This is a genomic window from Mycobacterium sp. 1245801.1 (assembly GCF_001673055.1).
GTDB classification, from domain to species: domain Bacteria; phylum Actinomycetota; class Actinomycetes; order Mycobacteriales; family Mycobacteriaceae; genus Mycobacterium; species Mycobacterium europaeum_A.
In genome coordinates this window covers 1-57075 of the sequence record NZ_LZKY01000193.1, presented here as the reverse complement: position 1 = coordinate 57075, position 57075 = coordinate 1, and the positions used below count along the sequence as shown (strand labels likewise).

Annotated in this window: 54 protein-coding genes, 2 tRNA genes and 1 other RNA gene (1 of these 57 only partly in view); 32 read left to right on the top strand and 25 right to left on the bottom strand. The window is 69.5% G+C overall.

Going from position 1 to position 57075, the window contains the following annotated elements; all coding sequences use genetic code 11:
- Together A5622_RS12360 and A5622_RS12355 are read right to left on the bottom strand one after the other, a co-directional pair.
- A protein-coding gene (locus A5622_RS12360) for a hypothetical protein (protein ID WP_066868300.1) crosses the window boundary here: on the bottom strand, positions 1-971 show its 5' portion. The gene continues 763 nt to the left of window position 1, outside the view; the window shows 971 of its 1734 coding nt (coding positions 1-971); its start codon is at positions 969-971; its stop codon lies beyond the left edge, outside the window.
- A 97-nt stretch (positions 972-1068) separates the two neighbouring features.
- Positions 1069-1527 carry a lipoprotein LpqH gene (locus A5622_RS12355; protein WP_197498105.1) on the bottom strand — a complete coding sequence of 153 codons (459 nt, stop codon included), beginning with the start codon at positions 1525-1527 and terminating at the stop codon, positions 1069-1071.
- 175 nt (positions 1528-1702) lie between these two features.
- Between A5622_RS12355 and A5622_RS12350 the strand changes: the two genes are divergently transcribed.
- Positions 1703-2083: a hypothetical protein gene (locus tag A5622_RS12350; protein WP_066868304.1), complete on the top strand. Its 381-nt coding sequence runs from the start codon at positions 1703-1705 to the stop codon at positions 2081-2083.
- Positions 2084-2091: 8 nt separating this feature from the next.
- The gene (locus tag A5622_RS12345) at positions 2092-2838 is read left to right on the top strand and encodes an enoyl-CoA hydratase/isomerase family protein (protein WP_066878778.1); all 747 of its coding nucleotides are present in this window, start codon (positions 2092-2094) and stop codon (positions 2836-2838) included.
- Here the strand turns inward: A5622_RS12345 and A5622_RS12340 are convergent, their stop codons facing one another.
- Both A5622_RS12340 and A5622_RS12335 read right to left on the bottom strand, forming a co-directional pair.
- On the bottom strand, positions 2839-3663 hold the full coding sequence (locus A5622_RS12340) for a hypothetical protein (protein ID WP_066868307.1): 825 nt from the start codon (positions 3661-3663) through the stop codon (positions 2839-2841).
- 88 nt (positions 3664-3751) lie between these two features.
- Positions 3752-3840: transfer RNA gene (locus tag A5622_RS12335), tRNA-Ser, on the bottom strand.
- 76 nt (positions 3841-3916) lie between these two features.
- On the opposite strand from A5622_RS12335, the gene ffs reads away from it, so the two are divergent.
- From ffs to A5622_RS12320, 3 genes are all read left to right on the top strand, one after another.
- Positions 3917-4013: signal recognition particle sRNA small type (ffs, locus tag A5622_RS12330), an RNA gene on the top strand.
- A 160-nt stretch (positions 4014-4173) separates the two neighbouring features.
- Positions 4174-5466, top strand: coding sequence for an aminotransferase class I/II-fold pyridoxal phosphate-dependent enzyme (locus A5622_RS12325; RefSeq protein WP_156752937.1), 1293 nt, complete (start codon positions 4174-4176; stop codon positions 5464-5466).
- Positions 5467-5518: 52 nt separating this feature from the next.
- Positions 5519-7402, top strand: a complete 1884-nt coding sequence (locus A5622_RS12320; RefSeq protein ID WP_066878774.1) for a DNA polymerase III subunits gamma/tau — start codon at positions 5519-5521, stop codon at positions 7400-7402.
- A 14-nt stretch (positions 7403-7416) separates the two neighbouring features.
- Here the strand turns inward: A5622_RS12320 and A5622_RS12315 are convergent, their stop codons facing one another.
- Positions 7417-8727 (bottom strand): class I SAM-dependent methyltransferase, encoded by a 1311-nt coding sequence (locus A5622_RS12315; RefSeq protein ID WP_197499506.1) that lies wholly within the window; start codon positions 8725-8727, stop codon positions 7417-7419.
- On the bottom strand, positions 8724-10115 hold the full coding sequence (locus A5622_RS12310; protein ID WP_066878798.1) for an FAD-binding oxidoreductase: 1392 nt from the start codon (positions 10113-10115) through the stop codon (positions 8724-8726). The genes A5622_RS12315 and A5622_RS12310 overlap by 4 nt, the downstream gene beginning before the upstream one ends.
- 82 nt (positions 10116-10197) lie before the next feature.
- Here A5622_RS12310 and A5622_RS12305 point away from each other — a divergent pair, with 82 nt between their 5' ends.
- Positions 10198-10635 carry an SRPBCC family protein gene (locus A5622_RS12305; protein ID WP_066868313.1) on the top strand — a complete coding sequence of 146 codons (438 nt, stop codon included), beginning with the start codon at positions 10198-10200 and terminating at the stop codon, positions 10633-10635.
- 57 nt (positions 10636-10692) lie between these two features.
- On the opposite strand, the gene A5622_RS12300 is transcribed toward A5622_RS12305, so the two are convergent.
- Positions 10693-11454, bottom strand: a complete 762-nt coding sequence (locus A5622_RS12300) for an Rv3717 family N-acetylmuramoyl-L-alanine amidase (RefSeq protein ID WP_197498099.1) — start codon at positions 11452-11454, stop codon at positions 10693-10695.
- Between the two features lie 98 nt (positions 11455-11552).
- Here A5622_RS12300 and A5622_RS12295 point away from each other — a divergent pair, with 98 nt between their 5' ends.
- Both A5622_RS12295 and recR read left to right on the top strand, forming a co-directional pair.
- Complete coding sequence (locus A5622_RS12295) at positions 11553-11897, top strand: YbaB/EbfC family nucleoid-associated protein (protein WP_066868317.1); 345 nt, start codon at positions 11553-11555, stop codon at positions 11895-11897.
- 16 nt (positions 11898-11913) lie between these two features.
- Positions 11914-12525, top strand: coding sequence for a recombination mediator RecR (recR, locus tag A5622_RS12290; RefSeq protein WP_066878771.1), 612 nt, complete (start codon positions 11914-11916; stop codon positions 12523-12525).
- Positions 12526-12531: 6 nt separating this feature from the next.
- Here recR and A5622_RS12285 read toward each other — a convergent pair whose 3' ends face one another.
- Genes A5622_RS12285 through A5622_RS12275 form a run of 3 tightly spaced genes read right to left on the bottom strand, consistent with a single transcriptional unit; the run spans position 12532 to position 14943 of the window.
- Positions 12532-12954 (bottom strand): hypothetical protein, encoded by a 423-nt coding sequence (locus tag A5622_RS12285; RefSeq protein WP_066878769.1) that lies wholly within the window; start codon positions 12952-12954, stop codon positions 12532-12534.
- Between the two features lie 11 nt (positions 12955-12965).
- The gene (locus tag A5622_RS12280; RefSeq protein ID WP_156749053.1) at positions 12966-13661 is read right to left on the bottom strand and encodes a type 1 glutamine amidotransferase; all 696 of its coding nucleotides are present in this window, start codon (positions 13659-13661) and stop codon (positions 12966-12968) included.
- A 4-nt stretch (positions 13662-13665) separates the two neighbouring features.
- Positions 13666-14943, bottom strand: a complete 1278-nt coding sequence (locus tag A5622_RS12275; protein WP_066868323.1) for a Mur ligase family protein — start codon at positions 14941-14943, stop codon at positions 13666-13668.
- 78 nt (positions 14944-15021) lie between these two features.
- Between A5622_RS12275 and A5622_RS12270 the strand changes: the two genes are divergently transcribed.
- Positions 15022-16014, top strand: coding sequence for a DEDDh family exonuclease (locus tag A5622_RS12270; RefSeq protein WP_066878767.1), 993 nt, complete (start codon positions 15022-15024; stop codon positions 16012-16014).
- 15 nt (positions 16015-16029) lie between these two features.
- Here the strand turns inward: A5622_RS12270 and A5622_RS12265 are convergent, their stop codons facing one another.
- On the bottom strand, positions 16030-16704 hold the full coding sequence (locus tag A5622_RS12265) for a response regulator transcription factor (protein ID WP_066878765.1): 675 nt from the start codon (positions 16702-16704) through the stop codon (positions 16030-16032).
- 119 nt (positions 16705-16823) lie between these two features.
- On the opposite strand from A5622_RS12265, the gene A5622_RS29655 reads away from it, so the two are divergent.
- On the top strand, positions 16824-16979 hold the full coding sequence (locus A5622_RS29655) for a DUF6131 family protein (RefSeq protein WP_165827896.1): 156 nt from the start codon (positions 16824-16826) through the stop codon (positions 16977-16979).
- Positions 16980-17119: 140 nt separating this feature from the next.
- Here A5622_RS29655 and leuA read toward each other — a convergent pair whose 3' ends face one another.
- Entirely contained in the window at positions 17120-19033 is a 1914-nt protein-coding gene (leuA, locus tag A5622_RS12260; protein ID WP_369829236.1) for a 2-isopropylmalate synthase, read from the bottom strand.
- Positions 19034-19324: 291 nt separating this feature from the next.
- Here leuA and A5622_RS12255 point away from each other — a divergent pair, with 291 nt between their 5' ends.
- The 4 genes from A5622_RS12255 to A5622_RS12240 all read left to right on the top strand — a co-directional run bounded on the left by A5622_RS12255 (position 19325) and on the right by A5622_RS12240 (position 23883).
- Complete coding sequence (locus A5622_RS12255) at positions 19325-20590, top strand: aspartate kinase (RefSeq protein WP_066868330.1); 1266 nt, start codon at positions 19325-19327, stop codon at positions 20588-20590.
- Entirely contained in the window at positions 20591-21625 is a 1035-nt protein-coding gene (locus tag A5622_RS12250; RefSeq protein WP_066878761.1) for an aspartate-semialdehyde dehydrogenase, read from the top strand.
- Between the two features lie 8 nt (positions 21626-21633).
- The gene (locus A5622_RS12245) at positions 21634-22764 is read left to right on the top strand and encodes a DUF4185 domain-containing protein (RefSeq protein WP_066878796.1); all 1131 of its coding nucleotides are present in this window, start codon (positions 21634-21636) and stop codon (positions 22762-22764) included.
- A 201-nt stretch (positions 22765-22965) separates the two neighbouring features.
- Positions 22966-23883: a DMT family transporter gene (locus tag A5622_RS12240; RefSeq protein ID WP_066878759.1), complete on the top strand. Its 918-nt coding sequence runs from the start codon at positions 22966-22968 to the stop codon at positions 23881-23883.
- A gap of 9 nt (positions 23884-23892) precedes the next feature.
- Here A5622_RS12240 and A5622_RS12235 read toward each other — a convergent pair whose 3' ends face one another.
- Entirely contained in the window at positions 23893-24180 is a 288-nt protein-coding gene (locus A5622_RS12235) for a GlsB/YeaQ/YmgE family stress response membrane protein (protein WP_066868338.1), read from the bottom strand.
- Between the two features lie 334 nt (positions 24181-24514).
- On the opposite strand from A5622_RS12235, the gene A5622_RS12230 reads away from it, so the two are divergent.
- From A5622_RS12230 to egtE, 9 genes are all read left to right on the top strand, one after another.
- Positions 24515-24949 (top strand): hypothetical protein, encoded by a 435-nt coding sequence (locus tag A5622_RS12230; protein WP_197498043.1) that lies wholly within the window; start codon positions 24515-24517, stop codon positions 24947-24949.
- A 153-nt stretch (positions 24950-25102) separates the two neighbouring features.
- Positions 25103-25642, top strand: coding sequence for a hypothetical protein (locus A5622_RS12225; RefSeq protein WP_066878757.1), 540 nt, complete (start codon positions 25103-25105; stop codon positions 25640-25642).
- Positions 25643-25885: 243 nt separating this feature from the next.
- Positions 25886-27334 carry a catalase gene (locus A5622_RS12220; protein WP_066868376.1) on the top strand — a complete coding sequence of 483 codons (1449 nt, stop codon included), beginning with the start codon at positions 25886-25888 and terminating at the stop codon, positions 27332-27334.
- A gap of 32 nt (positions 27335-27366) precedes the next feature.
- A complete protein-coding gene (locus A5622_RS12215; RefSeq protein ID WP_066878755.1) occupies positions 27367-28038 on the top strand; it encodes a sensor domain-containing protein in 672 nt (223 codons plus the stop codon).
- Positions 28039-28216: 178 nt separating this feature from the next.
- A complete protein-coding gene (egtA, locus tag A5622_RS12210; protein ID WP_066868346.1) occupies positions 28217-29530 on the top strand; it encodes an ergothioneine biosynthesis glutamate--cysteine ligase EgtA in 1314 nt (437 codons plus the stop codon).
- Positions 29531-29574: 44 nt separating this feature from the next.
- Positions 29575-30888, top strand: coding sequence for an ergothioneine biosynthesis protein EgtB (egtB, locus tag A5622_RS12205; RefSeq protein ID WP_066878794.1), 1314 nt, complete (start codon positions 29575-29577; stop codon positions 30886-30888).
- Positions 30888-31610 carry an ergothioneine biosynthesis protein EgtC gene (gene egtC, locus A5622_RS12200; RefSeq protein WP_066878753.1) on the top strand — a complete coding sequence of 241 codons (723 nt, stop codon included), beginning with the start codon at positions 30888-30890 and terminating at the stop codon, positions 31608-31610. The genes egtB and egtC overlap by 1 nt, the downstream gene beginning before the upstream one ends.
- A complete protein-coding gene (gene egtD, locus A5622_RS12195; protein ID WP_066878750.1) occupies positions 31610-32575 on the top strand; it encodes an L-histidine N(alpha)-methyltransferase in 966 nt (321 codons plus the stop codon). Before egtC ends, egtD begins: the two co-directional genes overlap by 1 nt.
- 47 nt (positions 32576-32622) lie before the next feature.
- Positions 32623-33729, top strand: a complete 1107-nt coding sequence (gene egtE, locus A5622_RS12190) for an ergothioneine biosynthesis PLP-dependent enzyme EgtE (protein WP_232002951.1) — start codon at positions 32623-32625, stop codon at positions 33727-33729.
- Here egtE and A5622_RS12185 read toward each other — a convergent pair.
- Positions 33726-34406, bottom strand: coding sequence for a class I SAM-dependent methyltransferase (locus A5622_RS12185; protein ID WP_066868356.1), 681 nt, complete (start codon positions 34404-34406; stop codon positions 33726-33728). The two genes, egtE and A5622_RS12185, sit on opposite strands and share 4 nt — an antisense overlap.
- Before the next feature lie 10 nt (positions 34407-34416).
- Positions 34417-35889, bottom strand: a complete 1473-nt coding sequence (locus A5622_RS12180) for a glutamate--cysteine ligase (protein WP_066868358.1) — start codon at positions 35887-35889, stop codon at positions 34417-34419.
- An 86-nt stretch (positions 35890-35975) separates the two neighbouring features.
- On the opposite strand from A5622_RS12180, the gene glpK reads away from it, so the two are divergent.
- The gene (glpK, locus tag A5622_RS12175) at positions 35976-37544 is read left to right on the top strand and encodes a glycerol kinase GlpK (RefSeq protein ID WP_156752938.1); all 1569 of its coding nucleotides are present in this window, start codon (positions 35976-35978) and stop codon (positions 37542-37544) included.
- A 44-nt stretch (positions 37545-37588) separates the two neighbouring features.
- Here glpK and A5622_RS12170 read toward each other — a convergent pair whose 3' ends face one another.
- Positions 37589-38299 (bottom strand): PadR family transcriptional regulator, encoded by a 711-nt coding sequence (locus A5622_RS12170; RefSeq protein WP_066868360.1) that lies wholly within the window; start codon positions 38297-38299, stop codon positions 37589-37591.
- A 201-nt stretch (positions 38300-38500) separates the two neighbouring features.
- On the opposite strand from A5622_RS12170, the gene A5622_RS12165 reads away from it, so the two are divergent.
- Positions 38501-38890, top strand: coding sequence for a hypothetical protein (locus tag A5622_RS12165; RefSeq protein WP_066868362.1), 390 nt, complete (start codon positions 38501-38503; stop codon positions 38888-38890).
- Here A5622_RS12165 and A5622_RS12160 read toward each other — a convergent pair.
- The gene (locus A5622_RS12160; RefSeq protein ID WP_066868364.1) at positions 38887-39801 is read right to left on the bottom strand and encodes an RDD family protein; all 915 of its coding nucleotides are present in this window, start codon (positions 39799-39801) and stop codon (positions 38887-38889) included. The two genes, A5622_RS12165 and A5622_RS12160, sit on opposite strands and share 4 nt — an antisense overlap.
- A 77-nt stretch (positions 39802-39878) precedes the next feature.
- On the opposite strand from A5622_RS12160, the gene A5622_RS12155 reads away from it, so the two are divergent.
- Positions 39879-40871: a stage II sporulation protein M gene (locus A5622_RS12155; protein WP_066878746.1), complete on the top strand. Its 993-nt coding sequence runs from the start codon at positions 39879-39881 to the stop codon at positions 40869-40871.
- 10 nt (positions 40872-40881) lie between these two features.
- On the opposite strand, the gene A5622_RS12150 is transcribed toward A5622_RS12155, so the two are convergent.
- The 5 genes from A5622_RS12150 to A5622_RS12130 are packed head-to-tail and all read right to left on the bottom strand — an operon-like array spanning position 40882 to position 46256.
- Positions 40882-42204: a DUF58 domain-containing protein gene (locus A5622_RS12150; protein ID WP_066878744.1), complete on the bottom strand. Its 1323-nt coding sequence runs from the start codon at positions 42202-42204 to the stop codon at positions 40882-40884.
- A complete protein-coding gene (locus A5622_RS12145) occupies positions 42204-43313 on the bottom strand; it encodes an AAA family ATPase (protein WP_369829237.1) in 1110 nt (369 codons plus the stop codon). Before A5622_RS12145 ends, A5622_RS12150 begins: the two co-directional genes overlap by 1 nt.
- Positions 43196-44335 carry a DUF4350 domain-containing protein gene (locus A5622_RS12140; protein ID WP_066878790.1) on the bottom strand — a complete coding sequence of 380 codons (1140 nt, stop codon included), beginning with the start codon at positions 44333-44335 and terminating at the stop codon, positions 43196-43198. Before A5622_RS12140 ends, A5622_RS12145 begins: the two co-directional genes overlap by 118 nt.
- The gene (locus A5622_RS12135; protein WP_066878742.1) at positions 44335-44988 is read right to left on the bottom strand and encodes a DUF4129 domain-containing protein; all 654 of its coding nucleotides are present in this window, start codon (positions 44986-44988) and stop codon (positions 44335-44337) included. The genes A5622_RS12140 and A5622_RS12135 overlap by 1 nt, the downstream gene beginning before the upstream one ends.
- 23 nt (positions 44989-45011) lie before the next feature.
- Positions 45012-46256 carry a hypothetical protein gene (locus A5622_RS12130; RefSeq protein WP_066878740.1) on the bottom strand — a complete coding sequence of 415 codons (1245 nt, stop codon included), beginning with the start codon at positions 46254-46256 and terminating at the stop codon, positions 45012-45014.
- A gap of 112 nt (positions 46257-46368) precedes the next feature.
- Between A5622_RS12130 and A5622_RS12125 the strand changes: the two genes are divergently transcribed.
- Positions 46369-46833: a GatB/YqeY domain-containing protein gene (locus A5622_RS12125; protein WP_066866672.1), complete on the top strand. Its 465-nt coding sequence runs from the start codon at positions 46369-46371 to the stop codon at positions 46831-46833.
- 9 nt (positions 46834-46842) lie between these two features.
- On the opposite strand, the gene A5622_RS12120 is transcribed toward A5622_RS12125, so the two are convergent.
- From A5622_RS12120 to A5622_RS12110, 3 genes are all read right to left on the bottom strand, one after another.
- The gene (locus A5622_RS12120; protein WP_066878738.1) at positions 46843-48546 is read right to left on the bottom strand and encodes a selenocysteine-specific translation elongation factor; all 1704 of its coding nucleotides are present in this window, start codon (positions 48544-48546) and stop codon (positions 46843-46845) included.
- Entirely contained in the window at positions 48534-49826 is a 1293-nt protein-coding gene (gene selA, locus A5622_RS12115) for an L-seryl-tRNA(Sec) selenium transferase (RefSeq protein WP_066878736.1), read from the bottom strand. Before selA ends, A5622_RS12120 begins: the two co-directional genes overlap by 13 nt.
- An 18-nt stretch (positions 49827-49844) precedes the next feature.
- Positions 49845-49939, bottom strand: a tRNA-Sec gene (locus A5622_RS12110).
- A gap of 45 nt (positions 49940-49984) precedes the next feature.
- Between A5622_RS12110 and selD the strand changes: the two genes are divergently transcribed.
- From selD to A5622_RS12080, 5 genes are all read left to right on the top strand, one after another.
- A complete protein-coding gene (selD, locus tag A5622_RS12105) occupies positions 49985-50986 on the top strand; it encodes a selenide, water dikinase SelD (RefSeq protein ID WP_369827476.1) in 1002 nt (333 codons plus the stop codon).
- Between the two features lie 27 nt (positions 50987-51013).
- A complete protein-coding gene (gene fdh / locus A5622_RS12095; protein ID WP_156752935.1) occupies positions 51014-54337 on the top strand; it encodes a formate dehydrogenase in 3324 nt (1107 codons plus the stop codon).
- Positions 54312-55295, top strand: a complete 984-nt coding sequence (locus A5622_RS12090) for a 4Fe-4S dicluster domain-containing protein (RefSeq protein ID WP_066878730.1) — start codon at positions 54312-54314, stop codon at positions 55293-55295. Before fdh ends, A5622_RS12090 begins: the two co-directional genes overlap by 26 nt.
- Entirely contained in the window at positions 55292-56377 is a 1086-nt protein-coding gene (gene nrfD, locus A5622_RS12085; protein ID WP_066878728.1) for an NrfD/PsrC family molybdoenzyme membrane anchor subunit, read from the top strand. Before A5622_RS12090 ends, nrfD begins: the two co-directional genes overlap by 4 nt.
- Positions 56378-56449: 72 nt before the next feature.
- Positions 56450-57075: TIGR03557 family F420-dependent LLM class oxidoreductase (locus A5622_RS12080; protein ID WP_231999623.1), on the top strand; the 626-nt coding region annotated here is incomplete at its 3' end.

Genomic DNA, 57075 nt, shown 5'->3' with positions numbered 1-57075 from the left:
TGCAACAGGATCCGATGCAGGGGCAGCGGCTTTCCCAGTTCGCGCCAGTGCCGTTCGGCATGTCCCCAGCATTCGTCGGCGGCTTCCAGGGCACCGGATCCCAGCCGGGTGAGTCCCAGGTACAGCCAGCACCGGGCGACGTCGTTGGCCCGGTCGTGGCGGGCGATGACGGGGTAGGCCTGACCGACAAGTTCCTCGGTGCCGGCATGGTCGTTGGCCGCCCAGCGCGCCGCCGCGCGCTCCAATTGCGCTCCGGCTGTGGCCAGTTCCCAACCCTTGGCCGCCGCCCGCGCTTCGGCGCGGCGCAGCCACGGCTCGGCCTCCTTCAACCGCCCCGTCTCCACGCAGAACCTGCCGTACCCGGTGGCGCCGGTGATCCACAGGTGGTCGGCGCGCTCACCACCATCGCCGGCTTGACCGATGTTGTCAAGAACCTGTTCCCACAACGGAACTGACCGCACATGCAGGTCGTCGTCGCACAACGCGGTGGCGCACCGGATCCGCGCGTGGGTGCACAGGTACCGGTGTTCGCCGGCGAGGTCGGGGTGGTCTTCTCCGGAGTCGTTGGCGCACAACGACTCTAGCCCGGCCGCCGCGGCCTCGTGATCGCCCAGCGCGGCGGCCAACCCGGTGCGCAGGAACTGCGCCCGTCGCGAGTACCGGCGGGTCATCCGCGCGATCTCACCGTCGGACAGTCGCACCCGCTCGGCCGCATCCGGCATCGTGCCCGCGGCGATAGCGGCGTAGATCGCCAGGCAGTCTTCGATGCGCCGGACGGATTCGCGGACCCCGTCGTACGCCCCGCGCGCCAGGTAGATCTCGCCAAGCTGCCCAAGGGCTTCCAGCATGAGGTCATCCCGGTCGTCGCGTTCGATCCGCGGAATCAGCGACAGCAGCAGTTCGCGGGCACCGGACTCATCGGCGGCGAACGCCAAACGACGCGCCTTGTCCAATTCGTCCGGGATCGACACGGCTGCATCATAAGTCCGCGAGTGCTGCCTGGTTGGCCAAACCGCGAGCGGCGGACGCGTGAGTGAGGCACGTCCGCCGCTCGAGGGCCGCAACCGATCAGCCGCAGGACACCTTGATGTTGAAGTCCTTGGTGATCATTCCCGCCATCGGGTTCTTCATGTCGGCGCCCTGCGCCTGACCGGTGATGGTGTAGGTCTTGCCGTCCACCGCGACGTTGGCCGAACCCACCTTCGCGCCCATGTTGTCGCTGACCGCCAGGGCGTTGCCGTCGACAACCAGGGCCAGCGACTGCACCTTCGGGTTGGCCTCGTCGGTGAGCACCACGGCCAGCGCCTGCTGGGCGCCGCCAGTGGAGCCGCTGCCGATGTTGATCTTGCCGCCGGTCCGCACGCAGGTCACCGACGCGGGGTTCACGCCCGCGAGGTCGGTACCGCCCACCTTGACCTGCGCGCTGGTGCCCGTGGAGGCGCTGGGCGCCGTGCTCGACGCCGGTGCGGCCGAGTGGCCGCCGCTCGAGCACCCCACCAGGGCCACTGAAGCCGCGGCGCAGCCCAGGGTCCCAATCGCAGCTGCGAGAAGACGTTTCACTTGTGGTTCCTTCCTTCGTGCGCCGCCCCGATGGCGTCGTCCTGGCGTCAGTACAGACCGCGACAGCCGCTACCGATCCCAAATTTCGGCCGGCCCGGCGGTAGGCTGCGTCGGTGTCGGAGCCGGCGAAGGGAGTACCGCAATGCTCAGCGTGAAATGGCTGGAAAAGCCTGAGGCCCATGACTTTCCGGCCGCAGCGGACTACCTCAGCATGCTTGCGGGCGCACAAACCGTGAAAAAGGCGATCAAAAAGCTCAAGTCCGGGACGGTGACACACCGCAAGGCCAAGGACATTCTGCGGGCGGCGCGGCTGGGCCTGCTGCCGGTGGACAATCCGCACGTCGCCGCGGACCTGACCAAGATCGAGAAGGGCCTGCCGCTGTCACCCATCCTGCTGGTGCGCGGTGACTTCCGCACCGGGGTTCCGGTGCAGATCGCCGACGGGTACCACCGCGTCTGTGCGAGTTATCACACCGACGAGAACACGGACATTCCCGTGGTCCTCGCGGCCATCGGCGGCTGAACGAAGGGATGATCGTGATCGACATCGACACCGTGGGATCCGTGCAGGTGCTGACCCTGTCGTCGGGTCCGGTCAACGCCCAGGATGTCGAGCTGCTCGAAGAGCTGGCTTCGGCGGTGAACGAGCTGGCGCGTTCGGACGCCGGTGCGCTGGTCGTCACCGGTGCCGGCCGCGCCTTCAGCGCCGGCGTCGACCTCAACCGAGTGGTGCAGGGCGGCGCCGGCTACACCGATCGGCTGGTCCCCGCGCTGTCCGCGGCCTTCGAGGCGATGTTCGGCTATCCGGGACCCACCGTCGCCGCGATCAACGGCGCCGCCATCGCGGGCGGCTGCGTCCTCGCGTGCGCCTGCGACCGCCGCCTGATCAGCCCGCAGGCGCAGGTCGGCGCGGCCGAGGTGCGCGTCGGGGTCCCGTTCCCCGTCGCCGCGCTGGAGGTCATGCGTTACGCGTGCGGGGTGCACGCCGACGAGGTGCTGCTGGGCGGCCGCAACTATCGGGGCGCGGAGGCGGTGGCCCGCGGACTGGCCCACCGCGTCGTCGACGACGAGCTCCTCGCGGCGGCGCTGGCGGAGGCGTCGGACCTGGGCAGCATCCCGCCCGACGCCTACCGGCAGACCAAGACCCAGTTGCATGCCCCGACGACGGCGCGGATCCAGGAGGCCCGCGGTGTGGATGACGAGGTTCGCCGGATGTGGGGCACGGACGAGACGCTGGGACGGATCGCCGCCTATGTGGAGCGGCTGCGGCGCCGCTGACTAGTTCTCGTCGACGGTTTCGTCCAGGGCGACACCGGTCGGCGTGCGCCTGCGCCGCATTCGGTGCGACCCCTTGCCGGTCGGGCGCCGGTTACGCAACTTGGCCCGCGACTCGTCGGGCTCGTCGCCCTCGGCCGCTTCGGCGTCCTCGATCGGTGTTGCCTCGGTTGCCGGCTCCGGCTTGGGCTCGGTGGCCACGGCGGGTTCCGCGGCCGGCTCAGCCTGGTCGGCGTCCGCGGTCTCTTCGACTTCCCCGGCGGCGGTCTCCTCCTCGTCCGCCTCGTCGGCTTCGTCCGCCTCGGCCTCGTCGGCGGCCGTCTCGGTGTCGGCCTCCTCGCCCTTCTTGCGCCGCACGCGACGCTTCTTGGGCTTCTTCGCCTTGATCGGTTTGGGCGGCGGCGGGGGCAGCTCGGCGACGAAGGAGAGGTAGAAGGCGAAAAAGCCGAGCAACGCGATCGCGGCGGCGGCGCCGTAGATGCCGAACAGCCACCGCCCGGCGGCGTCCAGGCTCAGCCAGATCTCGCTGATCGCCGTCCCGATGATCAGCACACCGGCCAGCACGTGGGCCACGATCGACCAGATCCTGATGGACAAGGCCAGCTGCGGCGTCCCCAGCTCGGGCTTGCGGGTGCGCAGCTGGGTAAACACCACCGGCAGCGCCGCGAGCGCAATGAGGGCGCCCGTCACGATGCGCAGCGCCATCCCCAGCGTGCGTGAGGTGTCGCCCATCAGCTCCGGCCAGCGGGGCAACACGAAGAAGAAGTAGAGGGCGCCGGCAGCGAGGGCGAACACCAGGTGCCATGGCACGGCGATCTTGCGCCCCATACCCCTCCTCGTGCTGGTGAATTCACGCCAGCCTAAGGCGGCCGACCCGAATCCATATCAATTCGTACCTGTCCGCTAGGCGGACAAATGGCGGAGGATGCGGGATTTGAACCCGCGAGGGCTGTTAACCCAACCCGCGTTCCAGGCGAGCGCCATAGGCCACTAGGCGAATCCTCCGTGGCCATGGTAACCGAGGGCCCAACGGCCGCCGCCAGTTGCTCGTCGTCCACCCCGGGGCAGGTATTAGACTCATCGCTGGACCCCGCGCGGCGTCTATCCTGTGAACTCCCCCAGGGCCGGAAGGCAGCAAGGGTCAATGGGCTCTGTCGGGTGCGCGGGGTCCCCTAGGTCAAATGGGTGCCGACCCGCTGCGCGCGGGGCTGCCGCGCTTGCGATCGCCGCTATGCATCATCGGTGACGACCCGCCGCGCCCGGTCCCCCCGCAAGCGGGAGGTACCCCCGGCGCCGCGCTTGCGGCCGCCACCAATGCCGACAGCGAAAGGGTTCACGGTGTCGCTGGAGTCCCTCACCCCGGCCGAGCTCGCGGCCGCAAACGCCCGCCACCAGCAGGATTACGCGGCCCTGCAGGCCAAGAAGCTTTCTCTGGACCTGACCCGCGGGAAACCGGCCCCCGCCCAGCTGGACCTGTCCAACCAGCTGCTGAGCCTGCCCGGCGACGACTACCGCGACAGCGAGGGGACCGACGCCCGCAACTACGGCGGCCTGCACGGCCTGCCCGAACTGCGGGCCATCTTCGGCGAGCTGCTCGGCATCCCGGTGCAGAACCTGATCGCGGGCAACAACTCCAGCCTGGAACTGATGCACGACCTCGTCGCCTTCTCGATGCTGTACGGCGGCGTGGACTCGCAGCGGCCCTGGAAGGACGAACCGACCGTCAAGTTCCTGTGCCCCGTCCCCGGCTACGACCGGCACTTCGCCATCACCGAGACGATGGGCATCGAGATGATCCCCGTCCCGGTGCTGTCCGACGGGCCCGACGTCGACCTGATCGAAGAGCTGGTCGCCGCCGACCCGGCCATCAAGGGCATGTGGACGGTGCCGGTGTTCGGCAACCCGACCGGGGTCACCTACTCCTGGGACACCGTCCTGCGGCTGGTCCAGATGCGGACGGCGGCGCCGGACTTCCGGCTGTTCTGGGACAACGCCTATGCGGTGCACACTCTGACGCACGACTTCATCCGGCAGGTCGACGTGCTCGGGCTGGCGGCCGCCGCCGGCAACCCCCATCGCCCGTACGTGTTCGCATCCACCTCCAAGATCACCTTCGCCGGCGCCGGCGTGAGCTTCTTGGGCGGATCGCTGGGCAACATCGCGTGGTACCTGCAGTACGCGTCGAAGAAATCGATCGGACCCGACAAGGTCAACCAGCTGCGGCACCTGCGCTTCTTCCGTGACGCCGACGGCGTGCGCCTGCACATGCTGCGGCACCAGCAGATCCTGGCGCCGAAGTTCGCCCTGGCCGCCGAGATCCTGGATCAGCGGCTCAGCGACTCCAAAATCGCGTCCTGGACCGACCCCAAGGGCGGCTACTTCATCAGCCTCGACGTGCTGCCCGGCACGGCCAAGCGGACCGTCGCGCTGGCCAAGGACGCGGGTATCGCGGTGACCGAGGCCGGTGCGTCGTTCCCGTACCGGAAAGATCCGAAGGACACCAACATTCGGATCGCGCCGACCTTCCCGTCGCTGCCGGACCTGCGCGAGGCCGTCGACGGCCTGGCCACCTGCGCCTTGCTCGCGGCGTCGGAGTCGCTGCTGGCGTCGTCCGCCTCGAGTGTGAACTAGCCGACCCCGCCGGGCCGCATCGTCGTCGGCGGACGCCGGTAACCTGCTGACCGTGGCCCTCTACCGCAAATACCGACCGGCAACCTTCGCCGAAGTGGTGGGTCAGGAGCACGTCACCGAACCGCTGTCGATCGCCCTGGAAGCCGGCCGGATCAACCACGCGTATCTGTTCTCCGGGCCACGCGGCTGCGGGAAGACCTCCTCGGCGCGCATTCTGGCCCGCTCGCTGAACTGCGCGCAGGGGCCGACGGCCACCCCCTGCGGGGTCTGCGATTCCTGCCAGGCGCTGGCGCCCAACGCCCCCGGCAGCATCGACGTGGTCGAACTCGACGCCGCCAGCCACGGCGGTGTGGACGACACCCGCGAGCTGCGCGACCGCGCGTTCTACGCGCCGGCCCAGTCGCGCTACCGCGTGTTCATCGTCGACGAGGCGCACATGGTGACCACGGCGGGATTCAACGCGCTGCTCAAGATCGTCGAGGAGCCCCCCGAGCACCTGATCTTCATCTTCGCCACCACCGAACCGGAGAAGGTGCTGCCGACCATCCGGTCGCGCACCCATCACTACCCGTTCCGGCTGCTGCCGCCGAAGACCATGCGCGCGTTGATCGCTCGGATCTGCGAACAGGAGGGCGTCGCCGTCGACGACGCCGTCTACCCGCTGGTGATCCGCGCCGGCGGCGGCTCGCCCCGCGACACCCTTTCGGTGCTGGATCAGCTGGTGGCCGGCGCCGAAGGCGCCCACGTGACCTATCAGCGGGCGCTGGGCCTCCTCGGCGCCACCGACATGGCCCTGATCGACGACGCCGTGGACGCGCTCGCCGCCGCCGACGCCGCGGCGCTGTTCGGTGCGGTGGAGTCGGTGATCGATGCCGGCCACGACCCACGGCGTTTCGCCACCGATCTGCTGGAGCGGTTCCGCGACCTGATCCTGCTGCAGGCCGTCCCGGACGCGGCGAGCCGCGGCGTGGTGGACGCGCCGGAGGACGTGCTGGAGCGCATGCGTGAGCAGGCCACCCGGATCGGGCCGGCAACGCTGACCCGCTACGCCGAGGTGGTGCAGGCCGGGCTGGGGGAGATGCGCGGAGCCACCGCGCCGCGCCTGCTGCTCGAGGTCGTGTGCGCGCGACTGCTGCTGCCCTCGGCCAGTGACACCGAATCCGCCCTGCTGCAACGCGTCGAGCGCATCGAGACCCGGCTGGACATGTCCATTCCCGGCTCCGAGGCCACCGCCGCTGCGCCGCGCAGCGCGCCGGCGGCGGCCGAACCCGAGGCACCCGCCCGGTTCACCCGGCGGTCCGCGGCGGGCGCCGCCAAGCCCGAGCCGAAACCCGAGCCCAAGCTCGAGGCCAAGCCGGTCCCGGTCGCCGAACCGACCCCCGAGCCGCCCCCGGCGCCCGCGCCCGAACCGGCCGCGGCCCCGCCGCCGGCGGCCGAATCAGCCTCTGCGCCAGGCGAACTCAACACCGCCGCGGTGCGCAGCATGTGGCCGACGGTGCGCGAAAAGGTCCGTCAGCGCAGCCGCACCACCGAGGTGATGCTGGCCGGTGCGACCGTCCGGGCCCTCGAGGGCAACACGCTGGTGCTGAGCCATGAGTCGGCGCCGCTGGCCAAGAGGCTCTGCGAACAGCGCAACGCCGACGTCATCGCCGAAGCGCTCAAAGACGCGCTCGGCGTCAACTGGCGGGTGCGGTGTGAGGCGGGCGCGCCGGCCGCCGTGCCGACGGCCCCGCCCGCCGGCGGGGGAAGCGGCCCGGCCGCCAGCGCGCCGGAGCCCGCACCCGACCCGGATTCCGCGCGGCGCGACGAAGAAGAGGAACACATGCTCGCCGAAGCGGTCCGCGACGAGCCGTCGGCGCCGCGCCGCGACCCCGAAGAGGTCGCGCTGGAATTGCTACAGAACGAGTTGGGCGCCCGCCGCATCGACAACGGCTAGCCGAGGCGGGCGGGTCAGGGCGTCCACCACGGCCGCAGCGGCAGGTTGTCGTCGCCGCGCGGGTCGACCTTGGCGGCCAGCACGTGATGCAGCTGAAGGTTGTTCTGTTCGAACGCCACCCGCGATGCCGCCATGTACAGGCCCCACACCTTGGCGGTCGGCAAGCCGACCTCGGCGACGGCCGCGTCCCAGTGCTCGACCAGATTGCGGCACCAGTCGCGCAGCGTCATCGCGTAGTGATGGCGGAAGTTCTCCGCGTGCAACACCTCGAAGCCCGCATCCTGGATGTCGCTGGTGATGCGGCCCGAGCCGGTCAGCTCCCCGTCCGGGAAGACGTAGCGATCGGTGAACCCGCCGGCGAACGAGGTCGAGGTGTTGTCGTGGCGGGTGATGCAGTGGTTGAGCAGCAGCCCGCCGGTGCGCAGCTTCGACTTCAGGAAGCCGAAGTAGGCGGGGTAGTTCTTGACGCCGATGTGCTCGGTCAGCCCGATCGAGGACACCGCGTCGAACCGCGTCTCGCCGACGTCGCGGTAGTCGCTGTGCCGCACCTCGGCCAGCTCGGTGAGGCCTTCGTCGGCGATCGCCCGCTGCGCCCACTTCGCCTGCTCGGCCGACAGGGTGGCGCCGATGGCCCGCACGCCGCGGCGCGCGGCGTAGCGCACCATCCCGCCCCAACCGCAGCCGACGTCGAGCAGCCGGTCGCCCGGCTGCAGCCGCAACTTCTCGAAGATCAGCCGGTACTTGTTCTGCTGGGCGTCCTCCAGCGTCGCCTCGGCGTTGGGATACACCGCGCAGGTATAGGTCATCGATGGGCCCAACACCAGTTCGTAGAAGGTGTTGGAGACGTCGTAGTGGTGGTGGATGGCCTCGGCGTCGCGGGTCTTGCTGTGCATCAACCCTTCGGTGACCCGGCGCCACCGCGGCCGGGTTTCCTGGGGTGGCGGTGACACCGGCAGCAACCGCTCGAAGCCCATCGAACGGACGACATTGGCCAGCACCCGTGCCGGTGGCCGCTTGAATTCGACCCGATCGGTCAGCGTCTTGAGCAGTTGGTAAGGATCACCCGGATGCACGCCGTATGCCTGCAGGTCGCCCGCCACATAGGCGCGGGCCAGGCCGAGCTCGCCGGGCGCGGTGGCCAGGTAGGTGGCGCCGCGGGGGGTCCGAAGGTCCAGGCCCAGTTCGGCGTCCTCGCTTCCGGCGGTGCTGCCGTCGTAGGCGGTGAACTTCAGCGGATGTCGGCCGGTCGCGGCGAAGACCTCCAGGATCTCGGCCATGCTGAGTTTGCCCGTCGACGAGCGGTGCGGTTCTTTTGTCGTCGTCATCGCCGTTGCACCGCCTTTGCGTAGAGGTCGAGTAAGCGAGAATCGGGGTCATAGGTTTTCTTGACGGTGTTGTAGGCCTCGCCGCCGTACAACTCGTCGAAGTCCTCGCGGGAGTAGAACGAGTCGGAGTACAGCGACTTGTGCCCGTCGAGCTCGCTCACCTTGGCTTCGATCATCCGGTTGGTGGCGCCCTCGCATGGGCCGGCCGGCACCGACGACCAGAAGCCCACGTTGACGTAGGTGTGATCCGGCCGCATCGGGTACAGCGGCCAGCCGTCGTGGTCGCGCAGACGCAACGGGCACAACCAGATTGGCGTGATGGGGACGCTGTCGAGGAACCACTCCAAAAACTCGCAGGTCCGTTCGACCGGCACCTCGACGTCTTGCACCACCCGTTCGCGCGGTGGTCGGCCGTTGCGCTTCTCGATCCGGTCGGCGATGCCGAACCGCTGATCCAGCGCGATGAGCTTCCAGTAGAAGCTGCTGCGCCGGTAGCGGCGCGGCCACCAGCGGCGCAGCCGCGGGTCCTGGACGCCGAACGCGCGCGAGCACCAGAACCAATCGGTGTCCCAGCGCCAGAAGTAGTCGTTGATGGTCAGCCGGTCATCCTTGGTGGCTTCGACGCCCGCGGAGTCGTGCCGGATGGACTGGTAGTAGATGTCGCGGCCGGTGTAGTCGCTGACCGGGCCGGGAGTGGTGGTCCGCCGGCCCACACACAGGTAGCTTTCATCGGCGCTGAAGACCACGCCGTCGAGGTAGTCCACCGGCGTCCCGCCCTGCCCGCCGGTGTCGATGATGCGTTCCATCGCCGCGACCAGATCCGGCAGCGAGCGGAATCGGACGTGACGCAGCGCCACGAACGGCGCGACCGGTTCCAGCTCGATCCGAAGCCGTGTCGAATAACCAAGCGTCCCATAGGAATTCGGGAAGGCACGGAAGAGGTCGGCGTGCTGGGTGCGCGACGCGGTGAGCAAATCGCCAGCGCCGGTGAGGATGTCCATCTCCAGCACGGATTCATGCGGGAGGCCGTTGCGAAACGACGACGACTCGATGCCCAGTCCGCTCACCGCGCCGCCGAGGGTGATGGTCTTGAGCTGGGGGACGACCAGTGGCGCAAGGCCGTACGGCAGCGTGGCGGCGACCAGGTCCGCGTACGTGCACATGCCGGCCACGTCGGCGGTGCGGGTTTCGGGATCCACGCTCAGAACCCCGGTCAGTCCCGACGTGTCCAGGCCGGGCGCATCGCGTTTGGTGCGGGCGCGGAACAGATTTGACGTCGGCTTGGCCAGCCGGACGGCAGACGTTGCCGGGATGGATCGATAACTTGCCATCATCCGGTCGACGCCGGACTTGTGGGCCGAGAGTGCAGATCCAAGGACAGGCACCAGATATACCCTAGTCTTCGACAACAGCCCGTGCACCCGTCGCGAGCGGGCGGTACCGGGGAAATCAGCATGAGGAGGGGTCGCCTTGGGACAGGTGAGCGCAGAGAGCACCATCTTGATCAACGCGGAGCCCGCGGCAACCCTTGCCGCCGTCGCGGACTACCAGAACGTCCGCCCGAAGATTCTGTCGCCGCAGTACAGCGACTACCAGGTGGTGCAGGGCGGTCAGGGCGCGGGCACGATCGCCAAGTGGAAGCTGCAGGCCACCAAGTCACGCGTGCGCGACGTGCAGGCCGACGTCGACGTGGCCGGGCACACCGTCATCGAAAAGGACGCGAACTCGTCCATGATCATCAACTGGACGGTGGCCCCCGCCGGGCCCGGCTCCAGCGTCACCGTGAAGACCACCTGGACCGGCGCTGGCGGCGTGAAGGGCTTCTTCGAAAAGACCTTTGCGCCGTTGGGGCTGAAGAGGATTCAGGGCGAGGTGCTGGCCAACCTGAAGAAGGAACTGGAGAGCTGACCTAGCGGGGCGACGATGGCGGCCGGAACGGCCGGTTGAGGAGCCCCGCAATCAAGCTCAGCGCGCCTGGCCCTGCGAGGCCAAGAACCCCGCGACGCCGCGGACCAGTGCGTCGGCATACTTCTGCCGGCCCTCGGCGGATTCCATCAGCGCCGAGTCGGCGGGGTTCTTCATGTTGCCGCACTCGACGAGGATGGACGGGTACTGCGCCAGGTTCAGGCCGGTCAGATCCGAGCGGCCGTAGAGACCGTTCTGGCCGATGTAATTGGCCGGCGGGATCCCCGAGCCCTGCATCTGGTCGCGCATGATCCGCGCGTACTGCACCGACGGGCCCGCCTGCACCTGGTTGAGCGGCGGCGCCGAGTAGTTGACGTGGAATCCCCGCCCGGACGGCGGACCGCCGTCGGCGTGAATGGACAGGACCGCGTTGGGATGCAGCGCGTTGGCCGCGTTCGCGCGTTCGTCGACGCACGGCCCCAGGCCGGTGTCGTTGGCGCGGGACAGCGCGGTCCGCACGCCGAGGGCGCTCAGTTCGGCGCGCACCCGCAGCGCGGTGTCCCAGGTGAAGCTGTGCTCCATGTAGCCGGTGTTGGTCGCGGTTCCGCTGGTCTGACAGTCCTTCGTGCCGCCACGGCCGGTGGGCACCTGACGGTTGATGGAGCCGTCGTTGGAGCCGTTATGGCCCGGGTCGATGAAAACCACCATGCCGGCGATGTTGGACGGGACCGCCCCCGCGGTGGGCATGATCGCCGTCGAAGCGGCGACGAGCACACCGACCGCCAATTTGATCCCGACACGTCTGCTCAGTCGTAGGTCCACGGCGCAAAGCTAACGCCGAGCGGTCTACGCTGGGGGTTTCGAATCGCCGGAGACTCACGAGCGAAACCAACTCGAGACCAAGATGCGAGGGGATTGTCATGCAACCCGGAGGCGACATGTCGGCGCTGCTCGCCCAGGCGCAGCAGATGCAGCAAAAGCTCATGGAAGCCCAGCAACAACTGGCGAACGCCGAGGTGCATGGTCAGGCCGGCGGGGGTTTGGTGCAGGTCGTCGTCAAGGGCAGCGGCGAGGTGATCGCGGTGAAGATCGACCCGTCCGTCGTCGACCCATCGGACATCGAGACCCTGCAGGATTTGATCGTCGGCGCGATGGGGGACGCGTCCAAGCAGGTCACCCGGATGGCCCAGGAGCGGTTGGGGTCGCTGGCCGGCGGCTTCGGTCCCCCGCCGGGGCAGCCGCCCGCGCCGGCGCAGGGGCTCTAGGCGCTCCGCCACCGTCATGTTCGAAGGACCCGTCCAGGATTTGATCGACGAGCTCGGCAAGCTGCCGGGCATCGGGCCCAAGAGCGCTCAGCGCATCGCGTTCCACCTGTTGTCGGTGGAACCGCCGGACATCGACCGGCTGACCGCGGTGCTGGCCAAGGTTCGCGACGGCGTGCGGTTCTGTGCGGTGTGCGGCAACGTCTCCGACAACGAGCGGTGCCGGATCTGCGCGGATCCCCGCCGGGACAGCTCGCAGGTGTGCGTGGTCGAAGAGCCCAAGGACGTCCAGGCCGTCGAGCGCACCCGCGAGTTCCGCGGCCGCTACCACGTTTTGGGCGGTGCGCTCGATCCGCTGTCCGGGGTGGGGCCCGATCAGCTGCGGATCCGCGAGCTGTTGAGCCGGATCGGCGAGCGGGTCGACGACGTCGACATCACCGAGGTGATCATCGCCACCGACCCGAACACCGAGGGCGAGGCGACGGCCACCTACCTGGTGCGGATGCTGCGCGACATCCCCGGCCTGACCGTGACCCGGATCGCGTCGGGGCTGCCGATGGGCGGGGACCTGGAATTCGCCGACGAGTTGACGCTCGGTCGCGCCCTGGCCGGGCGCCGGGCCATGGTCTGACGTTCGTCAGGCCTTACTCAACTGGAACGGCCGGGTGACGGTCTTCCCGGGCTCTCCGCCACACGCGTCCGTCGTCGTCTGCTGGCCTTCGCCGGCGAGCGACACGGCATCGAAGCTGTAGTCGACGGTCACCGGAGCGATTACGCCGTTCGGGCACTGCGCCTGGGCCGTGCCGCTGTGCGTCCATCGCCCGTTGGCGAGGTGGAACTCCCAGCTGGTGACCAACGTCCCGCCATCTTGGGAGGTCGCCCGGGTGCAGTCCGATCCGCACGGGACGAAAAGCCAGGCGGTCGGTTTGTCGTTGTCCGTGTAGAGCACGTTGTACCGGCCGTTCAGCACTTCGGGGTTGGCGTGCGCCGGTGCCGACGACGCGAGAAACGCGGCGGTCAACGCGGCGCCGGCGGCAAGTCTGTGGCTGATCTTCGTCATCTCGTTTCGTCCTAGCGGGCCGCCAGCCGCTCGCGGCGCAGCAAGTCGACCTCCGGCATCGGCAGCGGCGCCAGCTCGCCGACCACCGTGCCGAGCAGCAGGTCGGCCAGCTGCGGGTTGCGGGCCAGGCATGGGCCGTGCATGTAGGTCGCGATCACGCTGCCCTGCACTGCGCCGTCGAAGCCGTCACCGGACCGGTTGCCCGCGCCCTTGACCACCGCGCCCAGCGGCGACGCCGCCGGCCCCAGCACGGTGCCGCCGCGGTGGTTCTCGAATCCGGTGAGGCGCTCGGTCAGGCCCGCCAGCAGCGGCTTGGTCGCCAGCTCGCCGATGGTGCGCACCTGTTGCGGCGACGTCGTCGCGTCCAGCATGCCCACGCCGTCGACGCGTTCCCCGGCCGACGTTTCATACCAGTGCCCGAGCACCTGAACGGCCGCGCAGATCGCCAGCACCGGAGCGCCCCGGTCCGCGGCGCGCTGCAGGCCCGGGTATTTGATCAGGTGCCGGGTGGCCAGGCGCTGCGCGTAGTCCTCCGCGCCGCCCAGCGTGTAGAGATCCAGCGACTCGGGAACCGGGTCGGCCAGCGTGATCTCGACGATCTCGGCGGCGATGCCGCGCAGCCGGAGCCGTTGCCGCAGCACCAGCGCGTTGCCGCCGTCGCCGTAGGTGCCCATCACGTCGGGCAGCACCAGCCCGATCCGTACCACCGAGTCAGCCATGGCGCGCCAATGCCCGTTGCAGCTGCAGGAACGCCGTGTAGTTGGCGACGACCTCCACCCGTCCGGGCGGGCACGACGCGATCGCGGCGACGGTGTCGTGCACCAGGGTGTGCTCGACGCCCGCATAGCCGAGCCGCACCGCCAGGTCGGTGCCGCGCTCCCCGGCGGCCACCACCGCGGTCTCCTCGCGCTGCTGAAGCTCGCCGGATTCACCTCGTGCACGAGGCTCACCGGCGAGAAGCTCGAACCGCACGTCCCAGAGCCACGACAGGTCCTCCCCGTCGGGCACCTGGCCGTTGACCGAGATGACCACCCCGGCCGCGTGCTTGTCCACCATCGACAGCGCCTCCTGCCAGCCGGCCGGGTTCTTCGCCAGGAGGATGCGCACCTCGTGCGCGCCGACCCGGACCGTCCGATAGCGCCCGGCGACCTCGTCGACGGTCGAGACGGCCGCCACCGCCTTGCCGGGATCGGCGCCCAACGCCACGGCGGCCGCGACGGCCTGGGCGGCGTTGCCCCGGTTGACCGCGCCGGGCAACGCCAGCCGCATCGGCAGCGAGAGGCCGTCCGGCCCGTAGAGGCTCTCGTCGTCGAACCACCACTGCGGGCTAGGGCGTTTGAAGTCCGCGCCCGTGGAATACCAGTGGCCCCGGTCGCGGACGATGACCTCGCCGCTGCGCGGGCAGCTGACCGAGTCGTTCGACCACGACCCACCCGCGGCCACCCACACCACGTTCGGGCTGTCGTAGGCGGCCGAGGTCATCAACACGTCGTCGCAGTTGGCCACGACGACCGCCCCCGGGTGCCGGGCCAGGCCCGCGCGCAGGGTCCGTTCGATGACGTTGATCTCGCCGACCCGGTCCAGCTGGTCGCGCGACAGGTTGAGCAGCACGACGACGCCGGGGTCGACGGCGTCGGACACGTGCGGGACGTGCATTTCGTCGACTTCCAGGGCCGCCAGCGGCGCACCCCGGTTGGCGGCCAGCGCGGCGATCAGGCCGGCGTCCATGTTGGCGCCCTCGGCGTTGGTGGCCACCGAACCGAGCGTCGCCAGCGCGGCCGACGTCATGCGGGTGGTGGTGGATTTGCCGTTGGTGCCGGTGACGATGACGGTGCGCCGTCCCGCGGCGAGTTGCCGGAGCACCGAGCGGTCCAGCGTCATCGCGATCAGGCCGCCGATCATCGCCCCGGCGCCGCGGCCGGTCACCCGCGATGCCCAGCGCGCGCTCGCCCCTGCGGCGAGGGCCAGACGGGCACGGGTGGTAACCACCCCGGAAGTTTAAATGTGCCACCCCGACACGGCGTCTTTCGACCGGGTGATGTCGGTCGGCCGTGCCATCCTCAGTGCATGAGCGGGGTGTCCTGGGGTCGGCCGGCCAGCGAGCCGGACGCCGGGTGGGCCGTCGTCGACGTCGAGACGTCGGGTTTCCGGCCGGGTCAGGCGCGGATTATCAGCGTGGCCGCGCTCGGCCTGGACGCCGACGGCAACGTCGAGCAGTCGGTGGTGAGCCTGCTCAACCCCGGGGTGGACCCGGGCCCCACGCACGTGCACGGCCTGACCGCCGCCATGCTGGAAGACCAGCCGCAATTCGCCGACATCGTCGGCGACGTGGCCGAGGTGCTGCGTGGGCGCACCCTGGTCGCCCACAACGTGGCGTTCGATTACGCGTTTCTCGCTGCCGAAGCCGAACTGGCCGAGACCGAACTGCCCGTCGACAGCGTCATGTGCACTGTGGAGCTGGCCCGGCGGCTGGACCTCGGCATCGACAACTTGCGGCTGGAGACGCTCGCGGCGCACTGGGGCGTCACCCAGGAGCGGCCGCACGACGCCTTCGACGACGCGATGGTGCTGACCGGTGTGCTGGCTTCGGCGCTCAAGCTCGCCCGCGAGGGCGACATCTGGTTGCCGATCCACCCGGTGACCCGGCGCCGCTGGCCGAACGGCCGCGTCACGCATGACGAGCTGCGCCCGCTGAAGGTGCTGGCCTCCCGGATGCCCTGCCCGTATCTGAACCCGGGTCCCTACGTCGGCGGCCGACCGCTGGTGCAGGGCATGCGTGTGGCGCTGGCCGCCGAGGTCGGCCGCACCCACGAGGAACTCGTGGAACGGATCCTGCATGCCGGGCTGGCCTACAGCGACGCGGTCGACCGGGAGACCTCGCTGGTGGTCTGTAACGACCCCGCCCCCGAGCAGGGCAAGGGCTACCTCGCGCGGCAGCTGGGGGTGCCGGTGCTCTCCGACGCGGAGTTCATAGCCGGCATCGGCGCGGTGATCGGCGGCACCAGCATGGACGAATTCACCGACGTCCGGGCGCTGGATCAGCAGCTCGCGCTGTTCTGACAGCTGCTTTGCCCGTCAGGGGCCGCCGTGCCAGTGTTCGATGCGGTGATGGTCGGGAGCGAATCCGTGCTCGACGCCCCACAACACTGCCTGGGTGCGACTGCCGAGGCCGAGCTTGCGATAGATCGTCCGAATGTAGGACTTCACGGTGTTAGGACTCAGGTAGGTCAACCGCGCCACGTCCGCGTTGCTCTTACCCTGGGTGATCAGCGCAAGGATCTCCGCTTCGCGATCGCTGAGTCCTTCACCGCGACCCGGCCAGTCCAGCCCGGGCGCGCTGCGCGCTCGGCCTGCCACCGGACTGATGACCACTTCACCGGAATGCACGGCCTCTAAAGCGGCAACCAGCTCGCGCGCCGGAAGAGTCTTGGAGAGATAGCCTCGCGCGCCGCGCTGCCGTGCGCTGGCGATGAGATCGGGGTGAAAGTTCCACGTATATACGACGACTCGGCGCGCTCGCGGGTTGGCAACCAGAATTCCGATCTCTTCGTGATCGGACTCGGGTTGGGCGAATGAGTCGTACAGCACGATGTCGACCGCGTCATCGACGGGCATGGTGGAGTCGAGTTCTGCGATGACGACGCGGTCTCGGTACGGGTCCAGCATGTTGGCTACGCCCTTGACGACAACGTCGTAGTCGTCGACGAGCGCGACGGTGATCGGCGTTCGGGATCGCGACTCGGGCGGCATGCCGACGAGATTACCTACCTAAGGGTGTATTGGTACCCCCCTTAAGGGTGGTCGACTGAGCTCAGCGTCGGGCAACCGGCCGAACCAAGCAGTCAGGCATTTCAAGGGGAAGGCGCACCATGATCATTCTCGGTATCGTCCTGCTGATCGCGGGATTTCTGCTCAAGATGTCCATCTTGTGGACCCTCGGGATCATCCTCGTTGTGATCGGAGCAATCCTGGCGGTCCTGGGAAGCACCGGCCGGGCGGTCGGCGGCCGACGGCATTACTTCTGAGACGGCCGCCGCGCATCGCCTGGGACGCACTGCCGCGAGTTCTCGAGTGGCTGCTCGCCGTTTAGCGTTCAGGGCCCATCAGCGGGGGACTCGCCGCCACGGCGCCGTGGCGGCGAGTCCCCCGCATTAGCGCTGTTTGATCACCCGCGAGCGGCGCGGTTGACCGCCGACACGACCGCGCGCAGCGACGCAGAGGTGATGGACGGCGCGATGCCGACCCCCCACACCGTCTGACCGCCGACCGGACCTGATGGGTGCCGACCCGCTTCGCCCGGCAACGCCGCGCTCGCGATCGACACCGGACCTGATGGGTGCCGACCCGCTTCGCCCGGCAACGCCGCGCTCGCGATCGACACCGACGCCTCCACGTAGGCCGCGGCCTGCGCGTCGTCACCGGCGCTCATGGCGTGTTCGGAGTAGTCCAGGACGGCCACGTCGAAGCCGACACCGCCGAGCGCGTGCACGAACGCGGCCAGCGGGCCGTTGCCCTGCCCGCTGATCTCGGTCTCCACCCCGTTGATCTTGACCGTCGCGGTGATGCGGGTGACCCCGCTGTCGTCCTCCGCCGCGTCGACGCGCTGTTTGATCCGCTCCAGCGGCAGTACCGGGGCCAGATACTCCTCGGAGAAGGCATCCCACATCTCCTTGGGGCTGACCTCGCCGCCTTCTCCCTCGCTGATCTTCTGCACCACCTGGGAGAACTCGATCTGCAGCCGGCGCGGCAGGGCCAGGCCGTGATCGGCCTTCATGATGTAGGCCACCCCGCCCTTGCCCGACTGCGAGTTGACCCGGATCACCGCCTCGTAGGTACGCCCGACATCCTTGGGGTCGATCGGCAGGTACGGCACCTGCCAGAGCATGTCCTCGACGTCCGCGCCGGCCTCATCAGCGTCGACCTTCATCTGGTCCAGGCCCTTGTTGATCGCGTCCTGGTGGCTGCCGGAGAACGCGGTGTAGACCAGGTCGCCGCCGTACGGGTGCCGTTCGTGCACCGGCAGCTGGTTGCAGTACTCCACGGTGCGGCGGATCTCGTCGATGTTCGAGAAGTCGATCTGCGGGTCCACGCCGCGGGAGAACAGGTTCAGCCCCAGCGTCACCAGGCACACATTGCCGGTGCGCTCGCCGTTGCCGAACAGGCAGCCCTCGATGCGGTCGGCCCCGGCCTGATAGCCCAATTCGGCTGCGGCGACGGCGGTTCCGCGGTCGTTGTGCGGATGCAGGCTCAGGATGACCGATTCGCGGTTGGCCAGGTTGCGGCTCATCCACTCGATCGAATCGGCGTAGACGTTGGGCGTGGCCATCTCGACGGTGGCGGGCAGGTTGAAGATGATCGGGTTGTCCGGGGTCGGTGCGATGATCTCGCCGACGGCGTCGCATACCTGTTTGGCGTATTCCAGCTCGGTGCCGGTGTAGGACTCCGGCGAGTACTCGAACCGCCACCGGGTGCCGGGGTATTTGGCGGCTTCCTCGACGCACTTGCGGGCGCCTTCAGTCGCGATGGCCTGCACCGCGGCGCGGTCGGCGCGGAACACGACGCGGCGTTGCAGGATCGACGTCGAGTTGTAGAAGTGCACGATGGCCTGCGGCGCGCCGTCGCACGCCTCGAAGGTGCGCTCGATCAGCTCCGGCCGGCACTGGGTCAGCACCTGGATGGTGACGTCGTCGGGGATGGCGCCGTCGGTGATGATTTCGCGGACGAAGTCGTAGTCGGTCTGGCTGGCCGACGGGAATCCGACTTCGATTTCCTTGTAGCCCATGCGAACCAACAGATCGAACATGCGGCGCTTGCGTGCCGGGCTCATCGGGTCGATCAGCGCCTGATTGCCGTCACGCAGGTCCACCGCGCACCACAGCGGCGCATGAGCGATGACCCGGTCCGGCCAGGTCCGGTCGGGCAGCCGGATGGGCTCGACCTCTTCGGCGAAGGGCCGGTACCGGTTAACCGGCATGGACGAGCCGCGCTGCGGGTTCCAGGTGGGCTGCCCGGGCGCTGGTGGGCCCGCGGGCGAGACGATGGTGCGTGTCGAACTGAATGCGTCGGGATTAGAAGTCACGGTGATTGCTCCGGGGTATCAGAAGGGAACTTCAGACCGGCGCATCGCGAACACCCGCGACGGGAAGCCGGTCTGGATCAGACCCCGTCGCGGCGTCCGAGGAGGAGCACCCGCTGCACGTCCTGCACTTTACCGCTTATGGCGCCTTGTTAAAAATGCCGCCGAGACGGTAGCGAATGCGCGGGCCGGGGAACCAGGTATCGCGACGTAAATCACCATGCGGTGGCACGTATTCTGTTGTGGACTTATACGCAAATTTTCGATGTCCAGGGCCGGAGAGGCGGGAAAACCGTGGCGCTCGTCGTGCAGAAGTACGGCGGATCCTCAGTGGCGAACGCCGATCGGATCCGTCGCGTGGCCGAGCGCATCGTCGCGACCAAGAAACAGGGCAACGACGTGGTCGTCGTCGTCTCCGCCATGGGCGACACCACCGACGACCTGATGGACCTGGCCCAGCAGGTGTGTCCGGCGCCGCCGCCGCGCGAACTGGACATGCTGCTGACCGCCGGTGAGCGCATCTCCAATGCCCTGGTCGCGATGGCGATCGAATCGCTGGGCGCGCAGGCACGCTCATTCACCGGCTCGCAGGCGGGCGTGATCACCACGGGCACCCACGGCAACGCCAAGATCATCGACGTGACGCCGGGACGCCTGCAGGCCGCGCTCGACGAGGGGCGCATCGTGCTGGTGGCCGGTTTCCAGGGCGTCAGCCAGGACACCCGGGACGTGACCACGCTGGGCCGCGGCGGGTCGGACACCACCGCGGTGGCGCTGGCCGCGGCGCTGCGCGCCGACGTGTGCGAGATCTACACCGACGTCGACGGCATCTTCAGCGCCGACCCCAGGATCGTGCACAACGCCCGCAAGCTGGACACCGTCACCTTCGAGGAGATGCTCGAGATGGCGGCGTGCGGCGCCAAGGTCTTGATGCTGCGCTGCGTCGAATACGCGCGCCGCTACAACATTCCGGTGCACGTCCGATCCTCTTATTCGGAAGACCCGGGCACCACCGTCGTCGGATCGATCAAGGACATAGCCATGGAAGACCCCATCCTGACCGGAGTCGCGCACGACCGCAGCGAGGCCAAGGTGACCGTCGTCGGCATTCCCGACATCCCCGGATATGCCGCCCGCGTCTTCCGGGCGCTCGCCGATGCCGACGTGAACATCGACATGGTGTTGCAGAACGTCTCCAAGGTCGAGGACGGCAAGACCGACATCACCTTCACCTGCTCACGGGACAGCGGGCCCACCGCGGTGGCCAAACTCGATGCGCTCAAGGACGAGATCGGGTTCAGCCAACTGCTCTACGACGACCACGTCGGCAAGGTGTCGCTGATCGGGGCGGGCATGCGCAGCCACCCGGGCGTCACCGCCACCTTCTGTGAGGCCCTGGCCGAGGTGGGTGTCAACATCGAGCTGATTTCCACCTCGGAGATCCGGATCTCGGTGCTGTGCCGCGACACCGAACTAGACAAGGCCGTCGTGGCGTTGCACGAGGCGTTCGAGCTCGGCGGCGAGGAGTCGGCGACGGTGTATGCGGGGACGGGTAGATAAATGGTTGCTATCGGAGTTGTTGGCGCCACCGGCCAGGTCGGCCAGGTGATGCGCCGGTTGCTCGACGAGCGGGACTTCCCCGCGACGACGGTGCGGTTCTTCGCCTCGGCGCGCTCGCAGGGCCGCAAGCTGGAATTCCGCGGCCAGGAGATCGAGGTCGAAGACGCCGCGACGGCGGACCCGAGTGGGCTGGACATCGCGTTGTTCTCCGCCGGCAAGACGATGTCACTGGTGCAGGCGCCGCGGTTCGCCGCGGCCGGGGTAACGGTGATCGACAACTCGTCGGCTTGGCGCAAGGACCCGGACGTGCCGCTGGTGGTGTCCGAGGTGAACTTCTCCCGCGATGCCGGCAACCGACCCAAGGGCATCATCGCCAACCCCAACTGCACCACCATGGCCGCCATGCCGGTGCTCAAGGTGCTGCACGAGGAAGCCGGGCTGCAACGCCTGGTGGTGTCGAGCTATCAGGCGGTATCGGGCAGCGGGATCGCCGGGGTCGAGGAGCTGGCGACCCAGGCACGCGCGGTCATCGACGGCGCCGAGCAGCTGGTGCACGACGGCAACGCCGTAGCGTTTCCGGCGCCCGAAACCTACGTCGCGCCGATCGCCTTCAACGTGATCCCGTTGGCCGGCTCCCTGGTGGACGACGGCTCCGGTGAGACCGACGAGGACCAGAAGCTGCGCCACGAGAGCCGCAAGATCCTCGGCATCCCCGAGCTGGCGGTCAGCGGCACCTGCGTGCGGGTGCCGGTGTTCACCGGGCACTCGCTGTCGATTAACGCCGAATTCGAACGACCGCTGTCGCCGGAGCGGGCCCGCGAACTGCTCGACGGCGCGCCCGGGGTCAAGGTGGTCGACGTGCCGACCCCGTTGGCGGCCGCCGGTGTCGACGAGTCGCTGGTCGGCCGGATCCGGCGCGATCCCGGGGTGCCCGACGGCCGCGGCCTGGCGCTGTTCATCTCCGGTGACAACCTGCGCAAGGGGGCGGCGCTGAACACCATCCAGATCGCCGAGTTACTCGCCGCCGAGTTGTGAATCCGCGGGTGAGTTCCGCGACGCGGTTCTCGCTTCTTGCGGCGTCATTGCTTGTGCCGCAATGCTTTTGGATAGCGCATGCCGACCCGCCCGCTCCGGCGCCCGAGCCGGTGCTGCAGCCGTTGGCGCCCGGTCAGGTGCTGCGGATCGGCCCCACCGCCGGAACCGGTACGCCGACAGGGGATTACGGCATCGGCGCGACCGATCTGTGTGAGTTCGTCGAATTCCCAGCCGAATTGCTCCAAGTGTGCGGCGACAGCTTCGCGGGTCAGGGCGTCGGCTTCGGCGGTTGGTACGCGCCCGTCGCGTTGCGCGTCGACACGTCCTCCGTCGACGATCCCGGCGGGGTGCGCTACACCGGGGTCACCGGCATCAGCAATCCGCTGCTGGCCGATCCCGCCCCGCCGGGGGCCTCGCAGTTACCCGCCGGGGTGGTGCAGATCAACCGGCGCAACTACCTGATGGTGACGACGACCAAAAACCTCGAACCGCAGACCTCCCGGCTGGTGACGGCCGAACCGGCGCGCGCGGGCTGGCAGACGATCCCCGGGTCCAAGCGGCCCGCCTCGTATCAGGGTGGCTCGCAGACGCAGATCAGCGGCTACTACGACCCGATCCCCACCCCGGAGTCACCCAGTGGGTGGGTGTACATCGTGGCCGACAGTTTCACCCGCCGGGACCCGGTGGTGCTCTACCGGGCCACACCGCAGACGTTCACCGACCGGTCCCGGTGGCAGGGTTGGGCGGCGGGTCCGCAAGGGGGCTGGGGCAAGCCGCCGACGCCGCTGTGGCCCGACGCGGTGGGTGAGATGTGCATCCGGCAGATCGACGGCAAGGCGGTGCTGTCCTATTTCAACGCCGTCACCGGCAACATGGAGGTCCGGGTGGCCGACGACCCGACGTCGCTCGGCGACGCGCCGGTCACCACGGTGGTGCAGCACGACGAGTGGCCGGACCCGGCGGAAAGCCTGCCGCCGCCCTACGACAATCGGCTGGCGCAGCCCTACGGCGGCTACATCTCACCCGGCTCGACGCTCGACGAGCTCCGAATCTTTGTCAGTCAGTGGGACACCCGCGCCCGGGTGGCCGCGCCGTACCGGGTGATCCAGTTCGCGGTCAATCCGCTACGGCCCGAATAGCAGCCTTTAACGGCTCCCAGCCGCACAAGTTGCGGGCGCCGTCGCGATCGACTCCCCGATGACCCGATCGGGAGCGCGACAAGCCAGATGGTTGGCCGGGCGTCCTCGGGTTGGGTTAGTGCGTCGTCAGGTAGGAAACCCCGTCATTCATATACATCCGCAGCGGTGCGCATCGGATCGAACATTGCAAAGGAGTCAGCTATGTCAAACGCCGGTATCGCGCTGGTGCTCGCCCTATGCGCGGCACTGGCATCGGCGTTTGGGAATGTGATTCGTCAGCGGTCCGCGCAAGAGATCACCGACGAACCGGTCGGCCACCTCGCCCTGTTCCGCAAGTCGTTGGGCGACACTCGGTGGTGGTTGGGCAGCGCGGGGGCTGTCGCCAATTACGCCCTGCTGGCCGCGGCGTTGGGCATTGGGTCGGTAATGCTGGTGACGGCGCTGCAGGTGACGGCACTGCTGTTCGCTTTGCCGATCTATGCGCGGCTGACGCATCACCGGATAACCCGCTGGGAATGGGCCTGGGCGGCGCTGCTGGCAGTCGCGTTGGTCGCGTTCATCATGATCGGTCAGCCGGAGGCGGGCCAATCGCGGGGATCGCTGACAAGCTGGACCGTCGTCGTCATGGTGATAGCCCCGCTGTCGGCGTTGTGTGTCTTGGGCGCGCGGATGTGGCCGGGTCGTCCGCCCGCGGCGGTGCTTCTGGCGGTGGTGGCGGGTTTGTCGCTGGCGGTGTTCGCGGTGCTGACCAAGGGCGTCGTCGATGCGCTGGGAGGCGGCTTCGGTGCCCTGCTCCGCGCGCCCGAGCTGTATGTCTGGATACCGACCGCACTGGCCGGGATGATCTTTCAGCAATCGTCATTCCGGGCCGGCGCATTGACAGCCTCGATGCCAACGGTGATCGTGGCCGAGCCGATCGTGGCATCGGCGCTTGGGGTGATCGTGCTGGGCGAGACCCTCCACGCCTCGGGCCCCAAGGCTTTCGCCCTGGTAGTCGCAGTGCTGGTGGTTATCGTCGCGACCTGGGCCTTGGCCCGCGGCAAGGCCGCCTCAATGGCCGCTCGCGCCGGAAGCGACACGAACACGACGGCCGAGCCTGAGCCGCCGTCGGACCGCTAGGCGGAGGCGCTACCGTCGTCCCGCCCGATTGGTGATGCGACGCCCGGTGACGCCGAGGTAGATGCTTATGAGGATGCACGCGAAGACGATGCCAACCAGGAAGGGAATGATCTTGAATCCGCCATTTTGGTTGGAGTAGCCCAGTTTGTAGGACACCCAGGTTCCAAGGAATGAGCCGAGTGCGCCCAATACCACAGTCATCACGACGCCGATGTTCTGCTTGCCGGGCATGATGAGCCTGGCCAGTCCGCCCACGACGAGTCCGACGAAGATGGCACCGATAATTGTCCCGATCACTTGAAACTCCTCTGGTAGCACAGGTCATCGCTTTGATGTGGAGAGAGATACCCGTTTCTTGGCCTGTTGAGCCCGCTAATCCCCGCAGGCGTCGAGGGCGATGCAGCACGTAGGGCTTACTTCGCGATCCGAGTCGACGACATCGACGCCGTGGCTTGCGGTCCAACGCGCGGAGGTAACAGTTCGCGGCCAACTTGCTGCGGCCCGAATAGCGCGTTTTCACCCGCTGACCGGGGGCTTTACTTCACAGCTGCTACATAAGTAGCGCATAGCCGCCACTACTGTTAACGGCTTCATCATTTGTCTCATGAGTGAAACATCTGAATCCCCCACTGTGCGGCACTCCACCGCCACTGCACCGGTCGCCGCCGAAGCGGCGGCGGCCTACCGGGCCCCGCGGGTCTTCCAACTCGCCGCGTGGGTCGCCATCGTCGCCGGCATCGTGTTCATCGTCGCGGTCATCTTCTTCACCGGCTTCATCCTCGGCCACCGCGGCGGCCATCACGGACACCACCACAAGCACCACCACGCGATGGTGCACCACCGTGGCCCCGGCGGCCCCGGCAACTTCGGCGGCCCGGGCGCACCGGGCGCGCCGGGCGGTCAGGGTGGTCAGGGCGGCCAGACCGGGCCGGGAGCCACCAGCACCGCGCCGGCTCCCTCGGGCGTGCGTCCCAGCGGCATGGCCCCGGGCCAGCTCCCGCCGTCGGTCCTGCACTCGGCGGCCGCGCTGGGACAGACCCCGAGCGTCATCGTGCTGACCAACTGAAACCCCCTCGCCAACCGTGGCCCGGCGCTCGAGTGGAGCGCCGGGCCACCTGTCTTTGGCGGTAACCGGCCCCTAACCGCCGCATCTCGATTCACCACAATTTTGTCGGCGGGCCCTGTTGAAGCACAGGTATGCGCGGCAATATGGCAAGGCATGAGCGAGACACCCGAAGAACGAGTTGAGCCCACCGCCGAGCCGGCCCCAGCCGCACCGGTCACCGCGCCACCGCCGCCACCCCCGGACCGGGTGCAGCCGCCGCGCCTCTACACGGCGGCGGCCTGGGTGGTGATCGTCGCCGGCATCGTGTTCATCCTCTCGTCGCTGTTCTTCGTCGGTGCCTTCATCTGGAAGCACCAGCACCCCTGCCACCATCAGCACGGCATGTTTCACCCCGGTGGCCCCGGACCGGGCAATGGGCCCTGGGGACCCGCTGGTCCCGGGCCGGGCAACGGACCTGGGCAGTACGGCGGTCCCGGCGGCGGCTACGGCCCGTGGTACGGCGGACCCGGTGGCCCGGGTGGACCCGACAACGGGCCCTGGGGATACGGCCCCGGGGGTCCCGGCTTGATCGTTCCGATGCCCCCGAGCGGTCCGGGCGGTCCCGGCGGGCCGCATGGCGGCCCGGGTGTCAGCGGCCCCGGCCAACCGCCGGCCGTCAGCGCGCCCCCCGGTGCGCCGGCGCCGCCCCCGTGACGGCGCCCGCCGCACTCACGGCCTATTTCCAGCCCCAAATGGGTAAGGACCCGTAGTGGGCAACCGATGGTGTTGCTCAAAATTTTCTTGACCGGATCAAGAAAAGGGGAATACTCGGTTGCAGGCCGGAAGGCCCGGGTCGCGGACAGCCACGCCGAACCTGCTTGATGAGCAAGCGAATTCGGTGTCGCCGTGCGCGATCCGGGGCTGTGCGGCCTTCCGCCCGGTGACGAGGAGAGCGTAATGACGGAGCGTTTCACGACCAATGACGCCGGTATCGCTGCGCCGAGCGACGATCAGTCGCTGACGATCGGCCCAGACGGCCCGATTCTGCTGCAGGACCACTACCTGATCGAGCAGATGGCGATGTTCAACCGCGAGCGCATCCCGGAGCGCCAGCCACACGCCAAAGGCGGTGGCGCGTTTGGTCATTTCGAGGTGACCAACGACGTCAGCAAGTACACCAGGGCCGCGGTGTTCCAGCCCGGCACCAAAACCGACATGCTGGCCCGGTTTTCGACGGTCGCCGGTGAGCGCGGCAGCCCAGACACCTGGCGGGACCCGCGTGGCTTCGCGCTGAAGTTCTACACCACCGAAGGCAACTTCGATCTCGTCGGCAACAACACGCCGGTCTTCTTCATGCGCGACCCGTTGAAGTTCCAGCACTTCATCCGGTCCCAGAAGCGCTTGCAGGCAAGCAATGTGCGCGACCACAACATGCAGTGGGACTTCTGGAGCCTGTCCCCGGAATCGGCGCACCAGGTGACCTGGCTGATGGGCGACCGGGGGATCCCCAAGACCTGGCGCAACATGAACGGCTACAGCAGCCACACGTACAGCTGGATCAACGCCGCCGGCGAGATCTTCTGGGTGAAGTACCACTTCATCACCGATCAGGGCATCGAGTTCCTGACCCAGGAGGACGCCGACCGGCTGGCCGGTGAGGACGGCGACTACCACCAGCGCGACCTGTTCGAGTCGATCGAGCGCGGGGACTACCCGAGCTGGACGCTGAAGATGCAGATCATGCCGTACGAGGAAGCCAAGGACTATCGGTTCAACCCGTTCGATCTGACCAAGGTGTGGCCGCACGGCGACTACCCGTTGATCGACGTCGGCAAGATGACGCTGAACCGCAACGTCACCGACTACCACGCCGAGATCGAGCAAGCGGCCTTCGAGCCGAACAACACCGTGCCCGGCACGGGGCTGAGCCCGGACAAAATGCTGCAGGCGCGCGGCTTTTCGTACTCGGACGCGCATCGGGCCCGGCTGGGGACCAACTACCGGCAGATCCCGGTCAACACCCCCAGAGTCGAGGTGAACAGCTATTCCAAAGACGGCGCCATGCGGATCAACAACGTGTCCGACCCCGTGTATGCGCCCAATTCCTACGGTGGTCCGCACGCCGATCCGGCCCGCGCCGCCGAGGTGCGCTGGCATGCCGACGGCGACATGGTCCGCTCGGCCTACACGCTGCACGCCGAGGACGACGACTGGGGACAGGCCGGCACCATGGTCCGCGAAGTTCTCGATGACGCGGCCAGGGAACGCTTGGCGCACAACATCATTGGTCACGTCTCCCAAGGCGTGAAGGAACCGGTGCTGTCGCGGGTGTTCGAGTACTGGCGCAATGTCGACCCCGACCTCGGCAAGAAGGTCGAGGAAGGCGTGCGGGGCAACGGGGGCTGACCGCTCGTCGGGTCGCCTGGCATGATCGCTGCATGACCACGCGGGTTACGCAGGTTGCCCAGAGGCGCGGGGCCGCCGTCGTCGTCGGCCTGGCCTTGGCAGGCACCATCGCGGTTCCGGTCGCCGCCGCGCGCCCGTCGGAGCCCGGCGTGGTGAATTACGCCGTCCTGGGCAGGGGGTCGGTCGGCAACATCGTCGGCGGACCCATGGGGTGGGAGTCGGTGTTCACCCAGCCCGGGCAAGGCGACTGGGTCGACCTTCCCGAGTGCAACAACTGGGCCGACATCGGCCTGCCCGAGGTGTACAACGATCCCGACCTGGCCTCGTTCAACGGGGCCGTCACCCAGACGTCGGCCACCGACCAGACGCACCTGGTGAAACAGGCCGTCGGGGTGTTCGCCACCAATGAGGCGGCGGCCCGGGCGTTTCATCGCGTGGTGGATCGAACCGTGGGCTGCTCGGGGCAGACCACCGCGATCCACCTGGACAATGGCAGCACCCAGGTGTGGTCGTTCGACGGCGGCCCGGCCGGCCCCGCCGACGAGAACTGGACCAAGCAGGAGGCGGGCACCGATCGCCGGTGCTTCGATCAAACCAGGCTGCGCGAAAACGTGTTGCTGCAGGCAAAGGTGTGCCAATCCGGCAATGCCGGACCCGCGGTCAACGTGCTAGCTGGGGCGATGCAGAACGCGCTGGGTCAATAATCGAGCGATTGGGTAACCGTGTTCCCCGAGCACGTCAAAGTGCGCAGAAGGGAATATGTCGGGGGCGTCTGATAGATGAAGCACTAGACGAAGTAGTGCCGATTATCGTTCGATTAGCTGCGCAGGGAAGCGGTCCGCAGGTGCGTGTTCAGGCTGCGGGGCCCGAAGGGATCGTGATATGACGTTCGCGCCGATCACCGCCGCGGCTTCGCGACCGGAGTCGCGGGCGGCCGGTGCCGACCCTGCCCCCGACCTGAGCATCGCCGAGCCGGCCGACTCGGCGGCCGTCGCGCAATACATCGCCGAAGGCTGTCTGGTGGACGCCCCGCTGGGCCGGGTGGGTCTGGAACTGGAGGCCCACTGCCACGACCCGGCCGACCCGCACCGCCGGCCGAGCTGGGATGAAATCGCCGACGTGCTCGCCGCGCTGCCCGCGATGCCGGGCGGTAGCAGGATCACCGTGGAACCGGGCGGCGCCGTCGAACTGTCCGGGCCGCCGGCCGACGGCGTGGCACCCGCCATCGACGCCATGCGCCGGGACCAGGCCGTGCTGCGGCCGGCGTTTGCTGAGGCTGGGCTGGGCCTGGTGTTCCTCGGCGCCGACCCGCTGCGGCCGCCCCAGCGCATCAATCCCGGCGCCCGGTACCGCGCCATGGAACGGTTCTTCGCCACCAGCCGCTCCGGGGAGGCGGGCGCGGCGATGATGACGTCCACCGCCTCGATCCAGGTCAACGTGGACGCCGGCCCGCGGGAGGGCTGGGCTGCGCGGGTGCGCCTGGCGCATGCCCTGGGGCCCACCATGATCGCGATCACCGCCAATTCGCCGATGCTGGTCGGCGACTTCACCGGCTGGGTGTCCAGCCGCCAGCGGGTGTGGGGCCGGATGGACTCGGCGCGCTGCGGGCCCATCCTGGGGGCCAGCGGCGACGACCCCGGCACCGACTGGGCGCGGTACGCCCTCAAGGCGCCGGTGATGTTGGTGCACAACCCCGACGCCGAGGCCGTCACCCATTGGGTGCCCTTTGCCGACTGGGTCGACGGCCGGGTGCTGCTCGGGGGTCGCCGTCCCAGCCTGGCCGACCTGGAATATCACCTCACCACGTTGTTCCCGCCGGTGCGCCCCAGGCAGTGGCTGGAGATCCGCTACCTGGACAGCGTGCCGGACCCGTTGTGGCCCGCCGTGGCGTTCACCCTGGTGGCCCTGCTCGACGACCCGGCCGCCGCCGACGTCGCGGCCGAGGCCGTCGAACCCGTGGCGACCGCCTGGGACACCGCGGCCCGGGTGGGCCTGCGGGATCGGCGGCTGTACCGGGCGGCCAACGCCTGCGTGGCCATCGCCGCGGCGAAAGCGCCCGCGGAACTCGGCGATTCGATGCAGCGATTGGTCCGCATGGTCGAGCAGGGCCGATGTCCCGGCGACGATTTCGCCGACCAGGTGATCGAGCACGGCCTGGCCCCCACCGTGCGGCGACTGGCGCAAGGGGAGTTGTGACGTCACCTGATGATTCCGACCCGCTGCGCCCGGCTGCGCCGCGCTTGCGGTCGTCATGCCGAGAGACGATCGCCGACGACTTGGCGCGGACGCGGACGCGGACGTTGAGACTCGTCGAGTTCGACGACGCCGAACTCTGCCGGCAGTACGACCCGCTGATGAGCCCGCTGGTGTGGGACCTGGCGCACATCGGTCAGCAAGAAGAGCTGTGGCTGCTGCGGGGCGGGGATCCGGCCCGGCCGGGGATGTTGCCGCCGGCCGTCGAGGGGCTCTACGACGCCTTCGTGCATTCCCGCGCCAGCCGGGTCGATCTGCCGTTGCTGTCGCCGGACAAAGCGCGGGCCTATTGCCGGACCGTGCGGTCCGCGGTGCTCGACGCGCTCGACGCGCTGCCCGACGACCCCGCCGGCGACGACGCGGCCTTCGTCTACGCGATGGTGGTCAGCCACGAAAACCAGCACGACGAGACCATGCTGCAGGCGTTGAACCTGCGCAGCGGCGCCCCGCTGTTGCGCGGCACGTCGACGCTGCCGGCGGGTAGGCCGGGGCTGGCGGGCACCTCGGTGCTGGTGCCCGGCGGCGAGTTCGTCCTCGGTGTGGACCCCGCTAGCGAACCGTACTCGCTGGACAACGAGCGCCCGGCCCACGTCGTCGACCTGCCCGCGTTCCGGATCGGCCGGGTCCCGGTCACCAACGGCGAATGGCGGCAGTTCGTCGACGACGGTGGCTACGACCAGCCCCGCTGGTGGTCCGAGCGCGGCTGGCGGCACCGGCAGGGCGCGGGTCTTGACGCGCCGCAGTTCTGGAGTTCCGACGGCGTCACCCGCACCCGGTTCGGCCACGTCGAACACATCCCGGCCGACGAACCCGTCCAGCACGTCAGCTATTTCGAGGCCGAGGCGTACGCGGCCTGGGCCGGCGCCCGGCTGCCCACGGAGATGGAATGGGAGAAGGCCTGCACCTGGGATCCGTCCACCAACACCCGGCGCCGCTACCCCTGGGGTGAGCGCACACCGGACGAGGCGCTGGCCAACCTCGGCGGCGCGGCGTTGCGTCCCGCGCCGGTCGGCGCCTATCCCGCCGGCGCCTCCGCATACGGGGCCGAGCAGCTGCTCGGCGACGTCTGGGAGTGGACCAGCTCCCCGCTGCGGCCGTGGCCGGGTTTCGTCCCGATGCTCTACGAACGCTATTCACAGCCGTTCTTCGACGGCGACTACCGGGTGCTGCGCGGCGGCTCGTGGGCGGTCGAACCGGGCATCATGCGGCCGAGCTTTCGCAACTGGGACCACCCCTACCGGCGCCAGATCTTCTCCGGCGTCCGGTTGGCGTGGGACGTCCCCGACGCCGGGTCCGCCTGATGTGCCGGCACCTGGGCTGGCTGGGAACCGACGTCACCGTTTCCTCGCTGGTGCTCGACCCGCCATTCGGGCTGCGGGTTCAGTCCTATGCGCCGCGCCGCCAAAAGCACTGCCTGCTCAACGCCGACGGTTGGGGCGTGGGGTTTTTCGACACCGCCGCCGAAGCCGCACCAGGGCCCGGCGTGCCGCGCCGGTGGCGTAGCCAGGCGCCGCTCTGGGGTGACGTGTCGTTCGATTCCATCGCGCCCGCGCTGCGTAGCCACTGCGTGGTGGCCGCCGTGCGCTCGGCGACCGTCGGCATGCCGATCGAGGCCAGCGCGACCGCTCCGTTCACCGACGGCCAGTGGTTGTTGTCGCACAACGGAATCGTGGACCGAAGCGTGCTGCCCACGACGTCGTGGGCCGAATCGGTCTGTGACAGCGCTATATTGGCCGCGGTGATCTTCGAGCGCGGCCTCGACGCGCTGGGGCGGACCATCGTCGAGATCGGGGAAGCCGACCCGGGCGCCCGGCTGAACATCCTGGCCGCCAACGGCTCTCGCATGGTGGCGACGGCCTGGGGCGACACACTGTGCATCCTGCGCCGCCCCGACGGTGTGGTGCTGGCCAGTGAACCCTATGACAACGACTCCGACTGGGAGGACGTTCCGGACCGTCACCTTGTCGAAGTCACTGCCGACGGCGTCACGATGACGCCGCTGGACCAGTCGAGAGGATCTTGATGACGCTGTCGCTGTCGAACCACCTGGCCGCCGACTCGGCGTACCACGCGTTGCGCCGTGACGTGCTCGACGGCCTGCAGAAGACGCCAAAGTCGCTGCCACCCAAGTGGTTCTACGATGCGGTGGGCAGCGAGCTGTTCGACCAAATCACCCGGCTGCCCGAGTACTACCCGACCCGCGCCGAGGCGGAGATCCTGCGCGCGAGGGCGGCCGAAGTGGCGTCGGTGAGCGAGGCCGACACGCTGGTGGAGCTGGGCAGCGGCACGTCGGAGAAGACCCGGCTGTTGCTGGACGCCCTGCGCGAGCGTGGCTCGCTACGCAGGTTCGTCCCGTTCGACGTCGACGCCAGCATCCTGTCGACGGCCGCAGCGGCCATCGCGCAGGAATACGCCGGGGTCGAAATCAAGGCCGTCTGCGGTGACTTCGAAGAGCACCTGACAAAGATCCCCGAAGGCGGACGACGGCTGTTCGTGTTCCTGGGGTCGACGATCGGCAACCTCACGCCCGGACCGCGCGCGGAGTTCCTCGCCGCCCTGTCCGCGCAGCTGCGGCCCGGCGACAGCCTGCTACTGGGCACGGACCTGGTCAAGGACACCGAGCGACTCGTGCGCGCCTACGACGATGCCGCCGGGGTGACGGCGGCGTTCAACCGCAACGTGCTCGCGGTGGTCAACCGGGAACTCGACGCGGATTTCGACGTCGAGGCCTACCGGCACGTGGCCCGGTGGAACGCGGCGGAGGAACGCATCGAGATGTGGTTGCGGTCCGACCGTCGCCAGCGGGTGCGGGTCGGCGCGCTCGAGCTGACCGTCGACTTCGAGGCCGGCGAGGAGATGCTCACCGAGGTGTCGTGTAAGTTCCACTCCGACAAGGTGACTGACGAACTGGCCGCCGCGGGGTTGCGCCGCACCCGGTGGTGGACCGACGCGGCGGGCGACTTCGGGTTGTCGTTGGCCGTGAAGTGACCGGCAGCAACGCGCTGGCCGACCAGTGGCGGTCAGCCCGGCCGCCGATGGCCGGACTGCACCTGGACAACGCGGCCTGTTCACGGCAGAGCCTGGCGGTGATCGAGGCCACCGCGCAGCACGCTCGCAACGAATCCGAAGTCGGCGGCTACGTCGCGGCGGAGGCCGCGACACCGGTGCTCGACGCCGGACGCGCGGCGTTCGCCGCGCTGGCCGGAATGCCCGACGCCGAGGTTGTTTTCACCACCGGCTCGCTGAACGCCCTGGATCTGCTGCTGGGCGGCTGGCCGACCGAGCGACGAAAGGTGGCGTGCCTGCCCGGCGAATACGGGCCCAACCTGGCGATGCTGGCCGCCCACGGATTCGACCGGCAACTGCTACCGACGCTCGAAGACGGCCGGGTCGCGCTTGACGAGGCGGCGCTGGCGCTGGACACCGACCCGCCGGACCTGGTGCATCTGACCGCGGTGGCCAGTCATCGCGGTGTGGTGCAACCGGTTTCGATGGTCGCCCAACTTTGCCGGGAATTGGGGCTGCCGCTCGTCGTCGACGCGGCGCAGGCGCTGGGCCAGGTGGACTGCGCGGTGGGCGCCGACGCGACCTACTCCTCGTCGCGCAAGTGGATCGCCGGCCCGCGCGGTGTCGGTATCCTCGCGGTGCGCCGGGAGCTGATGGAAAGCCTGCACCCCAGGCTGGGCGCGTCGCAGTGGGCCAGCAACGACGGCGCACCGACGGTGGCCGAACAACTGGAATTCGGCGAAGCGAATGTGGCCGCACGGGTGGGGTTTTCGCTGGCGCTGGGCGAACACCTGGCGTACGGGCCGCAGGCGGTGCGTGCACGGCTGGCCGAGCTGGGCGGACTGAGCCGCAGCATACTGTCCGATGTCGCCGGGTGGACGGTGGTCGAAGAGGTCGAAGAACCCAGTGCCATCACCACTTTGGCGCCGAACGACGGCGCCGACCCGCAAGCGGTGCGGGCCTGGCTGCTCGCCGAGCGACGGATCCTGACCACCTTCGCCGGCGTGCAACGGGCGCCGCTGGAGCTCGCCGGACCCGTGCTGCGGATCTCACCGCACGTGGACACCACGGCCGCCGACCTCGAGACGTTCGCCGAGGCGCTCATCGCCGCCACCGCGGCGACCGCAACCGGCTAACCGGCTTTGTGCGCGGTCAGCAAGTAGGCCGGCATCTTGCGCCGGCCCCTCTCGTCGAGTTCATGCTGCGGAAATTCGAACGGCGCGTCGGGGATGTTGACCGGGTTGGACAGGATGAAAGCGGGGCGAACCTCGTCGATCTCCCAGTATTTGCTCACCGCGGCGCGCAGTTCGTCCTCGTCGACCTCGTTGGGCTTGGTTTCCAACTCGGCGGGGAAGGCGCCCTTGGCGAACACCAGGATGAACAGGTTCGCCCCCGGGGCGGCGGCCCGGTGTATCGACCTCAGGTAGCCGTCGCGGCCCTCCACCGGCAGCGAGTGGAACAGCGTGCTGTCCACCACCGTGGAGAACCGTCCGTCGTAGCCGGAGAACGACGTGATGTCGGCCTGCACGAAGCTGGCCGTGGTCAGGCCGCGCTCTTCGGCGGACTTGGTGGCCGCCGCGACGGCGGTCGGCGTGAGGTCGACCCCGACCACGGTGTACCCCTGGGCGGCCAGCGCCAGGGAAAGCTCGGCGACCCCGCAACCGGCATCCAGCACGTCGCTGCGGAATCTGCCGGCCGCGACCAGCGCCGCCAGTTCCGGTTGCGGCTCGCCGATGTTCCACGGCGGCGGACCCTCGAAGTGGGCCTGCTCCCGATAGGCGCTGTCCCAGTCCATCACTTGATCAGATGACATGGGTTTCAACCTACTCCCAGGTGTGCACCGGCTCATTGGCATGCATGTGATCGCAGTAGCGGCGCAGCATTTCGGCCAGCGCCGCGGGCCTGCTCATGCCGCCGTCCTGCAGCGCCCGCACGGTGGACACCTGCCAGCTGGCACCGTTGCGCCCCGTTCGCGCCCGGCCCTCGATCACCCCGAGGAACCGGTCGCGCACCTCGGCGTCGACGCCCCAGCGCTGCAGACCCTCGTCGGCGATCGGCAGCAGTGTGTCGAGCACCAGGTCGCGTGCGCTCACCTCACCCACTCGGGGCCAGTGCAGCCGCGCGTCGATGCCGGAGCGCGCCGACGCCAGGAAATTGGCTTCTGCCACACCGAAATCCATGTGCTGCCACAGCGGATCGTCGGCTTCGGACAGGCTGCGCAGCACCCCGTAGAAGAAGGCCGAGTTCGCCAGCATGTCGACGACGGTCGGCCCGGCCGGCAACACCCGGTTCTCCAGTCGCAGATGGGGGCGACCGTCGACCACGTCGTAGACCGGGCGGTTCCACCGGTAGACCGTCCCGTTGTGCAGGCGCAGTTCGGCGAGCTGCGGGATGCGTCCGGCGGCCAGCTCGGCCACCGGATCCTCATCGGAGACCTCGGGCAGCAGGGACGGGAAGTAGCGGATGTTCTCTCGGTAGAGGTCCAGGATCGAATCGATCCACTGTTCGCCGAACCACACTCGCGGGCGCACGCCTTGGGCTTTCAGCTCCTCGGGCCTGGTGTCGGTGGACTGGGTGAACAGCTCGATGCGGGTTTCCGCCCACAGCAGGTGCCCGAAGAAGAAGGGTGAGTTGGCGCCCAGCGCCAGCTGGGGGCCGGCCACGATCTGCGCCGCATTCCAGTTGGCGGCGAACGTTTCCGGCGCCAACTGTAGATGCAATTGCATGCTGGTGCAGGCTGATTCGGGAGCGATCGTGGCGGTGTGCCAGCTCAGCGGTTCCGGACCGGAAATGTCGATGGGAATGTCTTCACCGCGGGCGGTGAAGATCGAGTCGTTCAGCGCGGCGTAGCGGGTGGATTCGCTCATCCAGCCGTGGTCGAGGTGTTCGGGCATCAGCGTGGGCAGGATGCCGATCATGACGATGTGGGCGCCGCCCGCCGCGCCCGCCCTGGCCTGCGCGTCGTTCAGGCTGGCCCGCACCTCGGCCTCGAGATCGAGCCCGGAGTGCCCGGGCAGCGCGTGTGGCGGGACGTTGAATTCGATGTTGTAGGCGCCTAATTCGGTCTGATAGGCCGGGTCACCGATGGCGTCCAGCACGTGACGATTGGACATCGCCGGCTGGTAGTCGGCGTCGACGAGGTTGCACTCGATCTCCATGCCCGTGAGCGGTTGCTCGGACTCGAAGCACGACCGGGCGAGCATCGTCTCGAAGACATCCACGCACAGCTGTACCTTGCGCCGGTATTCCCGCCGTTGTGCGCTGTCGTACGTGGTGCGCTTGACCTCTTCGCCCACACCGCAGATGCAACAGGGTTACCGCGCGTAACGCAAGCTCCCACGAGTCGCGGTTCCCGTCTCGTTCGTCCGGCGGGTAGACCATGATGGTCTTCGACGCAACAGTGTTCCGGGGTGAAGGAGAGCAGTTGGCCGAGTTCGCCGAGTTCGTCGCCGCCATCGACCAGGGCACCACCAGCACTCGCTGCATGATCTTCGATCACGACGGTGCCGAGGTGGCTCGCCATCAACTCGAGCACGATCAGATCCTGCCCCGCGCCGGCTGGGTGGAGCACGACCCGGTGGAGATCTGGGAACGCACCTCCTCGGTGCTGACGTCGGTGTTGAACCGGGCCAATCTCAGTACCAAAAATATTGCGGCGCTGGGTATCACGAATCAGCGCGAGACGACGCTGGTGTGGAACCGCAAGACCGGACGGCCCTATTACAACGCGATCGTCTGGCAGGACACCCGCACCGACCGCATTGCCTCGGCGGCCGAACGCGACGGTCGCGGCGACGTGATTCGCCGCAAGGCGGGCCTGCCCCCGGCCACCTATTTCTCCGGCGGCAAGCTGCAATGGATTCTGGACAACGTCGACGGGGTGCGTGAGGCCGCCGAGAGCGGCGACGCGCTGTTCGGCACCGCCGACACCTGGGTGTTGTGGAACCTGACCGGGGGTCCGCGCGGCGGCGTGCACGCCACCGACGTGACCAACGCCAGCCGGACCATGCTGATGAACCTGGAGACGCTGGACTGGGACGACGAGTTGCTGTCGTTCTTCTCCGTGCCCCGTGCGATGTTGCCGAAGATCGGGCCGTCGTCGTCCCCGCAGCCCTACGGCGTGACGACCGAGACCGGGCCGGCCGGCGGTGAGGTGCCGATCGCCGGAATGCTCGGCGATCAGCACGCGGCGATGGTGGGCCAGGTGTGCCTGTCCGAAGGGGAAGCCAAAAACACCTACGGCACCGGGAATTTCCTGCTGCTCAACACCGGCGAGACGATCGTGCGGTCCGACAACGGCCTGTTGACCACCGTCTGCTATCAGTTCGGGGACGCCAAACCGGTGTACGCGCTCGAGGGTTCGATCGCGGTTACCGGGGCGGCCGTGCAGTGGCTGCGCGATCAGTTGGGCATCATCAGCGGAGCTGCCCAAAGCGAATCGCTGGCACGTCAGGTCGATGACAACGGCGGGGTCTATTTCGTGCCCGCGTTTTCCGGGTTGTTCGCGCCGTACTGGCGATCCGACGCGCGCGGCGCGATCGTCGGGCTGTCGCGGTTCAACACCAACGCGCATCTTGCGCGCGCCACGCTGGAGGCGATCTGCTACCAGAGTCGCGACGTGGTGGACGCCATGGCGGCGGATTCCGGTGTGCGCCTTGACGTTTTGAAGGTCGACGGGGGCATCACCGGCAACGACCTGTGCATGCAGATCCAGGCCGACGTGCTGGGGGTGGACGTGGTACGGCCGGTCGTCGCCGAGACGACCGCGCTGGGCGCTGCCTACGCGGCCGGCTTGGCGGTGGGGTTCTGGGCCGACCCGGCCGACCTGCGGGCCAACTGGCAAGAGGGCAGGCGGTGGGAGCCGGCGTGGAACGACGAGCAGCGCGCCGCCGGTTATGCGGGCTGGCGCAAAGCCGTGCAGCGGACCCTGGATTGGGTCTCCGTAACCTGAGCGGTCACGCGACGTGACCCGATCCAGGGCCCGCTCAGCGGCACTCAGTCTTCGCCGAGGATGCCGTAGATCTCACGCCGCGCATTGTTGAGGATCTCGACGATGCGCTGCTGCTGTTCGGCGGACGCGGTGTGGGCGGACTGCCCGACCGCGCCGAACAACTGGCCTACCGCCGCCCGCAGATTCAGGTGTCCCGGGTCGGCGCCTTCGGTGATCTCGTCCCACGGCGGGGTCTCGATCTTCTCCGCCGCCGTGCGGCCCTGCTCGGTCAGCTCGAAAAGCTTCTTGCTGCCTTCGGTTTCGCTCGCGGTGATCAGGCCTTCGTCGTCGAGCAGCTGCAGCGTCGGGTACACCGAACCGGGGCTCGGCTTCCACAGTCCGTTGCTGCGCTCGGCGATCAGCTGAATCATCTCGTAGCCGTGCATCGGCCGCTCGGCCAGCAGCTTGAGGATGGCGGCTCGCACGTCACCGCGCTTGCCGCGACCCGGGCCGCCACGGCGCCATCCGCCGCGCCGGCCACCGGGGCCGAAGCCCGGACCGAAACCGGGACCGAAGCCCGGGCCGAAACCGGGACCGAAGCCGAGCGGGCCGTCGTGGCTGCCGGCGTGGTCGCGTAGATGCTCGCGAAAGTCCCGCCGGGCCTGGCGCCGCGCTTCGTGCAGGGCGCGCCGGTCGACCGGGCCGGAGCCGAAACCGAATCCGAAGCCGGGTCGGCCGGCGAATGGACCTTCTGGGGGAGTGAATGGGTTGCTCATTGGTGTGTCCTTACGTTGGTGGGTCGCGCACCGATCGCGCGCTACGAAACATCACGATATATCGGAAACTATCGCGATGCAACTGGATATGTTGAACATGGCGCGTGCGTGGCCGCTGAGCTGCGGAGATCGGTGATTGCCCACCCACGGCCGGGGCGCGACGCGGTTTGCATGCGCCGGACGCGGGTACCAGCTATCGGGATGGACACCAACAACAACCTCACGGTGGGCGGCGGCCCCGCGGGCCCGGCCGCGTACGGGCGACCCGGCGGCGCGCGGCGCCCCAACGCCCGGCCGTGGGTCAATTGGGGTTTGGCGCTAGCGACGGTGCCCGGTGCCGCCCTGGTGATGCTCTTCGCGCTGGGTGCGGTCATGAGCACCGATGGCTGCAGCGATCGCAGCTGTCCCAACCTGGGCCACGGCGGGATCAATTTCGGCGTGGCGTTCTACGGCGCGCCCGCGGTCGCCGTCCTCGCCATCATCGTCTCGATTTTCACCGCCAAGCGCCGTTGGGGCATCGCGGTCCCGCTGTGCGGATGGGCATTGCTGATCGCCGACGTCGCCCTGATGGCGGCGAGCGTGGCGGGCTAGTGCGGTACTGAGAAACCGCCCGGAGCCGAGGAGTCTCCCGGGCCGGGGTGATTCGAACGCGGGTCCGGCCATCCGGGGACTTGCGGCGGCGGGCCGGGCCAGCTTTGGGGGCCGTAGGCGGGGGCGGTCGGTGGCCACGGCGCCGGCCCCGTCTGCCCTGGCCCGGGCATGGCGGGGCGCAGCCGGGCCAGTTCGCGACGGTGCCGCTCGGCGAGGACGGCGGCGAGCACGAGTTCCGGCGGGGCGCCGGGCGGTGGCGGCGGCGCGATGCGGGCCACCACGTCACCGGCGATCCGGTATGCCATCTGCACGCGCAGCTGACGGTCGAGCTGCGTTGCCCGAGAAAGGAATTGGCGCGCAACCTCGACCTGGCCGACGGACAGCCCCGACAGCTGCAGCGACGAGGCCCACCACGCCAACGACGGCGGCATCATCGGCGGGGGCCCGAGGCGGGGCCCGCGTTCGTTGACCACCACCGTGCCGGCGAAGATATCGCCGATCCGTTTGGCCTTGGGGGACAGGATGCTGCAGATGACGGCCGGGCTGCCGAACAGCATCCAGATTTCCACCAGCGCCGCCAGGGCGCGAAACAGGGCCTGGCGGAAGCGTTCTGGGCCACCGTCGTCGGACACCACCCGCAGCCCCATCGCGATCTTGCCCACCGAGCGCCCGCGCGTCGCCGTTTCGAGCACCAGGGGATAGCCCACGATCACCAGCACCGTGAAAATCAGCAGGATCGCGTTGCTCAGCGCGGTATCGAATTGGCTCAGGGTGGCAGCCCACAACATCAGGCCGAGCAGGTAACCGATGACCATGACCGTGATGTCGATCAGCGCGCTCAGCGTCCGCACCGGCAGCTGGGCGATCTGCACATCGAGCACCACAGCGTCCCCGGTCACCACCTCCGACATAACTTCGAACGGTACAGGTTGGGCCCGCGTGGCCGGCCGCACTTTGCCGCGCCGGGAATGCGATTAGGCTGCCCAGGGTGGATGTCGATGCGTTCGTGCTGGCCCATCGCCCTACCTGGGACCGCCTGGACCGATTGATCGGGCGGCGCCGGTCGTTGTCGGGTGCGGAAATCGACGAACTCGTCGAGCTTTATCAGCGGGTCTCCACCCATCTGTCGATGCTGCGCTCGGCGTCCTCGGATTCGCTGCTGATCGGTCGGCTCTCCAGCCTGGTCGCGCGGGCCCGTTCGGCGGTGACGGGCGCCCACGCGCCACTGAGCAGCGCGTTCACCCGGTTCTGGACGGTGTCCTTCCCGGTCGTGGCGTACCGCACCTGGCGGTGGTGGCTGGCCACGGCGGCGGCGTTCTTCGCCGTCGTCGTGATCGTCGCGTTTTGGGTCGCCGGCAGTCCCGACGTCCAGTCCGCCCTCGGAACGCCCAGTGACATCGCGCAATTGGTCAACCACGATGTCGAGTCCTATTACAGCGAACATCCCGCCGCCGCGTTCGCGCTGCAGATCTGGGTGAACAACTCCTGGGTGTCCGCCCAATGCATCGCGCTGTCCGTGGTGCTGGGGCTGCCCATCCCGTTCGTGCTGTTCGAGAACGCCGCCAATCTGGGCGTCATTGCCGGCCTGATGTTTCCGGCCGGCAAGGGTGGCCTGCTGCTGGGTCTGCTCGCCCCGCACGGACTGCTCGAACTCACGGCGGTATTCCTTTCGGGGGCAACGGGAATGCGGCTGGGCTGGTCGGTGATCGCCCCTGGCGACCGGCCCCGAGGGCAGGTGCTCGCCGAGCAGGGGCGTGCCGTCGTCTCGGTCGCCGTGGGTCTGGTTGCGGTGCTGCTGGTTTCGGGATTGATCGAGGCGCTGGTGACGCCGTCACCGTTGCCGACGTTCGTGCGGGTGGGCATCGGCGTCCTCGCCGAGGTGGCGTTCCTGTCCTACATCGTCTACTTCGGCCGCCGCGGCGTGCAGGCCGGCGAAAGCGGTGACATGGAGGACGCGCCGGACTTCGTCCCGACCCGCTGAGCGGCGATCGCTACAGCCGCCCGGTCGCCTTCATCGCCAGGTAGTGATCGGCCAGCGCCGGTGCCAGTTCGGTGGGCGGCGCGTCGACGACTTCCACCCCGCTGCGGCGCAGCCGCGTGGCGATCGCGCCGCGGTCGTTGCGGGATCGTTCGGCGGCCGCCGCGTCATAGACCGCCGCGGCGTCCGAACGCCCGACGGCCATTTGGTCGACGCGCGGGTCGGAAACCGCGGCCAGTAGCAGACGATGCTTAGCCGACAGTTGCGGCAGCACGGGCAGCAGGCCCTCGTCGAGGGCGGCCGCGTTGAGGTCGGTCAGCAGCACCACCAGGGAACGCCGGCGGGCGCGCAGTCCGATAGTGGAAACCATTGCCCGCCAATCGGATTCGACCAGCGTCGGCTGAAGGGGCGCCATCGCGTCGACCAGCTGGGCAAGCAGTTCGGTGCGCGAGGCGCCGAACACACCGGCCCGGCTCACCCGGTCGTGGGCGAGGAAGTCGACATGGTCGCCGGCCCGCGATGCCAGGGCCGCCAACAGCAGCGCGGCGTCCATCGACCAATCGAGCCGCGGCCAGCCCGCCGGATCGGACGCGGTCGGGTCGACACCGACCCGACCCGCCGCCGTGCGGCCGGTGTCGAGCACGATCACCACCCGCCGGTCGCGTTCGGGCCGCCAGGTGCGCACCACCACGTCGGCGCGCCGCGCGGTGGCGCGCCAGTCGATCGAGCGCACGTCGTCGCCGACGACATACTCTCGCAGCGAGTCGAATTCGGTTCCCTGCCCGCGCACCAGCGTGGGCAGCAGGCCGTCGATCTCGCGCAGCTTGGCAAGTCGCGACGGCAGGTGCTTGCGGGCCAGAAACGGGGGCAGCACCCGCAACTGGCCCGGCACCTGTCGCGAACCCTGCCGTCCCGCCAGCCCCAGCGGACCGATCGATCGGGCGGTCACCACCGTCGCGCGCTGATCGCCGCGGCGGAGCGGTTGCAGCCGGGTCGTGACGTGCTGGTCCTGTCCGGCCGCGATGTTGATCGGCTGGGTGCGCGGCTGCGCCTGGGCGCTGGGCGGCCAGGCGTCGCGGATCTGGCCGCGGAAGCTGCGCGGGCCGTCGTTGCGGATCAACAGCCCGCACTCGACCTGCTGGCCGAGCCGGGCGGAGCGATCCGGGGAACGGACGTAGCGCAACCTGGCGGGGCTGGCCGCCAACACGATGTCGACGACCACCAGAACCGTCAGCGCGATCAGCAGGGCCACGAAAGTCGTTGCCGGCCACGGAGACAGCGCGATGGGCAGGACGCAGATCAGTGCGACCAACCCGGTGCGTCCGGTCAGGACCACTAGCGGGGCACCGGAACCGACGCCAGAATCCCGTCGAGCACACCGTCGGGCGTGGCCCCTTCGAGTTCGGCCTCGGGCCGCAGCATCACCCGGTGCCGCAGCGTCGGGCGGGCCATCGCCTTCACGTCGTCGGGAGTGACGTAGTTGCGGCCGGACAGCCAGGACCAGGACCGCGCGGTGGCCAGCAGGGCGGTGGCACCGCGGGGGGACACGCCCAGTTGCAGCGCGGGGGACGACCGGGTGGCCCCCACGATGTCGACGATGTAACCGAGCACCTCGTCGCCGACCAGCACGCGCTGGACGGCGTCGCGGCCGGCCGCCAGGTCGGCGGGCCCGGCCACCGGGCTGATCGCCGACAGGTCGCGCGGGTCGAAGCCGTGCGCGTGCCGGTGCAGGATGGCGATCTCGGCGTCCCGCGGCGGCAGCGTCACATTCAGTTTGAGTAAAAAGCGGTCCAGCTGGGCCTCGGGCAGCTGGTAGGTGCCCTCGTATTCGACCGGGTTCTGGGTCGCGGCCACGATGAACGGGTCGGGCAGCGGCTGCGGTTGGCCATCGACGCTGACCTGTCGCTCTTCCATCGCCTCGAGCAGCGCGGCCTGGGTCTTGGGTGGGGTCCGGTTGATCTCGTCGGCCAGCAGCAGGTTGGTGAACACCGGGCCGGGCCGGAACACGAACGCGGCGGTGCGCGCGTCGTACACCAGTGAACCCGTCACGTCGCCGGGCATCAGGTCGGGGGTGAACTGCACCCGCTTGAATTCGAGCTGCAGCGCCGCGGACAGCGCCCGGACCAGTAGCGTCTTCGCCACTCCCGGAACGCCTTCCAACAGCACGTGACCACGGCACAGCAGCGCGATCACCAGGCCGCTGACCACGCCTTCCTGTCCGACGACAGCCTTGGCGAGCTCGCCACGCAACGCCAGCAGTGCCTCGCGTGCCGATTCAGCGGTGGGGGATGAGGCGGTATCGGCTTGTGGAGCGGAAGGGGGCTGTGTCACGGGTGTGCGACCTGCCTTTCGATTTCGTCGAGCGCACGGCCAAGTTGTAACAGGTCGTTGTCGGTCGTCGGGGGCGGACCGAACAGATGGTAGGAGACGAACGCCGGATCGGATCCGATGCGCTGGGCCGCGGTGGTCACCACCGCATCGGGTGACGCGCCCGCGCCCAGGCCCAGCCGCGGCAGCAGCCGCGCGACCGTGGCGGCGCGCAAGGCGGTGGCCGCGCGGTCGCGTGCCCGTCGGGACCGGTACAGCCGCCCGCGACCCTCGACCGTCTCCGACGCGCGGACCACCACGGGCAGCTCCTCGGCCACCAGGGGCCCGGGGCGGCGGCCCTTCCACAGGGCGACCAGCAGCACTACCAGTGCCAGTTGACCGACGATCCAGATGACATTGGGCGGGATCAGCTCGAAAAGCGATGCCTTGGCTGAGGATTCACCCTCGACCTGATGCGGCGCGTACCAGATGAGCCGGGGCCGGTCGCCGGCGAGGTTCATCGCCAGGGCCGCGTTGCCCGCTTGCAGCAGGCCGCCGTTGGTCATGAAGTCGGTGTTGCCGACCGCTGTGATGGTGCGGCCGTCGTCGCGGAAGCGGATCAGCGCGCCGTCGTAGCAGCGGGTCATCGCGCGCCCGCCTTTGGGCTCGTAGGTGTTGCTGGGCCCGAACCGCACCGAGCCGGCCCGAACCGCCTCGCGCAGCGTGCAATTCGGGTCGAGGTCGAAACCGTTGGCGCCCGAGATCCGGATGTCCGGCAGCAGCGCCTCGCGGGTCCGTGTCGTCGGTTCCACCAGCAGCAGGTCCGAATGGACGCTGGCCAGCCGGTCCAGCAGCGTGTCGGTGAGGTATTGGCTCTGGGCCACCAGGATCAGCGCATCGGGGCGCGCCGCGTGTTCGACGTCGGCGATGTTGTTGGCCACCACGACGTCGACTCCGGCGTTGCGCAGCAATTCCACCAGTGCGTGGGCGCCGTCGGGTCCGGTCGCCCCCGGGTCCATGCGTGCGCCGGGCCGCGGTGCGGTCAAATAGGCATCGACGCCGGCGATGACCGCGAGCACCAGCAGCGTGACGAGCATCCACCGCCAGGTGCGCCAGCGCCGCGGCGTGGTTTCGGGAGTCACACCGGTGGTCGTCGCCATCAGCGCACCGCCGCCCACGACTCGGGGGCTTCCGCCCGGCCGGGTCCCAGCGGTCCGCCCTGCCAGCGGGACCGCAGGTGGTCGTCCAGCTCGGCGATCATCTGGTAGGCGGGCTGGGTGCCGGGTTGTTCACCGTACGTGACGTCGTTGAAAGCCGTTGCCGCTTGCGTCAATTCGCCGGCCAGATGGGGCAGCGCGGCGCCGGCGTCGCGGGCCAGCTCGTTGGCCGTGCGGCCGGGGGCGGGTGTCAGCACCCGGGTCTCTTCGAGCTGGCGGGCGACGGCCCGCAGTCGGTGACGGATCGCCGCCGCCCAGTCGCCCTGCGCCGCATGGTTCTCGGCCGTCGCGCGATGCTGGGCGGCGGTCAGTTGGGCGGCCTCGAACAACGAGTGGTCGCCGCCGCGGCGGGTGCGCATGGTGCGGCGCAGAACGTAGACGCCGACGAGCACCGCGATGGCGAGCAGGATGAAAAGCACTGTGGCGGTGAGCCATCCGCCCGGAATCGTCGAGGTCTTCTGCAGCAGCCGGTAGATCAGGTCGTTGAGCCAGTCGACGAAGTGTTCTCGCGCGGAGCCCTTCGAATAGCTGGGTTTGTTGAGCTCGTCCTGCGCGGCGCGGTGTGCGGCATCGCGGTCGATGTCGATGGAAGGCATCCTGCGGCAATCCTTTTCGGCCCTTACAGGGGCCGGGTCAGCCAGAGGTTGTCGGTGGAAGCGGCCGCGTAGGGCCCCTGGGCGGCTCCGCTCTGCAACACCAGATCGAATGCTTCGGCGCGCATCCGGCGGTCGGTGTACAGCAGCACGATGACTCCCGCGTTGAAGGGCGCGGTGATGATCTCACCGATCGCCGCCCCCACCGACAGGATCGCGGTGCTGACCAGGAACGCCGTGCTGGACGAGGTGACCTGGAAGAACTGGCCGACGAGGCTGAAGGGCACCGCTACGGCGTTGGCGACCACGGCTGCCACCAGGAACGTCAGCAGCCGGATGCCCAGCACCCGCCAGAAGCCGTGGCGAATCAGCTTGAAGGACCGGGTGATTGCGTCCATGACCGGCAGCCGCTCCAGCACGATCAGCACCGGGGCGAACAGCACCACCGTGTACAGGTACGCCAGGAACGCGAGGACGGCCAGCACCAACGGGATGCCCAACACCACGGCCGCCGCGGCGTTGCCGACCGCCGCCAGCACCCCGATGATCACCGCGACCAGCCCGGCGAGGGCCGCCACCACGACGGCTTCCAGCAGGGCCAGGCCGAGCAGGGCCAGCAGCCGCCCACGGATCTTGGCCCAGGTCTCGCCGATGGTGATCGGTGACCCGAACACCGCCCGCCCGACGATGACGGTGAGCATGCCCGACAGCAGCATGCCGCCCAGCCAGCCGACCAGGATGCCGCCACCCACCGAGGCCGTCCAGGCGCCCAGCACCCCCGAGCTCAGTTCGCCGGGCGCATCGCTGCCGAACCTGTCGGCGGCGGCCAGCGGCCCGAAGAACGCGACCTTGGTGATGATCTGCATGATGACCACGACGATGGCGGTCAGCCCCAACGTCGCTTTGGGGTTCGCTCGGACATAGCCGACCGCGCCGTTGAAGATGTCGCCGAGGGTGAGCGGGCGCAGCGGGATGATCCCCGGTTTGACTGCTCCGTAGCCCGACGGCGGCCCGAACGGAGGCGGCGATCCGTAGCCCGGTGCGGCGCCGTAGCCCGAGGGCTGCCCGTATCCGGGCGCAGCGCCGTAGCCCGGCGGGGGGCCGTAGCCCGACGGGGGCGGGTAGCCGGGCGGCGGACCATACGCGGGCGGGCCGTATGCCGGCGGGCCATACGCCGGCGGCGGGCCGTATCTCGCCGGCGGACCGTATTGAGGTGGTGGGCCGTATGCCGGTGGCGGACCAACCGGATTACCAGGCGGCGGCGCGCTCACCGAACCCCGCGGCCTTTACAGCCGGGCGCGTCGTTCGTCATGGGCTCCATCCTGTCGGCGGCCGGGGCATTTCACAACGTCGACCCCCCACCCGGCGCGTAGCGTCGCAGACATGGCGGAACTCAAATCCCGGATCCGGTCGGACTTGACCGCGGCGATGAAGGCCCAGGACAAGTTGCGAACGGCCACCCTGCGCATGCTGTTAGCCGCGATCCAGACCGAGGAGGTCTCCGGTAAGGAGGCCAGAGACCTCACCGACGAAGAGGTCATCAAGGTCCTGGCCAAGGAATCCCGCAAGCGGAGCGAATCCGCGGAGATCTACACCCAGAACGGCCGCGGGGAGCTCGCCGCCAACGAGCACGCCGAGGGCCGGATCATCGACGAGTACCTGCCCACCCCGCTCACCGAGGCCGAGGTGGCCGACGTCGCGGACACCGCGATCGCGCAGGTCGCCGAGGAGATCGGCGAACGCCCCGGGATGAAGCAGATGGGCATGGTGATGAAGGCCGCCACCGCGATCGCCGCCGGCAAGGCCGACGGCGCCCGCCTCTCGGCCGCTGTCAAAGAGCGGCTGTAGCCAACCGGGTCAGAGCACCACCCGGGTTCCGTCATCGCCGCGGCGCGTCGCGCGCCGGGCGTCGAGGTGTTCCAGCAGCGGCACCGCCACCCGCCGGGTGGTGCCCAGCGCCCGGCGCGCCTCGCTGACGGTGAACGGTTGCGGCAGCCCCCTCAGCACGGTGGCGGCCCGGTCCAGCGCGTCGGGCCCTAGCACCACCCCGTCGGCGATCCGCGTCAGCCGCCCGGCCCGCACCGCCGCGGCCAGCTCGCGAGGACCCAGGTTCAGCTCGGCCAGCTCGTCGGCCTCGGGCGCCCGGAACGGCTCGGCGGCCAGCCAGTCCTCGACCGTGCGCACGGCCTTGTCGACGCGGGCCGGCAGGCCCGACGCGGGCGGGCGGACCAACCCGTCGGCCACCTCGAGACCCGTGCCGTCCAGCAACTTCGGCAGCAATTCGGCGGCGGGCAACCCGACCTGCTGCCGCAACGTCTCGAGCGGCATGCCCGCCGCGATGTCGTGCTCGCCCACCCAGCGCCGCACCGCCGCGGTGGCGTCCTCGCGCCGCGCCGCCCACCACTGCGGGTCCACCACCCAGTCGCCCACCCGCTGCCCGCGCGGCGGCAGACCCATGGCGCGCAGGTCGGCCGCGCGCGCGACGTCGGGGGCGCGGACCTGGCCGGTGGCCAGTTCTGCGGCGCGAACGCGTGCCGCGCCGCGCCGCCGCAGCGCGGGAGGGCGGACGTCGAGCACCCCGATGCCCGCCGCGATCCGGTGCTGTCCGGGGTCGCGGAGCAACCCGATGTCGCCCACCCGCAACGGCAGCGGCCTGGCCAGCCGCAGGCGCGCCGCGGCCGGCCCCAGCCGGCGAACCTGCACCGGCACGGCCGCCGACCCGACATGGAGCATGAGCTGGCGGCCCAGCGCGTCCGCCGATCGCAGGGCCACGTCGATCTCGGCGGTGTCCAGCCAGGCGCCCGGCGTGCGCACGGTGTCCCCGCGACCGATGTCGTGCCGGTCGACGCCGCGCAGATTCAGCGCGACCCGGGCCACCGCGCCGACCTCGGAATGGTTGCGGCCCAACGATTGCAGCCCGCGGACGGTGACGCGGCGCCCGGCGTGCTCGAGTTCGTCGCCCACCCGCACCGTGCCGGCGGCCAGCGTGCCGGTGACGACCGTCCCGGCACCCCGGACCGTGAAGCTGCGGTCCACCCACAGCCGCACGTCGGCCGCGGGGTCCGGGGCGGGCAGCCGGTCGGTCAGCGCCACCAGTTCGGCGCGCACCCGGTCCAGGTCGGTGCCGATAGCCACGGGAGCACCGGCGAGTGAGGTGGCGGCAAGCCGTTCGGACGCCTGGGTGACGGCCGGGCCCGGATCGGCGAGGTCGGCCTTGCTGATCACCAGCAGCCCGTGGCGGACGCCGAGCGAGTCCAGCGCCGCGAGATGTTCCTCCGACTGCGGCATCCACCCCTCGGTGGCCGCGACGACGAACACCACTCCGCCGTTCAAGGGGGCTGGCCCCAGGCCGGCCAGCATGTTGGCCACGAACCGCTCGTGGCCCGGCACGTCGACGAACGCGAGCTGGCGCCCGTCCAGCTCGGTCCACGCGAAGCCCAGATCGATGGTCAGGCCACGGCGCTGCTCTTCGGCCAGGCGATCCGGCCACATCCCGGTAATCCGTTGCAGCAGAGTCGATTTGCCGTGATCGACGTGTCCGGCGGTGGCTAAGACGAACACGCCCGTACCGCCGCGGCCAGCAGCTCGTCGTCCTCGGGTGCCACCGTGCGCAGGTCGAGCAGACACCGGCCGCCCTCCAGGCGGCCCACCACGGGCGGGGTGCCGAGCCGGAGCGCGGCGGCGTAGGACTCGGGCAAACTGACCGCGGCGCTGGGCAATTCGACCCCAGGCGCCCCGCCACCGCCGACGGCCGCGACGCAGTCCACCGCCGCCGCCCCTGCCAGCCCGGCGGCCAGCGCCTCGGCCCTCGCCCGCAGCCGGTCGACGTCGGCGGCCAGCGCCTGGGCCACCGGCGGGGGCGGCCCGAGCAGCGTCGCTTCCAGCGCGGCCAGCGTCAACTTGTCCACCCGCAGGGCGCGCGCCGCGGGATGGCGGCGGATCCGCTCGATCAGCTCGGAGCGGCCGAAGAGCAACCCGGCCTGCGGCCCGCCGAGCAGCTTGTCCCCGCTCGCGGTCACCAGGTCGGCGCCGTCGGCCAGCATCGACGTCGCGTCCGGCTCGTCGGGCAGCACCGGGTGCGGCGACAACAGGCCGGAGCCGATGTCGACCACCAGCGGCACGTCGAGCTTGCGCAGTTCCGGCGCCAGCGTCGCGACGTCCACGGCCGAGGTGAACCCGGTGACGTGGAAGTTGGACGGATGCACCTTGAGCACGAAACCGGTCTGCGGGCCCAGCGCCTCGGCGTAGTCGCGCAGGCTGGTGCGGTTGGTGGTGCCTACCTCGCGCAGCCGCGACCCGGTGGATTCCAGCAGCTCGGGGATGCGGAAGCCGTCACCGATTTCCACCAGTTCGCCGCGGCTGAGCACGATCTCCTTGCCGGGGGCCAGCGTCATGGCGGTCAACAGCAGCGCGGCGGCGTTGTTGTTGACGACGTGCACGCCGTCGGCGGTCGGGACCGCGGCGGCCAGCGCGGCCAGCGCGCCCCGGCCCCGGCGCGCGCGCCGGCCCGTCGCCAGGTCGAACTCGACATCGGTGGCCCCGCCGGCGGCGACCACCCCGTCCAGCGCGGCCCGCGACAGCGGCGCGCGGCCCAGATTGGTGTGCACCACCACGCCGGTGGCGTTGATGACCGGCCGCAGGCTCGAGGCGGTGGCGGGTAGCGCGGCGATCGCGTGCTCGGCGACCTGCTCGGGTGCGATCTCGCCCGCGCGGGCCCGCCGCTGCGCCGTGGCGATCACCGACTTCACCAGCGCGCGGCCCAGCACCCGTTGCGCCGCGGCCAGCCGCGGATCGGCGAGCAGCGTGTCGGTGCCGGGCACCCGTCGGCGCGGATCGGTCATCGCGGACCCGAAAGAACATGGCGGAGGCGGACGGGAATTGAACCCGCCAACGACAGCGACTGCCGTTCGACGGTTTTGAAGACCGCGCCGGTCACCAGACCGGACACGCCTCCTTGAGCCATGGCGCCAATTGTCGCAGCCTTCGGCGCGCGGGCACCATGGACGCCGTGACGTACCGATTGACTCAATACGCCCACGGGGGCGGCTGCGCCTGCAAGATCCCGCCCGGTGAGCTCGAGGACGTGGTCCGCGGGCTGGGTTCCAACCCGCCGCGCGACCCGTTCGGGGAGCTGCTGGTGGGCCTGGACAACGGCGACGACGCGGCGGTGGTGCGCATCCAAGAGGGCACGGCGTTGATCGCGACCACGGACTTCTTCACCCCGGTGGTCGACGACGCCTACGACTGGGGCCGCATCGCGGCCACCAACGCGCTGTCCGACGTCTACGCGATGGGCGGGCGCCCGGTTGTCGCGGTGAATCTGCTGGGCTGGCCGCGCGAGGTGCTGCCGTTCGAGTTGGCCGCCGAGACGCTGCGCGGCGGGCTGGAAGTGTGCGCACTGGCCGGCTGCCACCTGGCCGGCGGGCACAGCGTCGATGACCCCGAACCAAAGTACGGGCTGGCGGTCACCGGGATCGCCGACCCAAACCGGTTGCTGCGCAACGACTCCGGCAAACCCGGGACTCCGCTGTCGCTGACCAAACCGCTGGGTGTCGGCGTGCTGAACAACCGGCACAAGGCCACCGGGGAGCGCTTCGAGGAGGCGGTCGCCGTGATGACCACGCTCAACGCCGACGCGGCCGCGGCGGCGCTGGCGGCCGGGGTCCAATGTGCCACCGACGTCACCGGTTTCGGGTTGCTCGGGCATCTGCACAAGCTGGCGCGGGCCAGCGGTGTGACGGCGGTGATCGATTCGGCGGCGGTGCCCTACCTGGACGGCGCGCGGGCGGCGCTGGCGGCCGGCTACCTCTCCGGCGGCACCCGGCGAAACCTCGACTGGGTGGCGCCGCACGTCGACCTGTCCGCCGTGGGAGAGGACGACGCATTGCTGCTCGCCGACGCGCAGACCTCCGGTGGGCTGCTGATCGCCGGAGAGATCCCCGGGGCGCCGGTCATCGGCGAGCTGGTACCGCGCGGCGAACACACCATCGTGGTGCGCTGATCGGGCCCACCGCACTAGGGTTAGGACATGGCCCCGAAAAAAGCCCTGCGCGAAGTGTTTCTGGAATGGCCCGTCCTGCGCCAGTTGCGCTCGACGGACAAGCTTGGCCGCGGCTCGGCGGTGACCTCCAAACAGACCCGCGCGCTGGCGCCGCGCACCAGCACGGCCGACCGCGTCGTGCAGAGCGTGTGCCCGTACTGCGCCGTCGGTTGCGGTCAGCGGGTGTACGTCAAGGACGAGCGGGTGGTCCAGATCGAGGGCGATCCCGATTCGCCGATCTCGCGGGGACGCTTGTGTCCCAAGGGTTCTGCCAGCGAGCAGCTGGTGAATTCGCCCGGCCGGCAGCTGCAGGTCCTCTACCGCCCGCCGCGGGCCACCGAGTGGCAACCGCTGGAGCTCGACACCGCGATCGACATGATCGCCGACCGCTTCGTGGAATCGCGGCGCAACAGCTGGCAGGACATCGACAAGAAGGGCAACCTGCTGCGCCGCACCATGGGCATCGCCGCGCTCGGCGGTGCCACCCTGGACAACGAAGAGAACTACCTCATCAAGAAGCTCTTCACCGCCGCGGGCGCCATTCAGATCGAGAACCAAGCTCGTATTTGACACAGCGCCACGGTTCCCGGTCTGGGAGCCTCCTTCGGGCGCGGCGGCGCCACCCAATCACTGCAAGACATGGCCAATGCCGACTGCATTGTCATCCAGGGCTCCAACATGGCCGAGTGCCACCCGGTCGGGTTCCAGTGGGTGGAAGAGGCCAAGGCGCGCGGTGCCCGGGTGATCCATGTCGACCCGCGCTTTACCCGGACCTCGGCGGTCTCCGACCGGCACATCCCGATCCGCGCCGGTTCGGACGTGGTGCTGCTCGGCGCGCTGATCAACCACATCCTGTCCAACGACCTGTGGTTCTCCGAGTACGTCGTCGCCTACACCAACGCCGCCACCCTGATCAACGAGAACTTCAGGGACACCGAGGATCTCGGTGGCCTGTTCTCCGGATTCGACCCCGAAACCGGGCAGTACGACACGTCGAGCTGGGCCTACGACGAGCAGGGCAACGGCCAGATCGAGTCCCCGGGCGGGGGCCACACGCACGGCACCACCGCCTCGGAAAGCGGAGCCGGACAGGAGCACGGCAGCGGCGGCCCGCCGCTGGCGCACGCCAACGTGAAGCGCGACGAAACCCTGCAGCACCCCCGGACCGTGTTCCAGATCCTCAAGCGCCACTACGCCCGCTACACCCCGGAAATGGTCAAGGACGTCTGCGGTATCAGCCGCGAGGATTTCGACTACCTGGCCCAATCCATCGTGGAGAACTCCGGGCGCGAGCGCACCACCTGCTTCGCCTACGCCGTCGGCTGGACCCAGCACACGCTCGGCGCCCAATTCATCCGCACCGCAACGATTTTGCAGCTGCTGATGGGCAACGTCGGCCGTCCGGGCAGCGGCATCATGGCGCTGCGCGGCCACGCCACCATCCAGGGCTCCACCGACATCCCGACGCTGTTCAACCTGCTGCCCGGGTACCTGCCGATGCCCAAGGCGGGCATGCACGACACCCTGGCCGACTACCTCGACGCGGTCGGATCCAAGAAGCAGAAAGGCTTCTGGGCCAACGCCGATGCCTACACCGTCAGTCTGCTCAAGGCGTGGTGGGGGGACGCGGCGACCGCCGACAACGACTGGGCCTATGACTATCTGCCGCGGTTGTCCGGCCCGCACGGCACCTATCAGACCGTGATGGGGATGCTTGACGACGAGGTCGAGGGCTACTTCCTGCTCGGCCAGAACCCCGCGGTCGGTTCGGCCCACGGCCGCATGCAGCGCATGGGCATGTCACATCTCAAGTGGCTGGTGGTCCGCGATCTCAACCTCATCGAATCGGCCACCTGGTGGAAGGACGGACCCGAGATCGCCTCGGGCGAACTCAAGACCTCCGAGATCGACACCGAGGTGTTCTTCCTGCCCGCCGCGACGCATGTGGAGAAGGCCGGATCGTTCACCCAGACGCAGCGGCTGGTGCAGTGGCGGCACAAGGCCGTCGAGCCGCCGGGCCAGTGCCAGAGCGAACTGCAGTTCTTCTACGAGCTCGGCAAACGGATCCGGCAACGGCTGGCCGGGTCGACCGACGAGCGCGACCGGCCGCTGCTGGACCTGAGCTGGGACTACCCGGCCGACGAGCACGGCGAGCCCGACGGGGAAGCGGTGCTGGCCGAGGTCAACGGCTATCGCGTCGACGGCTCCGGGCCGTTGACGTCCTACACCGAGCTGCGCGCCGACGGGTCGACCGCCGCCGGCTGCTGGATCTACACCGGGGTCTACGCGAACGCCACCAACCAGGCGGCGCGCCGGGTGCCGCACGGCGGTGAGTCGCCGAGCCAATCGGAATGGGGCTGGGCGTGGCCCGCCGACCGGCGGGTGCTCTACAACCGCGCGTCGGCCGACCCGGACGGCAAGCCGTGGAGCGAGCGCAAGCGCTACGTCTGGTGGGACGAGGAGCAGGGCCGCTGGGTCGGCTACGACGTCCCGGACTTCGTGGCCGACCGGGCTCCCGGCAGCCGGCCCGACCCCGATCTCGGCGGACCCGACGCGCTGGCCGGGGACGACCCGTTCATCATGCAGGCCGACGGCAAGGGCTGGCTGTTCGCGCCGAAGGGTGTGGTCGACGGGCCGTTGCCCACGCACTACGAGCCGCAGGAGTCACCGGTGACCAACGCGCTGTATCCGCAGCAGCGCAATCCCGCGCGAATCACGTTCCCGCGCAAGGACAATCTGAGCGCACCCAGCGCCGGTGACCCGGGCGCCGACGTCTACCCGTACGTGTTCACCACCTACCGGCTCACCGAGCATCACACCGCGGGCGGCATGAGCCGGTGGCTGCCCTACCTCTCCGAGCTGCAACCGGAGATGTTCTGCGAGGTGTCCCCGGAACTGGCCGCCGAGCGCGGCCTCGAGCCCTACGGGTGGGCCACCATCATCTCGCCCCGCGCCGCGATCGAAGCCCGGGTGCTGGTCACCCAGCGGGTGAGCCCGCTGATCATCAACGGCCACACCGTGCACCAGATCGGCTTGCCCTACCACTGGGGAGTCGGCAGCGACGCGGTGGTCAGCGGGGACGCGGCCAACGACCTGCTCGGTGTGACGCTCGATCCCAACGTGCAGATCCAGGAGTCCAAGGCCGGGTCGTGCGACATCCGGCCGGGCCGCCGCCCGCAGGGCGAGGATTTGTTGCGGCTGATCGCCGACTACCAGTCACGCTCGGGCGTCACCACCGAAACCGGCAACACACGGGTGAGTGACGCCGCCTGGGAAGGAGGAGCCGATGGGTCAGCTGACCGGGCCGACTGACCCGGCCGCGGCGGCCGGATGGCCGGACGCCAAGCCGCGCAAGGGTTTTTTCACCGACACCTCGATCTGCATCGGCTGCAAGGCCTGCGAGGTCGCCTGCAAGGAGTGGAACCGCAACCCGCGCGACGGCGACCTCGAGCTGCTGGGGTCCTCGTACGACAATACCGGCGCGCTGGGCGCCAGCACCTGGCGGCACGTGGCCTTCATCGAGCAGGGCCGGGAGCGCATCGAAGAGGCCCGCGAATCCGGCCGTGCCCTGATCGATCTCGGCATGCCCGCCTTGCCCGGCGCCGCGAAAACCGCTGCTGCCGAACCGGTTTCGCAGCCGCTGCACACCCCGGAGTTTCGCTGGTTGATGTCGTCGGACGTGTGCAAGCATTGCACGCACGCCGGCTGCCTGGACGTCTGCCCGACGGGCGCGCTGTTCCGCACCGAGTTCGGCACGGTGGTGGTGCAGCACGACGTCTGCAACGGCTGCGGCACCTGCGTGGCGGGCTGCCCGTTCGGCGTGGTCGAACGGCGCAGCGACGGCACCTACGCGACGCCGGTGGAACGTCCGGACCGGCCGAAGGAGGAGTTCGTCACCGGGGTCGCCCAGAAGTGCACGCTCTGCTACGACCGCCTGGTCGAGGACCAGATCCCGGCGTGCGCCCAGACCTGCCCGACGACATCGATCAAGTTCGGCGATCACGACGAGCTGGTGGCCCAGGCGCGCGAGCGGGTCGCCCAGCTGCACGCCGAGGGGCGCACGGAGGCAAGGCTTTACGGCGCCAACGAGAATGACGGCGTCGGCGGCACCGGGTCGGTGTTCCTGCTGCTCGACGAGCCGGAGGTGTACGGGCTGCCGCCCGACCCGCGGGTCTGCACGGCCGATCTGCCGGCCATGTTCAAGCGCGCCGGCCTGGCCGCGGCCGGCATGGTCGGCGCGGCCGCGCTGGCGTTTTGGAGGAGCCGATGAGCACGTCGGAATTCGACAGCTTCCGTCCGCCGGAGCCCCAGGGCGGCAAGCGGCGCAAAGGCAGGCGCGCGGGCCGGCGCGGCGGCGCGGACGGCTCCCGCGAGATGCCGATGGTCCCCGACGCCGAGTTCACCTCGTATTACGGGCGGCCGGTGGTCAAGCCCGCGCCGTGGGGACACGAAGTCGCGGCCTACCTGTTCCTGGGCGGCGTCGCCGGCGGCTCCGGATTGCTGGCGGCCGGTGCCCAGCTCACCGGGCGAAACACGTTGCGCCGCAACACCAGGCTCTCCGCGCTGATCGCGGTCGCCCTGGGTGCGCTCGCCCTGGTGAAGGATCTGGGCCGGCCCGAGCGCTTCGTCAACATGCTGCGGACGGTCAAGCTGACCTCGCCGATGAGCATCGGCTCCTGGATTCTCAGCCTGTTCTCGGCCGGCATCGGCGTTGCCTCTGCCGCCGAGGTCGACCGGATGACCGGCGAGCGAATCCCGTTGGGCCCGTTGCGGCCCGTGCTGCGCGCCGTGGAGGGGCCGGCCGGACTGGAAGCCGCGGTGTTCGCGGCGCCGCTCGCCGTCTACACCGCGGTGCTGCTCACCGACACCGCGACCCCGACGTGGAACGCCGCGTATCGGGACCTGCCGTTCGTGTTCGTCAGTTCGGCGAGCCTGGCCGCCTCGGGATTGGCGATGATCACCACCGGGGTCGCCGAGGCCGGGCCCGCCCGCAAGCTCGCCGTCATCGGCGCGGTCGGCGACCTGATCTGCACTCGGGTGATGGAGCGCCGGATGGACCCGGTGACCAGGGAACCGCTGCATCACGGCACGCCCGGACGGCTCCTGACGGCCAGCGAATGGCTCGCCGCCGCAGGCGGTTTGGGCGCGCTGCTGGGCGGGCGGCGCCGCGGCGTCGCGGTCCTGTCCGGCCTCGCGTTGCTGACGGCATCCGCCGCACTGAGGTTCGGTTTCTTCGAGGCCGGCAAGGAATCGGCCGGCGACCCTCGCTACACGATCGAGCCGCAGAAGCGCCGGCTCGCCGCGCGCCGGGCCGCCGGGGTGACCGGGGACTCGATCACCACCGCGGGCTGAGGGCGCGGCCGCACAGCGGGTCGTAACCGAGGGCGTCGTTTGCGCTCTGTGTAGTCGGGTACTCCGTCAGGCATGACGAATTTTGGCTACACTTTGATGACCGAGCAGAGTGGACCCAAAGACCTTGTCCGATATGCGGTTTCGGCCGAAGAGCGCGGCTTCGACTTCCACGTGTGCAGTGATCACTTCTCGCCGTGGCTCACCACGCAAGGACACGCGCCGAACGCCTGGGCGGTGCTGGGTGCGGTGGCACAGGCCACCGAGCGGGTCGACCTCTACACCTATGTGACGTGCCCGACGATGCGCTATCACCCCGCCGTCGTCGCCCAGCAGGCGGCCACCGTGCAGATCCTGTCCGACGGCCGGTTCACCCTGGGCCTGGGCAGCGGTGAAAACCTCAACGAACACGTCGTCGGCAAGGGCTGGCCGACCGTCACGCGCCGGCAGGACATGCTGCGCGAGGCGATCAAGATCATCCGGGAGCTGTTCGGCGGGCAACTGGTGGACTTCACCGGCGACTATTTCCAGGTTGACTCGGCCCGGCTGTGGGACGTGCCCGACGTGCCGGTCGGCATCGGGGTGGCGATGGCGGGTGCGCGGGGCGTCGACAAGTTCGCCAAGCTGGCCGACCACCCGTCCGCCGCCCGCGAGGTTGGCGGCTTGGCGGGCGGAGTGCCATTCCCTGACGAGTTCGGCGT

Excerpts from the sequence above, each read along its gene's own strand:
- A5622_RS12350 (WP_066868304.1), top strand. The coding sequence starts at position 1,703 with ATGCTCAGCGTGAAATGGCTGGAAAAGCCTGAGGCCCATGACTTTCCG.
- A5622_RS12345 (WP_066878778.1), top strand. The coding sequence starts at position 2,092 with ATGATCGTGATCGACATCGACACCGTGGGATCCGTGCAGGTGCTGACC.
- A5622_RS12340 (WP_066868307.1), bottom strand. The coding sequence starts at position 3,663 with ATGGGGCGCAAGATCGCCGTGCCATGGCACCTGGTGTTCGCCCTCGCT.
- A5622_RS12315 (WP_197499506.1), bottom strand. The coding sequence starts at position 8,727 with ATGACGACGACAAAAGAACCGCACCGCTCGTCGACGGGCAAACTCAGC.
- A5622_RS12295 (WP_066868317.1), top strand. The coding sequence starts at position 11,553 with ATGCAACCCGGAGGCGACATGTCGGCGCTGCTCGCCCAGGCGCAGCAG.
- recR (WP_066878771.1), top strand. The coding sequence starts at position 11,914 with ATGTTCGAAGGACCCGTCCAGGATTTGATCGACGAGCTCGGCAAGCTG.
- A5622_RS12285 (WP_066878769.1), bottom strand. The coding sequence starts at position 12,954 with ATGACGAAGATCAGCCACAGACTTGCCGCCGGCGCCGCGTTGACCGCC.
- A5622_RS12270 (WP_066878767.1), top strand. The coding sequence starts at position 15,022 with ATGAGCGGGGTGTCCTGGGGTCGGCCGGCCAGCGAGCCGGACGCCGGG.
- A5622_RS12265 (WP_066878765.1), bottom strand. The coding sequence starts at position 16,704 with ATGCCGCCCGAGTCGCGATCCCGAACGCCGATCACCGTCGCGCTCGTC.
- A5622_RS29655 (WP_165827896.1), top strand. The coding sequence starts at position 16,824 with ATGATCATTCTCGGTATCGTCCTGCTGATCGCGGGATTTCTGCTCAAG.
- A5622_RS12250 (WP_066878761.1), top strand. The coding sequence starts at position 20,591 with ATGGTTGCTATCGGAGTTGTTGGCGCCACCGGCCAGGTCGGCCAGGTG.
- A5622_RS12240 (WP_066878759.1), top strand. The coding sequence starts at position 22,966 with ATGTCAAACGCCGGTATCGCGCTGGTGCTCGCCCTATGCGCGGCACTG.
- A5622_RS12225 (WP_066878757.1), top strand. The coding sequence starts at position 25,103 with ATGAGCGAGACACCCGAAGAACGAGTTGAGCCCACCGCCGAGCCGGCC.
- A5622_RS12220 (WP_066868376.1), top strand. The coding sequence starts at position 25,886 with ATGACGGAGCGTTTCACGACCAATGACGCCGGTATCGCTGCGCCGAGC.
- A5622_RS12215 (WP_066878755.1), top strand. The coding sequence starts at position 27,367 with ATGACCACGCGGGTTACGCAGGTTGCCCAGAGGCGCGGGGCCGCCGTC.
- egtA (WP_066868346.1), top strand. The coding sequence starts at position 28,217 with ATGACGTTCGCGCCGATCACCGCCGCGGCTTCGCGACCGGAGTCGCGG.
- egtC (WP_066878753.1), top strand. The coding sequence starts at position 30,888 with ATGTGCCGGCACCTGGGCTGGCTGGGAACCGACGTCACCGTTTCCTCG.
- egtD (WP_066878750.1), top strand. The coding sequence starts at position 31,610 with ATGACGCTGTCGCTGTCGAACCACCTGGCCGCCGACTCGGCGTACCAC.
- egtE (WP_232002951.1), top strand. The coding sequence starts at position 32,623 with ATGGCCGGACTGCACCTGGACAACGCGGCCTGTTCACGGCAGAGCCTG.
- A5622_RS12185 (WP_066868356.1), bottom strand. The coding sequence starts at position 34,406 with ATGTCATCTGATCAAGTGATGGACTGGGACAGCGCCTATCGGGAGCAG.
- glpK (WP_156752938.1), top strand. The coding sequence starts at position 35,976 with ATGGTCTTCGACGCAACAGTGTTCCGGGGTGAAGGAGAGCAGTTGGCC.
- A5622_RS12170 (WP_066868360.1), bottom strand. The coding sequence starts at position 38,299 with ATGAGCAACCCATTCACTCCCCCAGAAGGTCCATTCGCCGGCCGACCC.
- A5622_RS12165 (WP_066868362.1), top strand. The coding sequence starts at position 38,501 with ATGGACACCAACAACAACCTCACGGTGGGCGGCGGCCCCGCGGGCCCG.
- A5622_RS12160 (WP_066868364.1), bottom strand. The coding sequence starts at position 39,801 with ATGTCGGAGGTGGTGACCGGGGACGCTGTGGTGCTCGATGTGCAGATC.
- A5622_RS12140 (WP_066878790.1), bottom strand. The coding sequence starts at position 44,335 with ATGGCGACGACCACCGGTGTGACTCCCGAAACCACGCCGCGGCGCTGG.
- A5622_RS12135 (WP_066878742.1), bottom strand. The coding sequence starts at position 44,988 with ATGCCTTCCATCGACATCGACCGCGATGCCGCACACCGCGCCGCGCAG.
- A5622_RS12125 (WP_066866672.1), top strand. The coding sequence starts at position 46,369 with ATGGCGGAACTCAAATCCCGGATCCGGTCGGACTTGACCGCGGCGATG.
- selA (WP_066878736.1), bottom strand. The coding sequence starts at position 49,826 with ATGACCGATCCGCGCCGACGGGTGCCCGGCACCGACACGCTGCTCGCC.
- selD (WP_369827476.1), top strand. The coding sequence starts at position 49,985 with ATGGACGCCGTGACGTACCGATTGACTCAATACGCCCACGGGGGCGGC.
- A5622_RS12090 (WP_066878730.1), top strand. The coding sequence starts at position 54,312 with ATGGGTCAGCTGACCGGGCCGACTGACCCGGCCGCGGCGGCCGGATGG.
- nrfD (WP_066878728.1), top strand. The coding sequence starts at position 55,292 with ATGAGCACGTCGGAATTCGACAGCTTCCGTCCGCCGGAGCCCCAGGGC.